43 protein-coding genes and 1 pseudogene (1 of these 44 running past the window's edge) are annotated in these 57671 nt (G+C 66.2%); 32 read left to right on the top strand and 12 right to left on the bottom strand.

The features are described from left to right. The 9 genes from CLU88_RS14305 to CLU88_RS14265 form a co-directional block, all read left to right on the top strand. Positions 1–77: the end of a hypothetical protein gene (locus CLU88_RS14305; protein WP_099657161.1), read on the top strand. It extends 490 nt beyond the left edge of the window; 77 of the gene's 567 nt are visible here — the last part of the coding sequence; its start codon lies off the left edge, out of view; its stop codon occupies positions 75–77. A gap of 93 nt (positions 78–170) precedes the next feature. Beyond that, on the top strand, positions 171–1148 hold the full coding sequence (gene fmt / locus CLU88_RS14300) for a methionyl-tRNA formyltransferase (RefSeq protein WP_099657160.1): 978 nt from the start codon (positions 171–173) through the stop codon (positions 1146–1148). 29 nt (positions 1149–1177) lie between these two features. Beyond that, positions 1178–1975, top strand: a complete 798-nt coding sequence (locus CLU88_RS14295) for an AzlC family ABC transporter permease (protein ID WP_099657159.1) — start codon at positions 1178–1180, stop codon at positions 1973–1975. Further along, the gene (locus CLU88_RS14290; protein ID WP_099657158.1) at positions 1972–2307 is read left to right on the top strand and encodes an AzlD domain-containing protein; all 336 of its coding nucleotides are present in this window, start codon (positions 1972–1974) and stop codon (positions 2305–2307) included. The genes CLU88_RS14295 and CLU88_RS14290 overlap by 4 nt, the downstream gene beginning before the upstream one ends. Before the next feature lie 181 nt (positions 2308–2488). Beyond that, positions 2489–3685, top strand: a complete 1197-nt coding sequence (locus CLU88_RS14285) for a phosphoglycerate kinase (protein ID WP_099657157.1) — start codon at positions 2489–2491, stop codon at positions 3683–3685. 257 nt (positions 3686–3942) lie between these two features. Beyond that, positions 3943–4770 carry an orotidine-5'-phosphate decarboxylase gene (gene pyrF / locus CLU88_RS14280; protein WP_099657156.1) on the top strand — a complete coding sequence of 276 codons (828 nt, stop codon included), beginning with the start codon at positions 3943–3945 and terminating at the stop codon, positions 4768–4770. Between the two features lie 76 nt (positions 4771–4846). Next, a complete protein-coding gene (locus CLU88_RS14275) occupies positions 4847–5743 on the top strand; it encodes a LysR family transcriptional regulator (protein ID WP_099657155.1) in 897 nt (298 codons plus the stop codon). A gap of 199 nt (positions 5744–5942) precedes the next feature. Further along, a complete protein-coding gene (locus CLU88_RS14270) occupies positions 5943–6938 on the top strand; it encodes a tripartite tricarboxylate transporter substrate binding protein (RefSeq protein WP_099658889.1) in 996 nt (331 codons plus the stop codon). An 8-nt stretch (positions 6939–6946) separates the two neighbouring features. Then, positions 6947–7939, top strand: a complete 993-nt coding sequence (locus CLU88_RS14265; RefSeq protein ID WP_233205470.1) for a succinylglutamate desuccinylase/aspartoacylase family protein — start codon at positions 6947–6949, stop codon at positions 7937–7939. A gap of 75 nt (positions 7940–8014) precedes the next feature. Here CLU88_RS14265 and CLU88_RS14260 read toward each other — a convergent pair whose 3' ends face one another. The 4 genes from CLU88_RS14260 to CLU88_RS14245 all read right to left on the bottom strand — a co-directional run bounded on the left by CLU88_RS14260 (position 8015) and on the right by CLU88_RS14245 (position 12042). After that, on the bottom strand, positions 8015–8461 hold the full coding sequence (locus CLU88_RS14260; protein WP_099657154.1) for an acyl-CoA thioesterase: 447 nt from the start codon (positions 8459–8461) through the stop codon (positions 8015–8017). Positions 8462–8682: 221 nt separating this feature from the next. Continuing rightward, positions 8683–9093, bottom strand: coding sequence for a DUF779 domain-containing protein (locus tag CLU88_RS14255; RefSeq protein WP_099658887.1), 411 nt, complete (start codon positions 9091–9093; stop codon positions 8683–8685). 13 nt (positions 9094–9106) lie between these two features. Then, entirely contained in the window at positions 9107–10261 is a 1155-nt protein-coding gene (gene yiaY, locus CLU88_RS14250; protein WP_099657153.1) for an L-threonine dehydrogenase, read from the bottom strand. 257 nt (positions 10262–10518) lie between these two features. Further along, positions 10519–12042: an aldehyde dehydrogenase family protein gene (locus tag CLU88_RS14245; protein ID WP_099657152.1), complete on the bottom strand. Its 1524-nt coding sequence runs from the start codon at positions 12040–12042 to the stop codon at positions 10519–10521. Positions 12043–12370: 328 nt separating this feature from the next. Here CLU88_RS14245 and CLU88_RS14240 point away from each other — a divergent pair, with 328 nt between their 5' ends. After that, a complete protein-coding gene (locus CLU88_RS14240; RefSeq protein WP_099657151.1) occupies positions 12371–14353 on the top strand; it encodes a sigma-54-dependent Fis family transcriptional regulator in 1983 nt (660 codons plus the stop codon). 63 nt (positions 14354–14416) lie between these two features. On the opposite strand, the gene CLU88_RS14235 is transcribed toward CLU88_RS14240, so the two are convergent. Beyond that, the gene (locus CLU88_RS14235; protein ID WP_099657150.1) at positions 14417–15802 is read right to left on the bottom strand and encodes an ATP-binding protein; all 1386 of its coding nucleotides are present in this window, start codon (positions 15800–15802) and stop codon (positions 14417–14419) included. Next, on the bottom strand, positions 15799–16542 hold the full coding sequence (ompR, locus tag CLU88_RS14230) for a two-component system response regulator OmpR (RefSeq protein WP_099658886.1): 744 nt from the start codon (positions 16540–16542) through the stop codon (positions 15799–15801). Before ompR ends, CLU88_RS14235 begins: the two co-directional genes overlap by 4 nt. 199 nt (positions 16543–16741) lie before the next feature. Here ompR and CLU88_RS14225 point away from each other — a divergent pair, with 199 nt between their 5' ends. The 3 genes from CLU88_RS14225 to CLU88_RS14215 all read left to right on the top strand — a co-directional run bounded on the left by CLU88_RS14225 (position 16742) and on the right by CLU88_RS14215 (position 19600). After that, on the top strand, positions 16742–17338 hold the full coding sequence (locus CLU88_RS14225; RefSeq protein WP_099658885.1) for a hypothetical protein: 597 nt from the start codon (positions 16742–16744) through the stop codon (positions 17336–17338). 176 nt (positions 17339–17514) lie between these two features. Next, entirely contained in the window at positions 17515–18486 is a 972-nt protein-coding gene (locus CLU88_RS14220; protein WP_099657149.1) for an alpha/beta hydrolase, read from the top strand. 166 nt (positions 18487–18652) lie between these two features. Next, positions 18653–19600, top strand: a complete 948-nt coding sequence (locus CLU88_RS14215) for an IS1595 family transposase (protein ID WP_099658884.1) — start codon at positions 18653–18655, stop codon at positions 19598–19600. A gap of 33 nt (positions 19601–19633) precedes the next feature. On the opposite strand, the gene uvrA is transcribed toward CLU88_RS14215, so the two are convergent. Continuing rightward, positions 19634–22690, bottom strand: coding sequence for an excinuclease ABC subunit UvrA (gene uvrA / locus CLU88_RS14210; RefSeq protein WP_233205469.1), 3057 nt, complete (start codon positions 22688–22690; stop codon positions 19634–19636). Positions 22691–22907: 217 nt separating this feature from the next. On the opposite strand from uvrA, the gene CLU88_RS14205 reads away from it, so the two are divergent. The 12 genes and pseudogenes from CLU88_RS14205 to CLU88_RS14150 all read left to right on the top strand — a co-directional run bounded on the left by CLU88_RS14205 (position 22908) and on the right by CLU88_RS14150 (position 44012). Continuing rightward, complete coding sequence (locus CLU88_RS14205) at positions 22908–26576, top strand: IPTL-CTERM sorting domain-containing protein (protein ID WP_158235605.1); 3669 nt, start codon at positions 22908–22910, stop codon at positions 26574–26576. A gap of 203 nt (positions 26577–26779) precedes the next feature. Next, on the top strand, positions 26780–27841 hold the full coding sequence (locus CLU88_RS14200; protein WP_099658881.1) for a helix-turn-helix domain-containing protein: 1062 nt from the start codon (positions 26780–26782) through the stop codon (positions 27839–27841). A gap of 267 nt (positions 27842–28108) precedes the next feature. After that, on the top strand, positions 28109–28849 hold the full coding sequence (locus CLU88_RS14195; RefSeq protein WP_143226009.1) for a choice-of-anchor U domain-containing protein: 741 nt from the start codon (positions 28109–28111) through the stop codon (positions 28847–28849). A gap of 172 nt (positions 28850–29021) precedes the next feature. Then, positions 29022–30221, top strand: a complete 1200-nt coding sequence (locus CLU88_RS14190) for an MFS transporter (RefSeq protein WP_099657147.1) — start codon at positions 29022–29024, stop codon at positions 30219–30221. Positions 30222–30323: 102 nt separating this feature from the next. Then, positions 30324–30883: pseudogene (ssb, locus tag CLU88_RS14185) on the top strand (single-stranded DNA-binding protein). A 136-nt stretch (positions 30884–31019) separates the two neighbouring features. Beyond that, positions 31020–32168 (top strand): VWA domain-containing protein, encoded by a 1149-nt coding sequence (locus CLU88_RS14180; RefSeq protein ID WP_099657146.1) that lies wholly within the window; start codon positions 31020–31022, stop codon positions 32166–32168. 24 nt (positions 32169–32192) lie between these two features. Then, positions 32193–34325, top strand: a complete 2133-nt coding sequence (locus CLU88_RS14175) for an SWIM zinc finger family protein (protein ID WP_099657145.1) — start codon at positions 32193–32195, stop codon at positions 34323–34325. A 200-nt stretch (positions 34326–34525) separates the two neighbouring features. After that, the gene (locus CLU88_RS14170) at positions 34526–38335 is read left to right on the top strand and encodes a DUF4132 domain-containing protein (RefSeq protein WP_099658880.1); all 3810 of its coding nucleotides are present in this window, start codon (positions 34526–34528) and stop codon (positions 38333–38335) included. A gap of 236 nt (positions 38336–38571) precedes the next feature. Then, on the top strand, positions 38572–39141 hold the full coding sequence (locus tag CLU88_RS14165) for a hypothetical protein (protein WP_099657144.1): 570 nt from the start codon (positions 38572–38574) through the stop codon (positions 39139–39141). Positions 39142–39220: 79 nt separating this feature from the next. Further along, positions 39221–39934 carry a Bax inhibitor-1 family protein gene (locus CLU88_RS14160; RefSeq protein ID WP_099657143.1) on the top strand — a complete coding sequence of 238 codons (714 nt, stop codon included), beginning with the start codon at positions 39221–39223 and terminating at the stop codon, positions 39932–39934. 131 nt (positions 39935–40065) lie between these two features. Beyond that, complete coding sequence (locus CLU88_RS14155) at positions 40066–41184, top strand: AAA family ATPase (RefSeq protein WP_099657142.1); 1119 nt, start codon at positions 40066–40068, stop codon at positions 41182–41184. A 5-nt stretch (positions 41185–41189) separates the two neighbouring features. Next, a complete protein-coding gene (locus tag CLU88_RS14150; RefSeq protein ID WP_099658879.1) occupies positions 41190–44012 on the top strand; it encodes a DUF5682 family protein in 2823 nt (940 codons plus the stop codon). Here the strand turns inward: CLU88_RS14150 and CLU88_RS14145 are convergent. Together CLU88_RS14145 and mnmA are read right to left on the bottom strand one after the other, a co-directional pair. Beyond that, positions 44009–44476, bottom strand: coding sequence for a hypothetical protein (locus tag CLU88_RS14145; RefSeq protein ID WP_099657141.1), 468 nt, complete (start codon positions 44474–44476; stop codon positions 44009–44011). The genes CLU88_RS14150 and CLU88_RS14145 overlap by 4 nt on opposite strands. A 42-nt stretch (positions 44477–44518) precedes the next feature. Then, the gene (mnmA, locus tag CLU88_RS14140) at positions 44519–45640 is read right to left on the bottom strand and encodes a tRNA 2-thiouridine(34) synthase MnmA (RefSeq protein WP_099657140.1); all 1122 of its coding nucleotides are present in this window, start codon (positions 45638–45640) and stop codon (positions 44519–44521) included. A gap of 331 nt (positions 45641–45971) precedes the next feature. Between mnmA and CLU88_RS14135 the strand changes: the two genes are divergently transcribed. From CLU88_RS14135 to CLU88_RS14115, 5 genes are all read left to right on the top strand, one after another. Then, entirely contained in the window at positions 45972–47585 is a 1614-nt protein-coding gene (locus CLU88_RS14135) for a methyl-accepting chemotaxis protein (RefSeq protein WP_099657139.1), read from the top strand. Between the two features lie 149 nt (positions 47586–47734). After that, positions 47735–48667 carry a LysR substrate-binding domain-containing protein gene (locus CLU88_RS14130; RefSeq protein ID WP_099657138.1) on the top strand — a complete coding sequence of 311 codons (933 nt, stop codon included), beginning with the start codon at positions 47735–47737 and terminating at the stop codon, positions 48665–48667. A gap of 358 nt (positions 48668–49025) precedes the next feature. Further along, positions 49026–50498 carry an FAD-dependent tricarballylate dehydrogenase TcuA gene (gene tcuA, locus CLU88_RS14125; protein ID WP_099658878.1) on the top strand — a complete coding sequence of 491 codons (1473 nt, stop codon included), beginning with the start codon at positions 49026–49028 and terminating at the stop codon, positions 50496–50498. Beyond that, positions 50485–51666: a tricarballylate utilization 4Fe-4S protein TcuB gene (gene tcuB, locus CLU88_RS14120; RefSeq protein WP_099657137.1), complete on the top strand. Its 1182-nt coding sequence runs from the start codon at positions 50485–50487 to the stop codon at positions 51664–51666. The genes tcuA and tcuB overlap by 14 nt, the downstream gene beginning before the upstream one ends. Positions 51667–51705: 39 nt before the next feature. Further along, entirely contained in the window at positions 51706–52680 is a 975-nt protein-coding gene (locus CLU88_RS14115) for a tripartite tricarboxylate transporter substrate binding protein (protein ID WP_099657136.1), read from the top strand. 39 nt (positions 52681–52719) lie between these two features. On the opposite strand, the gene CLU88_RS14110 is transcribed toward CLU88_RS14115, so the two are convergent. Beyond that, positions 52720–53202: an NUDIX hydrolase gene (locus tag CLU88_RS14110; protein ID WP_099658877.1), complete on the bottom strand. Its 483-nt coding sequence runs from the start codon at positions 53200–53202 to the stop codon at positions 52720–52722. A gap of 56 nt (positions 53203–53258) precedes the next feature. Further along, the gene (locus tag CLU88_RS14105) at positions 53259–54188 is read right to left on the bottom strand and encodes a DMT family transporter (protein ID WP_099657135.1); all 930 of its coding nucleotides are present in this window, start codon (positions 54186–54188) and stop codon (positions 53259–53261) included. 129 nt (positions 54189–54317) lie between these two features. Here CLU88_RS14105 and CLU88_RS14100 point away from each other — a divergent pair, with 129 nt between their 5' ends. Continuing rightward, positions 54318–55211: a LysR substrate-binding domain-containing protein gene (locus CLU88_RS14100; protein WP_099657134.1), complete on the top strand. Its 894-nt coding sequence runs from the start codon at positions 54318–54320 to the stop codon at positions 55209–55211. A gap of 33 nt (positions 55212–55244) precedes the next feature. Here the strand turns inward: CLU88_RS14100 and CLU88_RS14095 are convergent, their stop codons facing one another. Beyond that, positions 55245–55766 (bottom strand): GNAT family N-acetyltransferase, encoded by a 522-nt coding sequence (locus CLU88_RS14095; protein ID WP_099657133.1) that lies wholly within the window; start codon positions 55764–55766, stop codon positions 55245–55247. A gap of 820 nt (positions 55767–56586) precedes the next feature. On the opposite strand from CLU88_RS14095, the gene CLU88_RS14090 reads away from it, so the two are divergent. Continuing rightward, positions 56587–57324, top strand: a complete 738-nt coding sequence (locus tag CLU88_RS14090) for an SURF1 family protein (protein WP_099657132.1) — start codon at positions 56587–56589, stop codon at positions 57322–57324. The last annotated feature ends 347 nt before the right edge of the window (positions 57325–57671 follow it).

Here is a 57671-nt window from a genome sequence, read left to right as displayed (position 1 = left end):
ATATCGACCCCTCGGGCACCGTGCGGCAGGTGCTGTTTGTGGACGATGTTTCCAACGCCCCAGACGACCGCCCTTGACGGTGGCCCGGCGGCCCCATCGGGCCGCTTTTTGCTGCGCCACCGACCCCAGAGGGCTGTTGCCCCGCTGACCCGTATTGCGAGAGATACCCCATGAGAGTGATTTTTGCCGGCACCCCCGAATTTGCCCGCGTGGCCCTGGACCGTTTGTTGGCGGCAGGCTTTACCGTGCCGTTGGTGCTGACGCAGCCTGACCGCCCCGCCGGGCGCGGCATGAAGCTGCAGGCATCGCTCGTCAAACAGTGCGCGCTGGAGCATGGCATTGCCGTGGCCCAGCCGCGCAGCCTGCGGCTGGACGGCAAGTACCCCGAAGACGCCGCTGCCGCGCGCGAGGCCCTGCTGGCCGCCCAGGCCGATGTGATGGTGGTGGCCGCCTACGGGCTGATCCTGCCGCAGTGGGTGCTGGATTTGCCCGCCAAAGGCTGCCTCAACATCCACGCCAGCGTGCTGCCACGTTGGCGCGGCGCAGCGCCCATCCACCGGGCGATCGAGGCGGGCGATGCACAAACCGGCGTCACCATCATGCAGATGGACGCAGGCCTGGACACGGGTGACATGCTGCTGCTGGAGAAAACCCCCATTGCCGCCACCGACACCACCGCCGTGCTGCACGACCGCCTGGCCACCCTGGGCGGTCGCATGATTGTGGAAGCCCTGGAACTGGCCGCCTGTGGTGGCCTGCAGCCCGTGCCCCAGCCTGCTGAGGGCGTTACCTACGCCCACAAGATTGAAAAGGCCGAGAGCGAAATCGACTGGTCTTTGCCTGCTGCGGCCATTGGCCAGCGCATCCGGGCGTTCGACCCGTTTCCGGGCGCCAGCACCCATTTGCAGGGCGAGGCTATCAAGGTATGGAGCTATGAAATTAATAGCTGCTCGCGCTTATCTAATGAGCGCTACGGCCAGATTTTGGCATCAGGCCCCGAGGGCGTGACGGTGGCTTGCGGCGACGGCGCCCTGCGCCTCACCACCTTGCAGCGTGCGGGGGGCAAGCGCCTGCCCGTGGCTGATTTCTTGCGCGGCTTTCCGCTGCCGGTGGGGCAGGTGCTGGGCGCTGGCGCGGGGGCGGCGTGAGCACCGCAACCCCATCCACCTGGGGGGCCATGGTGCGCCACCCGTCCTTTCGCATGGCCGCCAAAGACATGGCGGGCACCTCGCTGGGCATTGGCGCCTGGGGGCTGGTCACCGGGGTGGCCATGATCAAGAGTGGCATGTCGCTGCCCATGGCAGTGTTCATGTCGCTGGTGGTGTACGCGGGCAGCGCGCAACTGGCCGTCATCCCGTTGCTCACGGTGGGCGCGCCGCTGTGGGTGGTGTGGCTCACGGCCGCGTGTGTGAACCTGCGCTTCGTCATCTTCAGCAGCATGTGGCGCAACTACTTTGCCCACCTGCCACGGCGCTGGCGCCTGGTGATTGGCTACTTCAGCGGCGACGTGATCTTTGTGGCGTTCATGAAGCGCTTTCCGGCGCAAACCCCCGAGCCTGACCAAGTGCCTTACTTTGCCGGGGCCGCCTGCACCAACTGGCTGGCATGGCAAGTGCCGTCGCTGTTGGGCATTGCGCTGGCCAATGTGGTGCCGCTGTCCTGGGGCCTCGGGTTTGCGGGCGTGCTGGCGCTGTTGGGGGTGCTGCTGTCACTGCTGTTTGACCGCGCCACCTGGCTGGCCACGGGCGTGGCGGCCACGGCGGCCATCGCCGCCTTTGCGCTGCCGCTCAAGCTCAACATCCTGGTGGCCATTGCCGCCGCCGTGGCCGTGGGGCTGATGATCGAAGCGGTGGAGCATCGCCGCCGCCACCCCGAGCTGCTGCTGGTGCCTGCCAACGAAAAACTGCCTGCGGACGAAAAACAGCATGTGCGCGACGGCGACGTCGTGCCCGTGCGCGAGGAGCGCCATCCATGAACTGGTCCTGGGTTGAACCCGTCATCGCCATCCTGGGGCTGGCTGTCATCACCGTGGTGTCGCGGTCGTTCTTCATGATCCCCGAGCGCGAGATGGCGCTGCCCGACTGGCTCAAGCGCGGCCTCAAATACGCCCCGCTGGCCGCGCTGTCGGCCGTGATTGCGCCCGAGATCTTCATGGCCCACGGCGAATTCATCCAGACCTTCCAGGACGCCCGCTTGCCCGCCGTGGTCCTGGCCAGTGCCTACTACTTCTGGAAGCGCGGCATCCTGGGCACCATCGTGGTGGGTATGGCGGTGTACCTGCCGCTGCACATCGGCTGGGGCTGGTAGGAATAGCACCCCCTGGGTCGCCTTCGGCGCCTCCCCCTCTCTCGCTTCGCGGGAGGGGGACGCACCCGGTGGCCTGGCAAAGCCAGTTCCACGGGTGCACTGGCACAGACCGGGGGGCCCCTCTGCTGCGGTTACTAAAATGGCCGCCGCGAGAGCCCTCCTTTCCCTTTACACCTCTGCTATGAACATCCTTCGCTTTTCCGATCTGTGCGCCCAGGGCAAGGCCCGCAACCAGCGCGTCTTCATCCGTGCCGACCTGAACGTGCCGCAAGACGACGCTGGCAATATCACTGAAGACACCCGCATCCGTGCTTCCATCCCCGCCATCCGCATGGCGCTGGACGCCGGTGCCGCTGTGATGGTGACCAGCCACCTGGGCCGCCCGACCGAAGGCGAGTTCAAACCCGAAGACTCTCTGGCCCCCGTGGCCAAACGCCTGGCCGAGCTGCTGGGCCGTGAGGTTCCGCTGGTTGCCAACTGGGTGGACGGCGTGCAAGTGGCCCCCGGCCAGATCGTGCTGCTGGAAAACTGCCGCCTGAACGTGGGCGAGAAGAAGAACAAGGAAGAGCTGGCCCGCAAGCTGGCCGCACTCTGTGACATCTTCGTGAACGACGCCTTTGGCACCGCCCACCGCGCCGAAGGCACCACCTACGGCATCGCGCAGTACGCCCCCATAGCCTGCGCCGGCCCGCTGCTGTCGGCTGAGATTGACGCCCTGACCAAGGCCCTGGCCCAGCCCCAGCGCCCCCTGGCCGCCATCGTGGCGGGCTCCAAGGTGTCGACCAAGCTCACCATCTTGCAAAGCCTGGCCGATAAGGTGGACCAGCTCATCGTCGGCGGCGGCATTGCCAACACCTTCATGCTTGCCGCAGGCCTGCCCATCGGCAAGAGCCTGGCCGAGCCCGACCTGCTGGACGCCGCCAAGTCCGTGATGGCCGCGATGAAGGCCCGTGGCGCTGAGGTCCCGATCCCTACCGACGTGGTGGTCGCCAAGACCTTCGCAGCCGACGCCCCCGCCACCGTGAAGGCCGCCACCGATGTGGCGGCAGACGACATGATCCTGGACATCGGCCCCGAGACTGCGGCCCGCCTGGCGGCACAGCTCAAGTCCGCAGGCACCATCGTCTGGAACGGCCCCGTGGGCGTGTTTGAGTTTGCCGCCTTTGAAAACGGCACCAAGCAACTCGCCAAGGCCATTGCCGAGTCGCCCGCCTTCAGCATTGCGGGCGGTGGCGACACGCTGGCCGCCATTGCCAAGTACGGCATCGACAAGCAGGTGGGTTACATCTCCACCGGCGGCGGTGCTTTCCTGGAGGTGCTGGAAGGCAAGACCCTGCCCGCCTTCGAGATTCTGGAAAAGCGCGCAGCTGGAAACTAAGACCGCCCGGCAAGTCACTTGCCCGAAGGGTTGGAGTGAAATCGGGCCGATGAATTTGGAGTTTTGACGCCCCGGCTGCTTGCATGGGCACGAGCCTATGCGGCGCACCCGTTGCATCCACTCATCCCGATTGCACTCCAATGCGATCCCCGAAAAGATCGTCAACAGGTTCTAAGGGCCACCCTGCGGGGTGGCCTTTTTCATGGGCAGACCCACCCGACGCCCATTTCAGCGGCACCCACCTAAAATCACCCCCCATGACCTTCATCGACACACTGCGCACTGCCACCACGCAAAACCAATCCATGCTGTGCGTGGGCCTGGACCCTGAGCCCTCCCGCTTCCCCGCCCACATGAAGGGCGACGCCAGCAAGATTTACGACTTCTGCGCAGCCATCGTCGATGCCACAGCCGATCTGGTCTGCTCCTTCAAGCCGCAGATTGCCTACTTTGCCGCCTACCGGGCCGAAGACCAACTCGAACGCCTGATGGAGCACATGCGCCGCACAGCGCCGAAGGTGCCGGTGATTCTGGACGCCAAGCGCGGCGACATCGGCTCCACCGCGCAGCAGTACGCCAAGGAAGCGTTCGAGCGCTACGGCGCCGACGCCGTCACGCTCTCGCCCTTCATGGGCTTTGACTCCATCGAGCCCTACCTGGCCTACCACGGCAAGGGCGCATTCTTGCTGTGCCGCACCTCCAACCCTGGTGGCGACGATCTGCAAAACCAGCGCCTGGCCAGCATCGACGGCCAGCCCCTGGTGTACGAACACATCGCCAAGCTGGCCCAAGGCCCCTGGAACCTGAACGGACAGCTCGGCCTGGTGGTGGGCGCCACCTACCCGCAAGAGATTGAACGCGTGCGCAGCATTGCGCCCACGCTGCCCCTGCTCATCCCCGGCGTGGGCGCGCAGGGCGGCGATGCCGTGGCCACTGTGCGCGCAGGCCTGCGCAGCGATGGGCCCATCATCGTCAACTCGTCCCGTGCCGTGCTCTATGCATCGCAGGGCGCTGACTTTGGCGCGGCCGCCCGTGCCGAAGCGCAGCGCACCCGCGCTGTGCTGGAGGCCGCGCGCAGCGCCTGAGCCCCCGGCCGCAGGCTGTGCCCCTTCCACCCCCTCCAGCGCCAGCCCTTGTGCGTTGCCCCCAGGTGCCTTGCCCATGCAACTGAAATGGCTGGAGGACTTTGCCGTGCTGGCGCAGGAGCGCAGCTTCACCCGCGCCGCAGAGATACGCCACGTCACGCACCCGGCCTTTGGGCGCCGCATCCGCGCGCTCGAGGCCTGGGCCGGAACGCCGCTGATCGAGCGTGGCGGCGGCCCGGTGCGGCTCACCGCCGCAGGCCAGGCCTTTGTGGACACGGCCGAGCAAATGGCGCGCAACCTGGCCCAGTCGCACGATGAGCTGATGGCCATTGCAGGCCGTCAGGCCCGCACCGTCACGCTGGCCACAGGCCGCACCTTGGCGCGCACCGTGGTGGCCGACTGGCTGGTGCGTTTGCGGCCCCATCTGGCCGATGGGGAGCTGCGCATCCTCACCCGCGCGCTGGCCGATGCGGTGCAAGACTTGCAGCAGGGCGTGGCAGATTTCGCCATCCTCTACCACCACCTCTCGCTGACGGTGCCTTTGGATGGGCGACAGTTTTTGCATGTCGCCCTTGCCACTGACCGGCTCTTGCCCATAGCCCTGGCAGATGCGCATGGCGCTCCGCGCTATCGGCTGGGTGCGGGCAGCACAGCGGTGCCGTATATCGCGTTTGGCCGCACGCTCGCGCTGGGGCGTTTGGTGGAGGACCTGCTGGCCCACCACCCCCAGGCCAGCAGCCTGCAGCGGTTGGTGGAATGTGACTCGCCCGATGCGAACTACGAGTACGTGCGCAAAGGTTTGGGGGTGTCCTGGCTGCCTTGGTCCATGGTGCATGGCGACTGCAAGTCGGGCCTTTTGGCGCCTGCCGGTGACAAGAGCCTGGAGGTGAAGTTCGATGTGCGGCTGTACCGCCCCAAGCGCCGGCTCAGCACGCTGGCAGAGGTGCTCTGGTCCACGATTGCGCGCCGCTGATACAGCGCAGTTGCGCGGTCGCCTGCGCAGAGGGTGCGTGGACCCGCAGGACAGTGCATCAGTTGCTGAGGGGCAGCAGAACAACCGGCGGCCAGGAGATTCCGGTGCCAAAAATGCACCGTCTCGTGCCATTTAGGCACCACATGGAGGGGCGGCGATTCGGACAATGGGGCACTACCACCCCACACAAGGAAACACGATGCGTCCTCTCTCTATTGCCCGCCGCCAGGGGCTTGTCCGATGTGTTGCCGGTGCACTGGCGTGTGCCGCCGCCGTATCCGCGGCCTGGGCCCAGGCACCAGCCTACCCCACCAAGCCCATCACCATCGTCGTGGCGTACCCGCCCGGCGGCAGCACCGACCTGATGGGCCGCATGGTGGGCACCGAGCTGTCCACCCGCCTGGGCCAGCCGGTGGTGATCGAGAACCTTGGCGGTGCGGGCGGCGCGATTGGCGCGCAAAAGGTGGCCAATGCCCAGCCCGATGGCTACACGCTGCTGGTGGGCGCCAGCAACGAGCTGGCCATCAACAAGCTGGTCACCAAAAAGGTCAAGTACGACATCAAGGACTTCACCGCCATCGGGCTGGTGGCGTCGCAGCCGCTGGTGCTGGTGGCCTCGCCCGCCTCGGGCGTCAAGAATGCGGCCGAGTTCACGCAGCTGGTCGCCAAGAACCCTGGCAAATTCAGCTACGGCAGCTCGGGCGTGGGCACCTCGCTGCACCTGGCGGGTGAGATGCTCAAAGACCAGGGCAAGCTGTTCATGACGCACATTCCCTACCGCGGCGTGGCCCCGCTGACCAACGATCTGGTGGGCAACAACCTGGAGTTTGGCGTGTTCGTCCTCTCCAGCGGCCTGCCCCACATCAAAAGCGGCAAGGTGATTGCCCTGGGCACCACCGAGGCCAAGCGCTCGCCCATCACGCCCGACATTCCGGCCCTGGCCGAACTGCCCCAGTTCAAGAATGTGGACATCGGTGTGTGGTTTGCGCTGATGGCACCGGCCAACCTGCCCAAGCCCATCCACGAAAAGCTGCGCAAGGCGCTGACCGACATGCTGCAGTCGCCCGACTTCCGCAAGAAGATGGAAGCCACCGGCTCTGTCGTGGCCTCCCCCGCCACCGATACCGACAAGTACATCGCCAGCGAAATCGCCAAGTACCAGAAGATCGTGCAGTTCGCCAAGATCGAAGAATGACCGCCCACATGAGCACACGCATGGACACCACCGCCGCATCGCCCGGCTTTTCACTGCCAGTCCCCGACATCAGCGCCTGGCGCGCTGGCAACACCGGGGTCGAGGGGGTTTGGCACTTTGACAGCGGCAAGCCCGGCCGCAGCACCATGGTCAGCGCGCTGGTGCACGGCAACGAGCTGTGTGGCGCCTGGGCCCTCAAGGGCCTGCTGGAGGCGGGTGTGCGGCCCGAGCAGGGCCGCCTCACGCTGGCGTTTTGCAACCTCGATGCGTTTGACCGCTTCGATGCCAGCCAGCACGATGCCTCGCGTTTCACCGACGAAGACCTCAACCGCCAGTGGCTCAACGAACGCATCGACGCGGGCGACACCCGTGAGCGCCGCCGCGCCGCTGCGCTGCGGCCGTTTGTGCAGCAGGCCGACTGGCTGCTCGATATCCACTCCATGCACGAGCCCTCGGCCCCGCTGCTGCTCACCGGCGTGCAGCCGCGCAACCTGGCGCTGGCGCATGCCATGCGCTCGCCCGAGCACATCGTGGTGGACGCGGGCCACAAAGACGGTGTGCGCATGCGCGACTACGGCCGCTTCGGCCTGCCCGATGCCGAGGCCGGTGACACCCGTTCGTTGCTGATCGAGTGCGGCTTTCATGGCGACCCGGCCAGCCTGCAGGTGGCCCAGGACCAGTGCGTGCGGTTCATCGAGCAGTCTGGCGTGGTCGGTGCACAGGCGCTGGCGCAGCAACTGCCGGGCTGGCGCATGCCCGATGCGCCCCGGCAGTGGGCGCTGGAGGTGACCGGCCCGGTGGTGGCCACCAGCAGCGCGTTCCGGTTTGTGGCGCCTTACACGGGCCTGGAACTGTTTGAAAAGGCTGGCACCGTGATCGGTGACAACGATGGGGTGCCTGTCACCACCCCTTATGACAACTGTGTGCTGGTGATGCCCTCGGTCCGGCAGGCGCGCGCGGGCGTGACGGTGGTGCGGTTCGCGCAGCGCACGTTGCTGTGACCGGGCATTGAATCTGCGGGGCGGCCAGCGCGGCTGCCGCGTCTATGGGGGCGGTGCGTTTGGCGCTGGCGTGTCTCAGTGGCCCGGGCGTCCCGCCTCTATCTGACCCCGCACCAGTTGGGCCAAGGCCATGTCACCGGGGGTTTCGGGGGTCCACTTGTCTACGGGCCGGGGGGTGCCGGTGTCGTCGGGCGAGACGAAGACGGCCACGCAGTGGGTCACTTCCTGGTAGGCCTCGCCTGGCTGTGGGCCGCTGCGCACTTCGATGAAGATGTTCATGCTGGTGGTGCCGGTGTAGGCCAGGCGGGCCTCGACCTCGACCATGGCACCACCCACCACCGGGTGCATGAAGCGCAGTCTGCCGTAACTGGCGGCCACGCAGGGGCTCTTGGCCCACTGGTTGGCCACCACGTTGGCGGCTTCGTCAATCCACTTCATGACCACGCCTGCCGACACGCGGCCGCCGGGGCTGTCTGCGGAAGATTCCGCCAGAAAACGCAGGATGGTCGAGGTGGTGGTCATGGGGGCGCTTGGCTCGGGTGGAGCGAAAGAGTTCTCAATCCGCCCCATTATTCATGAGTGCCCTGGATTTGTGCCCGCCGTTGCGATCTTGAAAGTGACCTTTTGTAGCGATACCCCGCGCATCCCGCAGGGCACAGTCTGGTAATTGCTATTAAATATATAGCTGCTAGCGCTTGTTGATAAAGCGCTAGAGCCTGTTTTGGCTGTGATGCCTTTGGACGTCAGGGCCCTGGCGCGCTGATGCCCAGCGCTGCCAGCTCAGCCGCCGTGAACACCCGCGACCTTGTGTGGAATGCCTTGCCCTCCGGCCCCTCCAGCGAGAAGGTGCCGCCGCCATGCCCGTCGAGCACATCGATGATGAGCTGCGTGTGCTTCCAAGTCTCGTACTGGGCTTTGCCGATGTAGAACCGGCAGCCCCCAATGTCACCCAGGTACACATCGCCCGCACCCATGGTGATCTCGCCGGGCAGGTAGCAGTTGGCGGCGCTGTTGTCGCAGCAGCCGCCACTTTGGTGGAACATCAAGTCCTGGCCATGCTTGGCCTGCAGCAAGGCCACCAGCTCCAGTGCAGCAGGCGTGGCCACCACCCGTGGGGGTGGTGGGGTGCCCTGGGTTGCCGTGGCGGCGTCCATGGCCTTCATGGCGTCAGGCCGTCATGGCCCCGCGGAAGATGCCTTCGATGTCGGCCTGCGTGGCCGTGCGCGGGTTGGTCAGGCCACACGCATCCTTGAGCGCGTTGGTGGCCAGCAGCGGAATGTCGGCCTCCTTCACGCCTAGGTCGCTCAGGCACTTGGGGATGCCAATGTCCAGCGCCAGCTGGCGGATGGCGGTCAGGCAGGCCTGTGCGCCCGCTTCGGCGTCCAGCCCCTGCACCTCCACGCCCATGGCATGCGCCACATCGCGCAGGCGTGCGGCCGATGTGGGCACGTTGAACGCCTCCACATGTGGCAGCAGCAGCGCATTGCACACGCCGTGTGGCAGGTCATAAAAGCCGCCCAGCTGGTGCGCCATGGCATGCACATAGCCCAGCGATGCGTTGTTGAACGCCATGCCCGCCAGGAACTGCGCGTACGCCATCTGCTCGCGGGCGGGCAGGTTGTCACCCTGGGCCACAGCGGTGCGCAGGTTGCGGGCAATCAGCTCTACCGCCTTCAATGCGCAGGCATCGGTGATGGGCGTGGCGGCGGTGGACACGTAGGCCTCCACCGCGTGGGTCAACGCATCCATGCCGGTGGCGGCTGTCAGGCCCTTGGGCTTGGCCAGCATCAGCTCGGGGTCGTTGACGGACAGGATGGGCGTGACGTTGCGGTCCACGATGGCCATCTTGATGTGGCGCGTCTCGTCGGTGATGATGCAAAAGCGCGTCATCTCGCTGGCGGTGCCCGCCGTGGTGTTGATGGCCACCAGGGGCAGTTGCGGCTTGGCAGAGCGGTCCACGCCTTCGTAGTCGGCAATCTCGCCGCCGTTGGTGGCGCACAGGGCAATGCCCTTGGCGCAGTCGTGGGGCGAGCCGCCGCCCAGCGAGATCACAAAGTCGCACTGCTCGGCCTTGAGCTGCGCCAGCCCGGCGCGCACATTGCCCACCGTGGGGTTGGGCTGGGTGCCGTCAAACACCACCGAGGCAATCTGCTGCCCGGCCAGCTGGGCCTGGATGCGCGCCGCCACGCCGAGCTTGCTGAGCACGGCATCGGTAACGATCAGCGCCTTGCGAAAGCCGTGGCCTTTCAGGGCCGCCATGGCCTCTTGCAGGCAGCCTGCGCCCATGATGTTGACACTGGGCATGAAGAACGTACTGGTCATCGTGAACCTCCTTGGTATCGCTATAGGTATGGGGAAAGGGTCGGGTCGGTGTGTGCGCAGCAGGGCGGGGCATGCCCTTGCCTTGGGGCGCTGCGGGTCGGTCCGCGTCCGCCATGCGGGTGGCGGGGCGGTCGGCCCAGGGCGTGAGAAGCAGGTCTCAGCGCCCAAGGCAGGGATTGCTTTGCCAAAATCGTACGCCCGCTGTGGTCTGGCAAAGCGGGGGGCTCAGGCCTTCCGTTGACCCTCGTCAAATGGGCTCAAAAGAAGCCCAGCTTGTTCTCGCTGTAGCTCACCAAGAGGTTCTTGGTCTGCTGGTAGTGGTCCAGCATCATCTTGTGGGTCTCGCGGCCAATGCCCGATTCCTTGTAGCCGCCAAACGCTGCGTGCGCCGGGTAGGCGTGGTAGCAGTTGGTCCACACCCGCCCGGCCTTGATGGCGCGGCCCATGCGGTAGGCCACGTTGCCGTTGCGGCTCCACACACCGGCGCCCAGGCCATACAGCGTGTCGTTGGCAATCGCCAGCGCTTCGGCCTCGTCCTTGAAGGTGGTCACGGCCAGCACGGGGCCGAAGATTTCTTCCTGGAAGATGCGCATCTTGTTGTGACCCTTGAACAGCGTGGGCTGCACGTAGTAGCCGCCTTCCAGGTCACCACCCAGGTGGGCCTGGCCGCCGCCGGCCAGCACTTCAGCGCCTTCTTGCTTGCCCAGGTCCAGGTAACTCAGGATCTTGGTGAGCTGTTCCTTGCTGGCCTGCGCGCCCATCATGCTGTCGGTGTCGAGCGGGTTCTGGTGCTTGATGGCGGCCACGCGCTTCAAGACACGTTCCATGAACTTGTCGTAGATCGATTCTTGAATGATGGCGCGCGATGGGCAGGTGCAGACCTCGCCCTGGTTGAACGCAAACAGCACCAGGCCTTCGATGGCCTTGTCCAGAAACGCATCGTCCTTGTCCATGATGTCGGCAAAGAAGATGTTGGGGCTCTTGCCACCCAGCTCCAGCGTGGCAGGAATCAGGTTGTTGGCGGCAGCCTGGGCAATCACGCGGCCCGTGCTGGTCGATCCGGTGAACGCAATCTTGGCAATGCGCTTGCTGGTGGCCAGCGGCATGCCTGCCTCGCGCCCAAAGCCGTTGACGATGTTGAGCACACCGGGCGGCAGCAGGTCGGCAATCAGCTCGGCCAGGATGAGGATGGAAATGGGCGTGGACTCTGCGGGCTTGAGCACCACGCAGTTGCCTGCACCCAGGGCCGGTGCCAGCTTCCACGCGGCCATCAGGATGGGGAAGTTCCACGGAATGATCTGGCCCACCACGCCCAGCGGCTCCTGGATGTGGTACGCCACGGTGTTCTCGTCGATGTTGGACAACGCCCCTTCTTGCGCGCGCACGCAGCCCGCAAAGTAGCGGAAGTGGTCCACGGTGAGCGGAATGTCGGCGTTCAGCGTCTCGCGGATGGCCTTGCCGTTGTCCACGGTTTCGGCGTAGGCCAGCAGCTCCAGGTTTTGCTCGATGCGGTCGGCAATTTTCAGCAGGATGTTGCCGCGCGTGGCGGCGTCGGTCTTGCCCCAGGCATCGGCCGCGGCGTGGGCGGCGTCCAGTGCCAGTTCGATGTCTTCGGCGGTGGAGCGGGCGGCCTGGGTGTAGACCTTGCCGTTGACCGGCGAGATCACATCAAAGTACTGGCCCTTGACCGGGGCCACGAACTTGCCGCCGATGAAGTTGTTGTACTGGGACTTGTAGGCGATCTTGGCGCCAGCGGCGCCGGGGGCTGCGTAAACGGTCATGCGGTGTCTCCTGTAGGTGTTGTTGGCATCTGCTGCTCGCATTTCGGCAGGCGGTTGCGGCAGGCAGATGTCAGGTCCTATACAAGACCCATGCCAGCCATTGGCTGCGCCGGGCTAGGCAGGCAAGCCCTTGATTCCATTGGATTTTTGGCTTCCAGGGGCGCTGTGTGGGTGCCACCCGGCCACCGCGTTACGTTCCAATACAGAACACCTGTCACGAAATGGAACAGTTGGAACACCCCCTGTGCAAACGCTATTGCCCTGCCCCCCAGGCCCGGCCATACTGCCCCTTGAAGCGGGACGCCATGAGGCCCGCTCAGGAGACAGCGTGCGCACCACATCCCCCCTGCTGGCCTTGCAACAGGCCCGGCGACATTTGCTGGAACACGGCCATTGCCCCAGTGGCGTGGTAGACGAGCGGCTGGCCCGCTCCTGGCGGCGCAGCGTGGCCGCAGGCCTGGCCCCCACCGGGCGCGCCATGGCCGACCTGCCCAGCCCCGGTGACCTGCGCCAGGCCATGGCGGGCAACCACAGCCTGCTCACCCACTCGCGCCCCATCATGGAATACCTGTTCGACCAGGTGCGCCACAGCCACAGCGTGGTGGTGCTGGCCGACCGTGCGGGCATGCTCATGCACACGCTGGGCAGCCCTGGCTTCATCGACAAGGCCGAGCGCGTGGCGCTGACCTGCGGCGCCTCGTGGCACGAGGCCCACCGGGGCACCAACGCCATCGGCACCGCGCTGGCCGAGGGCAACGCGGTGGAGGTGCATGGCGGCGAGCATTTTCTGGAGCGCAACAGCTTTCTCACCTGCGCGGCCTCGCCCATCCTCTCGGCCACGGGCGAGCTGCTGGGCATCCTCGACATCTCGGGCGACCACCGCAACGGCCACGCCCACACCCTGGGCCTGGTCAGCACCGCCGCCCGCATGATCGAAAACCGCCTGCTGGTGGCCACCTGCACGCGCAACATCCGCCTGCACCTGCACCGCGAGCCCGAGGGCATTGGCAGCGTGGCCGAAGGCATCGTTGCCGTGTCGGCCGACGGCTGGATCGTGGGCGCCAACCGCGTGGCCCTGGCCCAGCTGGGCCTGCACACGGGCGACCTGGGCGCCACCTTGCTGGAGCGGGTGGCCGACGTGCGGCTCGATGACCTGCTCTCGCAGCACCACCGTCGCCCCCAGCAGCCCCAGGCGCTGCGCTTGCGCGGCGGGGCCTTGCTGTATGCCCAGGTGCAACTGGACGCCGCTGCCTGGCCTGCCGTGCACAAGCCCAGCGCCAGCGTCCCCACGGCGGCCGTGCCGGACGATGCCCTGGCCCGGCTCGACACGGGCGACGCCCGCTGGCGCGCCGCTGCCGACAAGGCCCGCCGCGTGGTGGGCAAGCCCATCCCGGTGCTCATCCAGGGCGAATCGGGCGTGGGCAAGGAAGTGTTTGCCCGCGCCCTGCACGCCAGCGGCCCGCGCAGCAGCGGCCCCTTTGTGGCCATCAACTGTGCGGCCATCCCCGAGCACCTGATCGAATCCGAGCTGTTTGGCCATGTGGCAGGCGCCTTCACCGGCGCCCGCAAAGAAGGCAGCCTGGGCCGCCTGCGCCAGGCCCACGGCGGCACGCTGTTTCTCGATGAAATCGGCGACATGCCCCTGGCCCTGCAAACCCGCCTGCTGCGTGTGCTGCAAGACCGCAGCGTGACGCCCGTGGGCGCAGGCCAGGCCGTGCCGGTGGACTTTTGCCTCATCAGCGCCACGCACTGCCAGCTGCTGCAGGCGGCCGAGCAGGGGCGTTTTCGGCACGATTTGTACTACCGCTTGAACGGCCTGACGGTGCAATTGCCCGCCCTGCGCGAGCGCAGCGACTTTGACGCCCTCACCACCCACTTGCTGGCCGAGCTGGCTGCCGAACAGGGCCTGCCCCACCCCGTGCACCTGGCCCCCGCCTTGCTGCAGCGCCTGGCCGCTCACCCCTGGCCCGGCAACCTGCGCCAATACGCCAGCGTGCTGCGCACTGCCTGCGCCATGCTGGCCGAGGGCGAAGACCAGCTGGGCTGGGAGCACCTGGGTGACGACATCGTGCAGGCGCTGCAAACGGTGGCCTCGCCCGTGTCTGCAGCGGCGGCTCCCCAAGCTCCGTACCAGCCCCTGCAAAGGCATGTGCACGGGCATGCCCCAGCGCTGCTCAGCCTGCAGCAACTCTCCAGCGCCGCCATCGACCAGGCCCTGCAAAGCGCACGCGGCAACGTGTCCCAGGCCGCCCGCCAGCTTGGCATCAGCCGCCAAACGCTGTACCGCAAGCTGGCAGCGCGCGTGCATTGATCGTTTGCTATTAAAAATATAGCTGCTAGCGCTTGTATATCAAGCGCTAGCAGCCTATTTTGCTTAAATCTTTGGTACGACGCCCACGGGCAGCGCCAGCCGCGCCCGCAGCCCCTGGCCGGGGGCGCTGTGCAGCTCGAGCCGCCCGCCGTGCGCGCGGGCTACACGGTCGGCAATCGCCAGGCCCAATCCGGCGCCGGGGCGGCCACTGCGGGCGGCCTCGCCGCGTGCAAAGGGCTGGCGCACGCGCTCCAGCTCGGTGGCGGGCAGGCCGGGGCCGTGGTCCTGCACTTCGATCCACACGGCATCACCTTCGCTGCCAGTGCGCAGCACCACGGGTGCTGCGCCGTGGCGCCAGGCGTTCTCCACCAGGTTGTCCACTGCGCGGCGCAGGGCCTGGGCTTGCACGGAGGTGGGCGGCGGTGCGCCCAGCTCCAGCGCCACGCTGCGGCCATGGTCGGCTTGCGCTTGGGCAATGGCCTGGGCCAGGTCGTCCAGCGCGGCGGGCTGCGGGGGCTCGGCCTCCTGCATGCGGGCAAAGTGCAAAAACTGGCCGAGGATGGCGTCCATCTCGTCCATGCTGCGCACCATGCGCGTGGCCAGCTCGGGCTCAATCTGCGGGCCTGCAATCTCCACCCCCAGGCGCAGCTTGGTCAGCGGGGTGCGCAGGTCGTGCGACACGCCCGCCAGCATCAGCGCCCGCTCCTGGTCGGCCTGGGCCAGGCTGTGGGCCATGTGGTTGAAGCTGCGGGCCACGGTGGCGATCTCGGTGGGGCCGTCCTCGGGCAGGGGCGCGGGCGGCTGGCCCCGGGCCAGGCGCTGCGCGGCCAGCACCACGCGCTGCAGCGGCTGGTTGAGGTGGCGCTGCAGCCACCATGCGCCCGCCAGCGCCAGCACCATGCTGGCCAGTGTGGCCATGAGCCAGGCCCCGGTGAACTCGCGCGTGGGGAAGACGCTGGGCAGGTTGAGCCAGTATTCCGTTCCCTCATGCACCACGCGCAGCGACAGCACGCCGCTGCTGTCGCGTCGCCAGACCGGCTCGCCTGAGGGCGGCGCGCCCTGTGCCTCGTCCAGCCGCTGCGTCACTGCGCGCACAAACTGCCGCTCCATGGGCGATAGCACGGCGCGCCAGGCGCCGGGCGCAGCCGTCAGTGCAAAGGCCTGTGTTTGCGCGGCTTGCGCGTTGAAGGCCTGCACAAACGCTTGCCGCTGCCCGGGCGGCAGCGCTTGCAGCCCCGCGCGGAGGGCGGCCACATTGCGCGCCACGCCATCGGCCACCTGCGCCACCCGGGGTTTGAGGATCATGTGCCGCACCAGCACCGCCGCGCACAGCTGGCCCAGCACGATGAGCACGGCCATCAGCAGCAGGTTGCGGCCCAGCAGGCTGCGGGGCCACAGGCCCCTGGGTGTGGTGGGTGCAGGCGTGGGCACCGCAGCGCGTGTGGTCATGGTCTGCCCCCGCTGGCAGGCGCAGCGCCATCGGGCACAAACACATAGCCCACGCCCCACACGGTGCGGATGTGGCGCGGCTGGGCCGGGTCGGCCTCGATCAGTTTGCGCAGCCGCATGATCTGCACGTCAATGCTGCGGTCGGTGGCCGTGTGGTCCGGGCCATAGGCCAGGGCCATGAGCCGGTCCCGCCCCAAGGGGCGCTGCGGGTTTTGCGCCAGGGCCAGCAGCAGGGCAAATTCGCCGGTGGTGAGGGCCATATCCGCACCGGCCTTCTCCAGCCGCCGCTCGGCAGGCAGCAGCACAAAGTCGCCAAACGCCAGCCGCTCGTGCACACCCTGCGGCCCGGTGTGCGCGCCCAGCATGCGCTGGCGGCGCACCATGGCCTGGATGCGGGCCAGCAGCTCGCGCGGGTTGAAGGGCTTGGGCAGGTAGTCGTCCGCGCCCATCTCCAGGCCCACGATGCGGTCCACCGGATCGCCCCGGGCGGTGAGCATCAGGATGGGAATGGTCTCGCCCTGCGCGCGCAGGCGCCGGCAGATGGACAGGCCGTCCTCGCCCGGCATCATCACATCGAGCACCAGCACGTCAAAGCGCTCACGCGCCAGCAGCACATCCAGCGGCCCGGCGCCCTCCACCGTGCGCACGGTGTAGCCCTGGTCGCTCAGGTAGCGCTGCAGCAGGGCGCGCAGGTCGGGCTCGTCATCGGCGACCAGGATCTTGGCCAGGGTGTCGGTCATGGGCAGGGGCAACGTCGCAAGGGGAATGGTGGCAATGGTAGACGCGGCAGAGGGCGATGCACCTGCAGCCATGACAAGGCATGACCGGGCCGCAGGCGTTTGTCATGGTTTGTCATACATCGGCCGCTTTCTGCCATCAATGGCTCACACCTGGGGCCCACAGTACACAGCCATGCCACCCCCCAAGGAGTTGACTGCCATGCCTTTGCTGACCCGCCCCGCTGACCCTGACCTGCTGCAACGCCCTGCGCTGGCCGTCGGTGTATTTGTGTTCTCGGCCCTCACCGCGCTGGGGCTCAGCGCCGTGCTGGCGCTGGCGGCCCCGGCCGAGGCCCAGGCACGCACCCGCCACAGCGTGGAGCACAACGCCGACGGCAGCACCTCCGCCCACACCGGCGTGGCCCGCAGTGGCCCGAACGGCGCCGTGCTGCGCGGCCGCACCGCCACCACCGATGGGCAGGGCAACGCGAGCGTGACCCGCCGCAGCGCTGCCGTGGGCGCGCAAGGCGGCATGGCCGTGCGCCAGGGCAGCACCACGCGCAATGCAGACGGCAGCGCCAGCCACAGCGGCGCTGTGTCGGCCCAGAACGCCCAGGGCAGCTTGCAAAGCAGTGGCGGTGCCACCCGCAACGCCGATGGCACCGTGACGCAAGCGCGCACCTCGACCGCCACCAGCGCGGCCACCGGCAACAGCGTGCAGGCGCAAAGCAGCTACAGCAAAGACACTGGCTTGAGCCGCAGCGCCACCTGCTACGACGCCAGCGGCGCGGCCATGGCTTGCCCCACGCGGCCTTGAGTTCGTCGCCGGTACCTGGCCTCTGTGAGCTAGAAATATCCGTTCGGGCTGAGCTTGTCGAAGCCTTGCACGGCGCTTCTACAGGCTCAGCGTGATCGATTTGGTTGGAGCCGGCCTTCTCCATCCCCCCCTCTGATTCCCTTCCTCCCACCTTTGTCCCTGACAGGAGCCTTCCCATGTCCCTGCGCCATCTTCTGACCATGGTCGCCCTTGCGGCCCTCACACTGGCCACTGCCAGTGCACAAGCCCAGACCAACCCGCAGAGCGGTGGCCGCCTGCGGGCCCTCATCGCACAAAAGCAGGCTGCCGCCGCACCGGCCGTGCTGTCTGCAGGCGTGCAGCGCATTGCCGATGTGCCTTATGGCGTGGACCCGGCACAGCGCATGGACGTGTATGTGCCCACCAGCCCCGCCACGGGCACCAACAGCCTGGTGGCTAGCGCGGTGCGCGCGCCCGTCATCTTCATGGTGCACGGCGGCGGCTGGCGGCATGGCGACAAGGCCATGGGCCGCGTGGTGCAGGAGAAGGTGAACCGCTGGGTACCCAAGGGCTTCATCCTCATCTCCATCAATTACCGCATGCTGCCGGATGCCCCCGTGGCCCAGCAGGAACGTGATGTGCAGGCCGCCCTCATGGCCGCGCAGCAGCGCGTGTCCACCTGGGGTGGGGACCCGAATCGCTTCATCCTCATGGGCCACTCGGCCGGTGCCCACCTCGTGGCCCTGCTCAACGCCCGCGCCCCGCAGGCCCTGCGCGAAGGCGCCTGGCCCTGGCTGGGCGCCGTGTCGCTCGACAGCGCCGTGATGAACGTGCCCGCCTACATGCGTGCGCCACACATGCCGCTGTACGACGATGCCTTTGGCAGCGACCCGGCCTACTGGCTGGCGCTGTCGCCCTTCCACCAATGGACGGCGGGTGCGCCGCCCATGCAGATGGTGTGCTCCACCGAACGGGCCGACCAGCCCTGCACCCAGGCCGACGCCATGGCCCGCCATGTGCGCAACCAGGGTGGCCGCGCCGAGATCTTGCCGCAGGACCTGACCCACGGCGAAATCAACGCCCAACTGGGCCTGGAGAGCGACTACACCCAGGCGGTGGAGGTCTTCATGGGATCACTCGACGCCGAGGTGGCGCGGCGGCTGCAGTGATGCGGTGCTGATTGCTACGAAATAAATAGCTGCTAGCGCTTGTTGAATAAGCGCTAGCGGCCATTTTTAGGCTCTTCTAGCGAATGCTAGTGATGAGTCTTTAACAGGCGCGCTGCGCCCCCATCTCCTGAGCATGACGCACCAGCGTCTGCCCCAGGAGAAGGCCATGCGACAGCAACAGATGACGCGCTTGATCCACAGCCTGCCCCAGCTGACGCACCACCAGTGCCAGCAACTGGCAAGCTGCCTGCAGGCGCTGATGGATCGCAGCCAAGCCAGTGCCCTCATTGAGGCGCACGCCATCGATGGCCGGGCTTGCCCCCACTGCGCCAGCTCCTGGCTCGTCAAGAACGGCTCGGCCAATGGGCTGCAACGCTTCAAGTGCCGACAGTGCAAGCGCACCTTCAACGCCCTGACGGGCACGCCGCTTGCGCGGCTGCATCTGCGGGATAAATGGATGGGCCAGGCACAGGCCCTGGGCGAAGGGCTCTCACTGAACCAAACAGCCCAGCGATTGGGTGTGGCGCAAAGCACCGCCTTTCGCTGGCGCCACCGCTTCCTGGTCTGCCCAAAGAATATGCAGGCACGCCAACTTCTGGGCATTGCCGAGGCAGATGAGTCCTACTTCCTGGTCTCCTGCAAGGGACACAGGGGGTTACTGCGCCGTCCTCGCAGACGTGGTGGTCGGGCGCTGGCGGGCTGCAAGGGCTCGGAGTACACCCCGGTGCTGATGGCGCGAGACCGAGCTGGAGCAACGGCAAACTTCATCTTGCAAACAAACCAAGCGGTGAGTGTGCAAGCGGCGCTCAAGCCCTTGCTGGCGCCAGACGCCATCCTGTGCACCGATGGCAGCGTCACGCTGGCCAGCGCTGCGCGGGCTCTGGGAGTGCAGCACCAAGCGGTGAACGTGAGCAAAGGCCAACGGGTAAAGGGGCCCTGGCATGTGCAGAACGTCAATGCCTATGTCAGCAGGCTGCGAGGGTGGCTGCAACGATTCAAGGGTATTGCGACGAAGTACCTTGATTCGTATTTGGGGTGGTTCAGGCTGTTGGACCGATCAGGCCCCAAGGGGCTGCAGCCCGCGCTGGTGCTGGCGGCGGCCATGGGAAACTAAAGCGTCACTAGCATTCGCTAGAAGAGCCCATTTTTATACCGAATTTGCCCGCAGGTAGGGCGCCAGGTACTGCCCCGTGTGGCTGGCCGGGTTGGCGGCCAGCTCCTCCGGAGTGCCCACACCCACCACGGTGCCGCCGCCCGCGCCGCCTTCGGGGCCCATGTCGATGAGCCAGTCGGCGGTTTTGATCACGTCCAGGTTGTGCTCAATGATGACGATGGTGTTGCCCGCGTCGCGCAGCTGGTGCAGCACCTTGAGCAGCAGGTCGATGTCGGCAAAGTGCAGGCCGGTGGTGGGCTCGTCCAGGATGTAGAGCGTGCGGCCCGTGTCGCGCTTGCTCAGCTCCTGCGCCAGCTTCACGCGCTGCGCCTCGCCGCCCGAGAGCGTGGTGGCGGCCTGGCCCAGGCGGATATAGCTCAAGCCCACATCCAGCAGTGTCTGCAGCTTGCGTGCGATGGTGGGTACGTCCTTGAAGTACGCCGCAGCGTCTTCCACCGTCAGCTCCAGGATCTGGGCGATGTTCTTGCCTTTCCACAACACCTCCAGCGTCTCGCGGTTGTAGCGCTGGCCGTGGCAGATGTCGCAGGGCACATACACGTCGGGCAAGAAGTGCATCTCCACCTTCACCACGCCATCGCCCTGGCAGGCCTCGCAGCGGCCACCGCCCGAAGACTGCGACACGTTGAAGCTGAAGCGCCCCGGGCCGTAGCCGCGTTCCTTGGCGGTGTTGGTCTCGGCCATCAGCTCGCGGATGGGGGTGAACAGGCCGGTGTAGGTGGCAGGGTTGCTGCGCGGCGTGCGGCCAATGGGGCTCTGGTCCACATTGATGACCTTGTCGAAATACTCGATGCCCACGATCTCTTCGTGCTCGGCCGGTTCTTCGTGCGCACGGTGCACCTGCCGCGCTACGGCGGCATAGAGCGTGTCATTCACCAGCGTGCTCTTGCCGGAGCCCGACACGCCCGTCACGCAGGTGAGCAGCCCAACAGGGAAGTCCACCGTCACGCCCTTCAAATTGTTGCCCGTGGCACCCACCACCCGCAGCGCCTGCACGGCGCCCTGGCGCGCATGGTGCTCGGCCATGCGCTCGGCTCGGCGCTTGCTCGCCTCGGTTTGCGGAAAGCGCGACTTGGTCTTGGCCTCCACCACGGGGGCAGGCTGGTCCAGCACCGGCAGCCAGGGCGTGCGGCGCTGGGGCACGGCAATGGTGCGGGCGCCCGACAGGTACTGGCCCGTGAGCGACTGCGCATTGGCGCGCACTTCGTCGTACGTGCCCTGCGCCATCACCCGCCCGCCATGCACGCCCGCGCCAGGGCCCATGTCGATCACATGGTCGGCGGCGCGCATCATGTCTTCGTCGTGCTCCACCACGATCACGCTGTTACCAATGTCGCGCAGGTGCTGCAGCGTGGCGATCAGCCGGTCGTTGTCGCGCTGGTGCAGGCCGATGCTGGGCTCGTCGAGCACGTACATCACACCCGTCAGGCCCGAGCCGATTTGGGACGCGAGGCGAATGCGCTGCGCTTCGCCGCCGGAGAGGGTCTCGGCGCTGCGGTCCAGGCTCAAATAGCTCAGGCCCACGTCGTTCAAAAACTGCAATCGCGTGGCGATCTCGCGCACCACCTTGTCGGCAATCTCGGCCTTGGCACCGGTGAGCTGCAGGGCGAGGAACCATGCGTGCGCGTCGCTCAGCGTGGCGTGGCTCACTTCGTAGATGGCACGGGCCTGTGTGCCTTCGCCCACCTTCACATGGCGGGCCTCGCGGCGCAGGCGCACGCCGTGGCATTCGGGGCAGGGCTGGGTGCTGCGAAAGCGTGCCAGGTCCTCGCGCACCACCACCGAATCCGTCTCGCGGTAGCGGCGCGCCATGTTAGGCAGGATGCCTTCGAAGGGGTGCTTTTTGGTGTGCACCTTGCCCTTGGAGGCCCCACTGTCCATGATGTAGCTGAAGGCGATTTCTTCATCGCCCGAGCCGTGCAGGATGGCGTGCTGTACCGGCGCGGGCAGCGACTCAAACGGCGCCTCGATGTCGAACGTGTAGTGCCGCGCCAGGCTCTCCAGCATCGCAAAGTAGTAGCCGTTGCGCCGGTCCCAGCCCTTGATGGCGCCGCTGGCCAGGCTCAGCGACGGGAAGGCCACCACGCGCGCCGGGTCGAACACCTCGCGCTGGCCAATGCCGTCGCACGCCGGGCAGGCGCCCATGGGCGAGTTGAACGAGAACAGGCGCGGCTCCAGCTCGGCCAGCGAGTAGCTGCACACCGGGCACGCAAACTTGCTGCTGAACAGATGCTCCTGCCCCGTGTCCATCTCCAGCGCCAGCACGCGGCCATTGCCCTCGTTGCCGCCCACGCGCAGGGCCGCCTCAATGCTCTCGGCCAGGCGCTGCTGCAGGTCGGCACGCACCTTCACCCGGTCGATCACCACGTCAATGTCGTGCTTCTCGGTCTTCTTGAGCGCAGGCAGGTTTTCGTGTTCGTAGATCTGGCCATCCACGCGAAAGCGGATGTAGCCCAGCGCCTGCATCTGCGCAAACAGCTCGGTGAACTCGCCCTTTTTCTCGCGCGCCACGGGGGCCATGACCATGAGTTTGGTGTCCTCGGGCAAGGCCAGCACGGCGTCCACCATCTGGCTCACCGTCTGCGCCGCCAGCGGCAGGCCGTGATCCGGGCAGAACGGCGTGCCTGCACGGGCATACAGCAGGCGCAGGTAGTCGTGAATCTCCGTCACCGTGCCCACGGTGGAGCGCGGGTTGTGGCTGGTGGCCTTCTGCTCGATGCTGATGGCGGGCGACAGGCCTTCGATCAGGTCCACATCCGGCTTGTCCAGTCGCCCCAGAAACTGCCGCGCATAGGCCGACAGGCTCTCCACATAGCGCCGTTGGCCTTCGGCATACAGCGTGTCGAACGCCAGGCTGGACTTGCCCGAGCCCGACAGCCCCGTGATCACCACCAGCTGGTTGCGCGGGATGTCCAGGTCAATGTTCTTGAGGTTGTGCGTGCGCGCCCCCCGGATGCTGATGCGCTGCTCGCGCAGGGCGCGGGCGAGGTAGAGGCCATCGGCGGCAGAAGAGGGGGCGTCAGGTCGGGTCACAGCAGCGGCAGCAAAAAGCAAACCTCGCATCATAGGCCGGATGGCCTTTCGGGGCTGCGCTGCCTCTGGATTCGCGCGCCTGGCGCATTGCAAAAAACAAATTGCAGCTTGACCCTGCCTTTGCTAGCGTAACGACTTTATGCAAAAACAAGGTCTATAGACCTGATCGCCCCAACAACGGCCCTTGCTCGGGCTTGCTTCTTATGTCTGAACAATGGTGAAATTTTCTTTTCTTCCCTGGGGCTGGATCCCCACCACCGTAGCGCTCACCGGTGCCTTGCTGTGCGGCGTTAGCTACGCCGCAGCGCCCACGTATGAAACCTTTGATGGGTATGTCCTCAGCAGTGGCTTGACCGAATTAGTCAGCCATCCTTTAGTCTTCAATGGCTGGAACTTCTCGGTGCTCCGTGCAGATGGCAACGTTGAGACGAATGCCCAGTTGTATGTCACCAATGAAACCATCGTCTCCGTGCTGGCGAATTTCACTGACAAAGCACTCATCATGGATGGGGCCATCAGCGCATCTGCCGCTGCCTTGGTGCTGAAGGCCGACAACGGCGAAAAATTCAAATTCAACAGCATCACCGTTGAAGACTACTCCAGCAGCAGCCTGTTTTTCCGCATCGAGGGTTTTCGTGACGGCGCTGCCGTCACAGGGGCCAGCCAGAATTTCACGGCGCCTGCGTATCAATCTACTGCCGGAGGCCTCATCGTCTCGGTCTCTGGCACCGCCTGGAATTACGTCGACGAAATTCGGCTCGTTTTGCAAAGTAACGGCCTCGGCGTCGCCTTGGCCATGGACGACATTAACGTCTCCGCCGCCATTCCCCCCGTCACCACCACCATCACCAGCGCGGCCCTGTCGGCCGACAGCGGTGCCTACAGCACCGACTTCATCACCAACGTGGCTGCGCAAACTCTCAGCGGCACCTTGTCGGCCAACCTCGCAACGGGCGAGACGGTATCTGTGTCCATCGACAACGGCGGTAGCTGGACGACGGCCACCGCCACCGTCGGGCAAAGCACCTGGTCGCTCACCGGCATCACCCTGGCCGGCAGCAACACCCTGAAAGTCAAGGTGGTCGACGCGGACGGTGCCAGTGGCCCGGTGTTTTCTCAAGCCTATGTGCTCGACACCACGGCCCCGACGACCACCTTCGGCGGCCTCGCTTTCAGTGCCGACACCGGCGTCAGCAGCAGCGACTTCATCACCAACACGGCCGCCCAAACCATCACCGCCACCCTGAGCAGCGCTGTGGCCGGAAGCGACACGGTCTACGGCTCGCTCGATGGTGGTGCAACCTGGACCGACATCACCAGCAAAGTCAGCGGCACCAGCCTGAGCTGGAACGGCGTGGTACTGGCCCCTGGCAGCAACACCCTGCAACTGAAGGTGGTCGATGTGGCCGGCAATAACGGCATTGTGCGCAGCCAAGCCTACACCTTGATGAGCTCCGCCCCCAACACCCCCAGCACGCCCGTGCTGGCCGTGGATACCGGCATCTCCAGCTCGGACCAACTCGTCAACCTGGCCACCCCCACCCTGCAAGGCACGGCCGACGCGGGTGCCACCGTCACCCTGTATGAAGGCGCGACACCCCGCGGCAGCACCACGGCCACCGGCGGGGTGTGGAGCCTGGCGGCCAGCGGCCTGGGCAGCGGCGCGCACACGCTCAACGCCCGCGCCAGCGATGTGGCGGGCAATGTCTCGGCCGCCTCGGCCAATGTCACCATCACCATCGACACCACAGCCCCCGCGGTGACCGCTGTGGCGGCGCCCGCCAACGGCACCTACCATGCGGGCGACACGCTGTACTTCACCGTGCAGCTGGACGAGCCTGTCTATGTGAGTACCAGCGGTGGTACGCCTCGCATCGCCCTCACCGTGGGCAGCACCACCCGCTATGCCGACTACGTGTCGGGCTCAGGCACCAGCGCCCTGCTGTTTGGCCACGCCGTGGTCACTGGCGACAGTGATAGTGACGGCATCACCGTCGGCGCCTTGGGCACCAACGGCGGCACCATGATCGATGCCGCAGGCAACGCAGCCAGCACCACGCTCAACAGCGTGGGCAGCACTGCCTCCGTGCTGGTCGACGCCCTGGTGCCCACCGTGGCCGGCGTCAGCGCTAGCACCGCCAATGGCAGCTACGGCGTGGGGCAAACCATCCTCATCACCCTCACCTTCAGCACGGCAGTCAACGTCAACACTGCCGGTGGCACCCCCACCCTGGCGCTCAACAGCGGCGGCGTAGCCACCTATACCAGCGGCTCTGGCACCAACACGCTCACCTTCACCTACACCGTGGGCGCCAGCCAAAACAGTGCTGATTTGGACTACACCAGCACCAGCGCACTGGCCCTGAATGGCGCCACAGTGACAGAAACCGGGGGCGCGCATCAAGCCGCTTCGCTCACGCTGGCAACCCCTGGCACCGCAGGCTCTTTGGGGGCCAACAAGAACATCGTGATCGATACCACGGCCCCTACCACCAGCGTGGCCTCGGCATCCTTTTCGGCCGATACGGGCAGCAGCAGCACGGACTTCATCACCAAAACGGCAGCCCAAACGATCAGCGGCACCTTGTCGGCCAATCTTGCGGCAGGAGAGTCGGTGTGGGTGTCTTTGGACAACGGCGCTTCTTGGGTTGGTGCTACGGCGACTGCGGGGAGCAACACATGGTCATTGTCTGGCGCGACGCTGATGGGCAGCAATACGCTGAAGGTTCGTCTGCAAGATGCCGCCGGCAATGCAGGTGCGGTCTTGTCTCAGGCCTACGTGCTGGACACCACGCCCCCCGCAACCCCTGCGGTGAACTCGCTGAGCGTGCATAGCGTTACCCCTACGCTGACAGGCACTGCCACGCTGTCGGCGGGCGAGGTGCTGACGGTGGGTGTCGGTGGCGCCACTTACCAAGTCGTCCCGGTTGCAGGCAACTGGAGCCTGAACCTGGCTTTGGCCAGCCCCTTGAGCGGAACCCTGGCACTGAGCTACAGCACCACTTACAGCGTGACCGCCACAGCCACCGACTTGGCGGGCAATGCCGCTGTGGACGTGACGTCCAACGAACTGGCCATCGGCACCGCGCCTGCGTTGCCGGATGCGCCCGCCTTCACCTCGGTCACGGCTGCAGACCGCTCTGTGACAATTGTCTGGAGTGTGCCTGCCGCCAACAACAGCGCTATCTCTGCCTATGAGGTGACGGGCAGCCCTTCGGGCTCTTGCGCCGTCAATAACGGAACCACCACCACTTGCATCATTGGCGGGCTAACGAACGGGACCAGCTACACCTTCAGAGTGCGGGCCACCAATGGCGTGGGCAACAGTGTGTTATCTGCTCCTTCGGCGGCTGTTGTGCCCAGGCTGCTGGAGGTCACTTCGCCAGCGCCCGGCATGACGGGCACGGCCAAGGCCACACTCAGCGGCGGCGGCAGCGCCTGCACCTTGGCGCCGTCCAGCGGATTTGCGGGCTTGTCGCATCCAGCCCCCGCAGGCAAAACCATGCCGTATGGCGAATACGCCTACCGCGCCACCGACTGCGCTACCTCGGTGACCATGACCCTGGAATACCCGGAGCCTCTGCCAACGGGCATCCAGTTTTGGAAATACGGCCCAGCGACGGCTGGTGCCACGGCGTTTGAATGGTTTCAACTGAGCGGCGTATCGGTCAGTCCAGACCGTCGCACGGTGACCTACACCATCCTCGACAACGGTGTGGGCGACTCTGACGCTGCTGTGGGCAGCATCGTGGACCCGATTGCGCCAATGTTGGGGCCAGTGGACCCTGCCGGCATTCCGGTGGACAACCCCTGGGCCCTGGCGTTGCTGTCAACTATGTTGGGTATGTTTGCCTGGCGCAGGCAGCGGAACGCGGCCTGCGTTTGAGGGTGGTGGAGCAATTCACCCGATCAGATTGCTCCTAAATAGATAGCTTCTAGCGGCTGTAAATAAAGCGCTAGAAGCTATTTTTACTTCAAACGCTGTGGGTGAGCCGTTGAGGTAGGCGCAGGCTGGTTTGTGGCCCTTTGGCATGCCCCGTGGCCCAAGCCCTGCGCGCCGGGCTGGGGGGCCACATAATCTGCCCCGCCATGACATCGCCCCAGCCATTGCCCTCCACCGTTTTCAAAACCGACCAATCGGACGGTGAAGAACGCTTTGAAGCCTGGCGTCAGAGCATTTCCGTGGTGTTCGACGTGGCGCCGCTCACGCCGCATGCTGTGGAGGGGTTTGATGCCTCGGTGCAGGCCACGCACTTGGGGATGTTGCTGTTGGGCGATCTGCATTTCAGCGGGCAGCAGTTTTCGCGGCAGCGGGCGCGGGTGGCGCGGGATGGGTTGGACCACTACCTGGTGCAGTGGTACCGCGGGGGCGGGTTTGTGGGGCAGTACGACGATGGCAAGGACATCGAGGTGCGCGCGGGCGACATCACGGTGCTGGACTTGTCGCGCACATTGCGCACCTTTGCCCAGCCTTCGCATGTGATGTCGCTCATCGTGCCCCGCGCGTTGGCCGATGAAGCCTTTGGCAGCCGTGCGCTGGACCTGCACGGAACGGTGCTGCGCACCGAGACGCCGCTGGGCGGTTTGTTCAGTGACCACCTTTTGTCTTTGCAGCGGCGTTTGCCCGCCATTGCGCTGGAGGACGCGCCCCAGGTGGCGCGGGCCAGCGTGCAGATGCTGGCGGCCTGTGTGCGGCCCGGTGCCGACACGCAGGCCCATGCGCAGGAGGCTGTCCAGGGCGTGGCGCTGGAGCGCATCCAGCGCCACATTGCACGGCACCTGGGCACAGCGTTGAGCCCGGAGGGGCTGTGCAACGAGTTCGGCATTTCGCGCAGCGTGCTGTACCGGCTGTTTGAGCCCTTAGGGGGTGTCGCTCACTACGTACAGCAACGCCGGTTGTTGCAGTCGTTTCACACCTTGGTCAACCCGGCCAGCCGCCGCTTGCGGGTGGCCGAGGTGGCGGCCCGCACGGGTTTTGCAAGCAACGCGCATTTCAGCCGCGCGTTTCGGGCGGCGTTTGGCATGTCGCCCAGCGATGCCCGGGCCATGGCCCTGTCGGCGGCGTCAGCGGGGGCCATGGCCGATGTAGGCGCGCATCCACTGTCTTCGGTGGAATACGCCACCTGGCTGCGCAGCCTGAAGGCGCGATAAAGAGGGGCGGCGGCCCCTTGGCCCTGCAGACCTTCACATCCTTTTGCGCTCCACCGTCCCCTTCTGCCCGAGCGCGGCCCTTTCCATCAGGGCTGGGACGTTCAGTCAACAAAGCGCAAACGCACAGGCAAATCGTGCACAAGGCAGCCCCTAGCATCGGGTTGGGTTCCGTCTGGCGGAGTGCTTGCGCAATGGGCTGCAGGCTTTCTGGCGCCTGGCGGGCTTTACCTTTTGGGGCTGCCCGGGCCCCTGTTGATTGCATCGTCCATGCCCCGCAAGCACCTGCACCTGGCGGATTTCGCCTCACTTGCTGCTTTTTTGGCAGTGCGGGGGGGCGCTGCGCGTGCGGGGTTGGTGGCCTTGCTGGTGGTGCTGTGCCCGTGGGCCTGCGCCAAGGGCAAGGAAGCCTCTGCCGAAGCGGCGCTGGAGGCGGGGGCCACAGTGGCCCTGGTGGCCGATGCAGCATCCACACCGGCGCGCAAAACCCTCTCGGGCGGTCTGGATGGGATGCAAGGCGAGGCCGTGGTGACTTTGCTGGGCGGTGGGGCGGACTGTGCGCTCGAGCCCGGGGGTGGCTTTGGCCAGGCACCGGAGCCCGAGCCCAAAGGGGTGCGCATGCCCTACGGTGTGCTGGCGTTCAGCGCCTCGGGCTGCACGGGCAGCATCACGGTGCAGCTCACTTACCCTGAGCCCTTGCCGCCCACGGCCCAGTTGTGGAAGCTGGGCCCAGCCACCCAGGGCGCCACCACCTCCACCTGGTTTGCCTGGAACGGTGCGCAGTTCAGTGCCGACCGCCGCACCGTGACCTACACCGTGCAAGACAACGGCGTGGGGGATTCAGACCCCGCGGTGGGCCGCATTCGCGACCCCGCCACCGTGGCGCTGGTGCCTTTGGTGGCGGTGCCCTTGTTGGCCGACACCACCTGGGCCCTGTGGGTGGCGGCGGTGATTCTGGGGCTCATGGTGTGGCTGGACATGCGCAGCCGGCCACGCATCACAGGCCGGTGACCGGTTCTTGAGGGGTGCATTGGTCCCCATCGTGCCCAAGCTCGGGCGGCATGGCCGCCAATCGGTGAGAATCCCCCTTTGCTTTATTTGGCCTGAGTGCACCACCGTGCCGGATTCTTCCCCTTCCCTGTCGGATGCCACGGCAGCCCGATCGACCCCTTCCCCTGAGCGCATGACCCCGCTGGAGCGCCGCTCCAGCGTCAGCCTGGCGCTGATTTTTGCTTTGCGCATGCTGGGCCTGTTTCTGGTGCTGCCCGTGTTTGCGCTGGAGGCCCGCAAGTACCCCGGCGGCGATGACCCCGCGCTGGTGGGGCTGGCCATGGGCATCTACGGCCTGACCCAGGCGGTGCTGCAGCTGCCACTGGGCATGGCGTCCGACCGCTTTGGCCGCAAGCGCGTGATTGTGCTGGGCCTGCTGGTGTTTGCCGCAGGCAGTTTGCTGGCGGCGCTGGCAGATTCGTTGACGGGTCTGCTGCTGGGCCGCGCTTTGCAAGGGGCGGGGGCGGTGTCGGCCGCCGTCACGGCCTTGCTGGCCGACCAGACGCGCGACGTAGTGCGCACCAAGGCCATGGCGTTGGTGGGCGGCAGCATTGGCCTGATGTTTGCGGTGGCCCTGGTGGCCGCGCCCGTGCTCACGGCGGCCGTGGGCCTGCCGGGTTTGTTTGGGCTGACTTGCCTGCTGGCCTTGGCGGGCGTGGCTGTGGTGCTGTGGTGGGTGCCGCCCGAGCCCGCACACCTGAAGAACGCCCCCCGTGGCCGCCTGGCCGATGTGTGGGCGCACCCCGATTTGCTGCGCCTGAACCTGGGCGTGTTCGTGCTGCACACCGTGCAGTTGTCGATGTGGGTGGCGGTGCCTGCCATGTTGGTGCAGGCTGGGCTGGGCAAAGACCACCATTGGCAGGTGTACCTGCCAGCCGTGGTGCTGTCGTTTGTGGCCATGGGCGGGCTGTTTGCGCTAGAGCGCAAGGGCCACCTGCGTGCGGCCCTGCTGGGCGCCATTGGCTTGGTGCTGGCGGTGCAGGTGGGGCTGGGGGCTCTGGCGGCCAGTGGCGCTGCGCCTTCGCTGTGGGTCTTGGGGCCACTGATGTTTGTGTTTTTTTGCGGGTTCAACGCGCTGGAGGCCAGCCAGCCCAGCCTGGTCTCGCGCATGGCCCCGCCCCAGGTGCGGGGGGCGGCGCTGGGCAGCTACAACACGCTGCAGTCCATGGGGCTGTTTGCCGGTGGCGCACTGGGCGGTGCCTTGGTCAAGTGGGTGGGCCCCACAGGTTTGTTCGCGGCTACCACCTTGCTGATGATGCTATGGCTGGCCGTTTCCTGGAAGTTGAAGCCTATCGGCCGCCATGATGCGGGTGGTGCCTCTGCGGGACATTGAAGTCGCGCGCGTGTCCGGTCAGGAGTCGGTTGCGGCACAATGGCGCGTTTGGCGCGCGGAAACTTCCCTAAATCCGGCGCTGTTTTAAGTGAAAGCACAGCCATGGCATCCATCAACAAAGTCATCATCGTCGGCAACCTGGGCCGTGACCCTGAAATGCGCACCTTCCCCAGTGGCGATCAGGTGGCCAACGTGACCATTGCCACCACCGACAAGTGGAAAGACAAGCAGACCGGCGAAATGAAAGAGGCCACCGAGTGGCACCGCGTGGTCTTTAACGGCCGTCTGGCTGAAATCGTAGGCCAGTACCTGCGCAAGGGCTCGCAGGTGTACGTGGAAGGCAGTCTGCGCACCCGCAAGTGGACCGACCAGGCCGGCGTTGAAAAGTACAGCACCGAAATCCGCGCCGACCAGATGCAAATGCTGGGTGGCCGCCAAGGCATGGGCGGCCAAGGTGGCGGCCAGCAAGGCGGTGGCTATGACGACGGCGGCTACGGCGGTGGCGGCGACCAAGGCGGCGGTTACGACCAAGCCCCCCGCCGCGCAGCGCCAGCGCCACGCCCCATGGCCGCACCGGCCCCGCGCCCCGCGCCAGCACCCGTGGCGCAGCCCCCCGCGCGGCTTCGGGCTTTGATGACATGGACGACGACATTCCGTTCTGACCCCTGGCAGCGTGCATGCCCGCACACCACCGCAAGCCTGCCCGCATCCGCGCTGGCAGGCTTTTTTGTGGGCCTGGGCGCCTTGTGCGTTCACGCCCCTCGTTGGTATGGTTGATCCAGACACCGCGTTTCCTGCATGACCGCTCCGCCCCATTTGCCCGCATCTGAGGACGCACTGCGCCGCTGGCGGCTCATTTTGGGCCGCTACGCCGCGCGGCCCATGGGGGGCGTGGGCATGCAGGGCGAGGACTGGAAGCTCGACCAGGCGCTGGAATACCTGTACGGGCGTGAATACGATGGCCGGGGCCTGGCCAAACCTGCGGGTGGCCCAGGCTCGCTGGACCCTACCCAGTTGCGCGCCATTGACTGGCTCAACCGCTCGCGCAAGCTGTTTCCGCAAGAGGTGTTTGAGCGCATGCAGACGCAGGCGATCGACCGCTACCAGCTCACCAGCTTGCTCAACGACCCCGAGGTGCTGCGCTCGATGGACGCCACGCCCGGCCTGGCCAAGGCCCTGCTGGGCATGCGCGGGCGCCTGTCGGGGCAGATGCGCGATGCCGTGCGCGATGTGATCCGCAAGACGGTGGACGAGATCACCCGCCGCCTCAAAAGCGACTTTGTGAACGCGCTGGTGGGCCGTCGCAATCGGCAGCGTCGCTCGCTGGTGCCCAACGCCCAGAGCTTCGATGCGCGTGCCACCATTGCCGCCAACCTCAAAAATTACAGTGCCGAGCGTGGTCAGCTCATCATCGAGCGGCCGCTGTTCAATGCCCGCGTCAAGCGCAACCTGCCCTGGGACGTGGTGCTGTGCGTGGACCAGAGCGGCTCGATGATGGACTCGGTGATCTACAGCGCCGTGGTGGCGGGCATCATGAGTTCGCTGCCCGCTGTGCGCGTGAAGCTGGTGGTGTTTGACACCAGCGTGGTGGACCTGACCCACCTGGCGCACGACCCGGTGGAGGTGCTGCTCACGGTGCAACTGGGCGGTGGCACCGACATCGGCCGCGCCGTGCGCTACTGCGAGTCGCTCATCGGCAACCCGCAGCGCACGGTGTTCACGCTCATCAGCGACTTTGAAGAAGGTGCCTCGCCCGGCCCCTTGCTGGCCGCCGTGCAGCGCATGGCGCAGGCGCGCGTCAAGCTGCTGGGGCTGGCCGCGCTGGACGAATCGGCCAACCCCGTGTACGACCGGCAAATGGCCCAGCGCCTGGCCAGCCAGGGCATGCACGTGGCAGCCCTCACGCCGACCCACTTTGCGCAGTGGCTGGCCGAGGTGATGAACTGAAGTGCCTGAGTTGACTGAAGCCCCATGACCTGGACCCACGCCTATCGCGCCTACGACGACGACACCTTGGCCACGCTGGCCAATGCGGGCCTGCTGCGCCGCGCCGCCAAAGACGTGGAGGCGGGCAAAGTGCAGTGGCAGCGCCAGGGCGACACCGATGGCGTGGTGCAGGCCGATGGCCAACAGGTGCTACTGGACGCGCGCGGCCCCCAGAAGGCGCAGTGCGACTGCCCGGCGCCCGGCCTGTGCAAGCACATTCTGGCGGCAGCGCTGTGGCTGCGTGCGCTGCCGGATGGAGGCCCTGACGCCACCCTACCCGAAACCGTCCCCGCCAACGCGGCTGCCCTGGAGGTCAACGCTGACGCCTCCGCGCAACCGCCCCCTGCGGCGCAGGCCGACCCCTTGGCAGAAGTGCTAGCGCTGGACTCCGCCGTGCTCTTCAAAGCCGCCGGTGTGGCCGCGCAGCGGCGGGCCTTGCAGGCTTTGCCCTGCGGGGTGGAGTGGCGCGTGCAAGGCAGCGCGCTGGTGATGGATTTGCCCGCCCTGGGCGTGAGCTGCCGCTGGGTGGCCGGGGCCGGGTTTGACGGCATGGTGTCCGAGGTGCCCGCGCGGGAGCGGCGCGCTGTGCACCTGATCGCCCTGGCCGCCGTGCGCAGTGCTGCAGGGCAGCCTCTGGTGTGGCCCGATGGGCAAGCGCCCCAGGCGGCACCCGCCACCGAGGCGCCACGCCCCCTGGGCATTGGCGAGCGGGCCTTCGTGCAGCAGGTGCAAACGCTGCTGGGCGAGCTGCTGCGCAGCGGCTTGGCGCACGTGAGCCGCCTGTCGAGCGCGCAGCTGCTGGCGCTGAATATGTCGGCCCGGGGCGAGGGCCTGCCGCGCCTGGCGGCACTGCTGCGCAACCTGGCCGGCATGGTCGACGCTCTGGAGCGGCGTGACCACCGCACGCTGGAGGCCGACGCACTGGCCCTGATGGCCCGCACGCATGCCCTGTGCGTGGCGCTGTGCGCCCCCGAGGCGACGCCCGACACCCTGGCGCTGCTGCGTGGGCGTGTGCGGCGTGATTTTGACGAGACCGCCACGCTGGCCCTGCTGCCGCTGGGGGCCTACTGGTGGCAAACGCTGGGCGGTGCGCGCGGCCTGACCCTGGGGCTGTGGGATGTGGACGGCCAACGCCTGCTGCAGGCCACACTGGCGCGCCCCGATGGCAGCGACCCGGGGTTTTCTCGCCACGCCGCCTGGGCCACGCTGGCCATTTGGCCCGGTGCCGGGGCAGCGCACCAGCTGTGCCAGGCGCCGTTGCAGCTAGAGCAGCCCCGCTTGGCCGACGATGGCCGCCTGGCCGTGGGCGGCGCCAGCCGCGCCAGTGCCGCCCCCGCCTGGCGGGCCGACGACCCGCGCCTGGCCACGCTGGGCTGTGGCCGCTGGGCTGACTTGCGCGGGCCGCTGCAGGCCGCCACCGGCCTGGGCGGTGAGCCGGTGGACATGCTGCTGCTGCGCCCCAGTCGCACCCACGCCCCAGTGCTGGACGAGACCCGCCAGCAGTTGCACTGGGCATTGCAGGACGAGGCGGGCCAGTGGCTGCGCCTGACCGTTCCCGTCAGCGACGAGACCGCGCTGCGCCTCGATAACCTGGACCGCCTCACCGCCCGGCAGGCCCCTGTCCATGCCGTGCTGGTGCGTGTGGAGCGCACCGGGGCCGAGACCTTGCTGGTGCCCGTGGCGGTGCTCAGCAGCGGCGTGTCTGCGGGTTCTTCCGGCGATGCGGTGCAAGCCGTGTCGCTGGACTTTGCCACCGAGCCCGCGCGCCCCACGCCGCTGGCGCAGCGCATCTTGCGGCTGATGCAGTGGCGCAAAGAGCAGCAGGCCGCCCCGGCGCTGGCCCAGCCCACGCTGGCCCAGCGCCTGCTGCAGCCGGTGATGACCGTGCTGGAGACCCAGGCCGCCACGGGCCGCATGGCGCTGACCGATGCGCAGCGCGATGCCCTGGTGCAGGCGCGCGCTGCGCTGGCCTCGGTGGGCCTGCGTACGCTGGATGCCGCCTTGCACACCCATCTGCACGCGCCCAGCAGCCACAGCCTGCTGCCACTGGCCTGTCTGGCGCAGTGGACTTTGGAGTTGGACGGCCTGCCTTTGTGTGCCGAATTCGATACGCCTTGATACACATCCGAGCGGCAAATGCGGCGAGCGTGCGACATATGCCACACCGGGCCCACGCAACCCGCCTGAGAAGGGGCCGCACCCCTTGAATCGCCACCGTCTGCTGCCAGAATGCTCGGTTTTTACGCTGAGGCTTTTTGACGGAGCCTCTTTGACGGGGCTCTTGGCGCCCCTGTGCACACAACCTACAAGGGATGCCCATGGGATTGCTCGACAAGATGGTGAAAGCCGTGCTGGGATCGACCACCAGCGATGCGGGTGCATTGACTGCCAGCCAGGTGAACCTGCTGCGCCAGGCCATGGAGCCGCTGGGCACCCTCTCGGCCCCCCGTGTGGCCGAGCGCGCGCTGGCATTCATCACCGAGGGCACTGAAGAAGGCGTGCTGCAGGACCTGGCTTCCGTCACCCCGTCCGAGGTCAGCAGCAACCTGCTGGGCCAGCCCGGCCGCCTGCGCTGGGGTTTCCATGCCGGGCATGGTGGCAAGTCGCAAAGTGCGGGCGACAAAAGCATGGCGGGCCGCGCCGCGTTTTACGACAGCGTGGCCACGCACCCGGTGCCGCTGGAGGTGATCGTGCGGCTGGGCAAGGTGCTGGCGGCGGGCGACCAGGGCAAGTCGCTGGACCACCCCGGCGCGCCCATTCCCGATTGGTTGCAATACCTCGTCAACGACGCGCTGCACGCCTCCTTTGGTGGGCACAGCAACCAACACGACCTGACCCAGCGGCGCGCCTGGCGCGTGCCCTTGTTCGCCCAGCTGTTGGCGCATGAGGGGTTGGACGAAACCCTGGTGCTGCAACTGGTGTTTGAGCGCAAGGGGCTCGACAGCTATTACTCCGACCGCTTTCGCGGACTGGTAGAACCCACCGAGGTGGCCGAGTACATGCGAGACCACCCCGAAGCCGTGCGGGCCTTGCTGCAGCAGCTGTCTGCCAGCGGCAAGGTGGAGCTGGCAAAGCGCATCGGGCAGGCCAAGAACCTGACCACGGCCTTTGCCCCCGAGCTTGTGGCCCTGGCGGTGGACGGCGCCAAGACCACGCGCGCCGAGGCCGTCAAACACCTCGAAGGCATTCCCACCGAAGACCGCCTGCGCCTGCTGGGCACCCTGTTGCGCGAAGGCGAAACCACCCAGCGCACGCAGGCGGCCGAGCTGTTGGCCCGCTGGCCCTCCGACACCACCGCGCCCTTGCTGGAGGCAGCGCTGGAGAGCGAAACCAGCAAGCCCGTGCAGCAAGCCATTCGTGCCGCCTTGAACCGCCTGGGTGCGGCCAGCGATGCGCAAGACCAAGCCCTGCCCCCCGCGCCCGAGTGGACGCCCTTTGCCGATGCGCCCCTGGGCGATGCGGCACTGCAGCTGTTTGAGGCCAACCGCAAGGAAGTGGTGGAGCGCGCCCGCAAGGCTGCAGAAGAAGAGATCCAAAGCAACAAGGACGCCAAGCACAAGTACACCTGGTGCCAGCAGCACTACGCCAAGCTGGGCAAGGTGAGCACCGAGGATCTGCAAGCGGCCCTGAAACTGCTGAACGGCGAAGGCGACAAGAAGGATGCGCAGCGCGTGCGCAACGGCGAAGTGGCCAACGTGGTGAGCGCTGGCAATCGCCTGTACACCTTGCCCGGCTTTGGCCCGGTGCACCTGGTGCGCTGGCTCACGGCCTCGCACCACTGGCGCAGCTTTTGGGCGGACGATGGGTTCCAGAAATGGCTGGGCCAGCAGCCCGCAGGCAGTGTGGACCTGCGTGCCCTGGCTGCGGTTTTCCAACGTGCAGGCCTGCCGCTGGAGGACGTGGCCCGCGCTGCGCTGTGCGACTACTGGAACACCCCGAACGCCGTGGATGTGCTGCCGCCCGAACAGATTTGGCCCTTCTTTGCCGAGCACCCCGAGTTCATCGACGAAGGCCTGGGCCTGGTGGCGCCGCCCAAGCGCGAACGTAACCACTGGCCGCTGGAGATGGGGGCCACGATGCGCGTGCTGGCCGTGTTTCCGTACATCCCGGCGCGCTGGATGCCGCGCCTGATGGAGCTGGCCCTGGGCGAGGGCAAGACCCACCGCCCACTGGCACAAAAGGCCTTGGCGGGCGTGCCCGACATTGGCCGCAGCGTGATCGACTCATTAGCCCACACCAAGAGCGAGGTGCGCATCGAAGCCGCCCGCTGGTTGGCCGACTTGAAGCACACCGCCGCAGTGCCCGCCCTGACCCAGGCGCTGGACAAAGAAAGCCGCGAAACCGTGCGCGCCGCCTTTTTGACGGCGCTGGAAGCGCTGGGCGAAGACATCGCGCCCCGTCTGGCCCCGGCGCTGCTGCTGGCCGAAGCAAAAAAAGGCCTCAAGGCCAAGCCCCCCGCAGGGCTGGCCTGGTTTGCAATGGAGGGCCTGCCCGCCGCCCGCTGGGCCGATGGCAGCGCGGTGGAGCCTGAGATCACCCGCTGGTGGGTGGTGCTGGCCTGCAAGCTCAAAGAGCCCGGGGGCAATGCCTTGCTCACCCGCTACATGGGGCTGCTGGACAGCGCCAGCCGCCAGGCGCTGGGCAGCACGGTGCTGCGCCAGTTCATCGCGCAAGACACGCGCCACCCGCCGCTGGAAGAAGGCATTGCCTACGCCAACCAGCACGCGGCGGGGCGTTACCAGAGCTACCAGCGCAGCTACCAGAACGCCAAGCCCGAATACCGCCAGTACTACGAAGCCAACTACGCCAAGTCGCAAGAGCAGGTGTTTGAGGAGTGCAAGCGCGAGAAGATGGGCGAGTACCTGGGCAGCGCCATCGGCGAAAAGGGCATCCTGGCCCTGGCCGCCCACGCGCCGGGACATGAACTGGTAACACTGCTGCAGCACTACATGCGCGATCACTACCAGCGCCGTGCGCAGATCGAAGCCATGCTCGAAGGCGCTGCGCCGGGCAATGATCCCTTGGTCATCCAACTGCTGCTGGGCCTGTCGCGCCGCTACCGCACGGCCTCGGTGCAAACCAAGGCCCGCACGCTGGTGCAAGAGATTGCCGACCGCAACGGCTGGACGCAAGAGCAACTGGCCGACCGCACCATCCCTACCGCCGGTCTGGACGACACTGGCACGCTGGCGCTGCCCTATGGCGACCGCACCTTCACCATGGTGCTGGACGCGGCCATGAAGCCCGAGCTGCGCAACCCCGAGGGCAAACCGATCAAGGCCCTGCCCGAGCCGCGCCAAAACGACGATCCCGCGCAGACCAAAGACACCAAGGCACAGCTGTCGTCCAGCAAGAAAGAGCTCAAGCAGGTCATTGACCTGCAGACCGCACGGCTGTTTGAGGCCATGTGCACCGGCCGCGTCTGGCCGCAGGCCGAGTGGACGGAATACCTGCAGGCCCACCCCATCGCCGGGCGGCTGATTCAGCGCCTGGTGTGGATGGAGCTGGACGCGCAAGGGCAGTGCCTGCAAACCTTCCGCCCCACCGAGGACGGCAGCCTGATCAACACCGACGACGATGAAGTGGCCCTGGCGGGCGGCAGCGCGCTGCGCCTGGCCCATGCCTCGTTGCTGGACGATGCGCAGGCCAGCGCCTGGACGGCGCACTTCAAGGACTACAAGCTCACGCCCCTGTTTGCGCAGATGGCCCGCAAGGCGCCGGACATCGCGTTTGCCGACGACAAGGGCGTTGCGGTGCGCGAGATCAAGGACCGTGAGGGCTGGGTGAGCGACACCTTCACACTGCGCGGCACCTTCATCAAGCTGGGCTACCAGCGCGCACAAGCCGAAGACGGCGGCTTCTTCAGCCAGTACACCAAAGAGTTTGCGAGCGTGGGCGTGCGGGTGGTGATGGAGTTCTCAGGCAACTGCCTGCCTGAAGAGAACGTGGCTGCGGCCCTCAAGACCCTGAGCTTTGAAAACAGCAAGCAACGCGGCTGGGGCGACCACAGCCTGCCCCTGGCCGAAGTGCCGCCCGTGCTGCTGGCCGAAGCCTACGGCGACTACTTAGCCGTGGCCAAAGTGTGCGCTGGCTACGATGCCGATTGGGAGAAGAAGATGCCTTGGTAACGCGGTGCCATGGGGCGTCCAGGGCGGGCCCGGTAGCTTTTACACCGGCCTGCGGCGGGCCTACCCCCCCACTTTGTCCAGTGCGGTGCGCTGGCCACACCGCGTGCAATTTTTGACAACAACAGCGGCCAATTCGAAGATCATCACGGCCTTGCCCGTGCATTGCCTTTGAAAGCCGGGCAGCTGTTTTCGACGTTTTTTATTCACCACCAAAGAAAGAAGAGAGAGGGATTGCCATGGGATTCATTCGCAAGATTCTGATTTTCATCACCGGCTATGCATGGCTGCTGCTGTTGCTGGGCCCTGGTCTGATTGCCATGTCGGTGTATAGCGGCTGGAAGGCCGATGGCGACCACGCCTTCACGGCCCGCGAAAAGCTCACCACCGTGACCGGCAAAGTGGTGGAAGCCTCGGAAGTGACCGTCAAGCGCAAGCGCCGCTCCACCAAGCACTACTACCAGATCAATGTGCAACCCGATGCGGGCGGTGAGGTGCAAAAGCTGCGCATCGACCAAACCACGCCCAAGGCGCTGGTGAGCGCCATGATCGAAGAGAAGGTGACGGCGCTGGTCGACAAGAGCGACAACGACGTGGTGTACGAAGTGACGGTGAACGGCCAGGCCCTGATCGCCTACGAAACCACCAAGCAGCGCCTGGTGGCCGAGGCCGCGTCTTCTGCCAAGTCGATGAGCGGCGCAGGAATGTGGATTTTTGCCATCTTCCTCACACTGATTGGTGCCGCAGGTGTGTGGTCCAATCGTAAACTGCGCGCTGCCGACGAAGAAGCGCAAGCCGCAGCGGCCTGAGATTCAAAGAGAGAGGGGGAGGAGGTGCACACCTGTGCACCGGCTCCCACATTGCCAACCACCCAAGGAGGAATCAACCATGAACCCTAACGTACTCACCCCCGACGCACCCGAAGGTGCCCCGTTTGAGCGGCGCGACTTCATCGTCTCGACCTACAAGCACCTGGGCGCCGCCATCCTGGCGTTCGTGCTGCTGTCGGCCGTGCTGATGATGACGGGCTTCTCTGGCACCGCTGCCAAGATGCTGCTGGGCAGCGGCAACAAGTTCCTGTGGTTGGGCGTCATGGGCGCCTTCATGCTGGTGGGCTGGCTGGCTTCGCACCTGGCCGACAACTCTGAAAACCCCCAAACCCAGCTGATGGGCTTGGGCCTGTATGTGCTGGCCGAAGGCCTGATCTTCGCGCCCATGTTCGGCATCGCACAGATCGTGGCCCCTGGCGCCATCGGTGCTGCGGCCTTCATCACGCTGCTGCTGGTGGGCGCGCTGACGTGGACCGCCTTCACCTCCAAGACCGACTTTTCCTTCCTGGGCGGCACGCTCAAGGTGGTGGGCTTGGTGGCGCTGGGCACCATCATTGCCGGTGCCATTTTCGGCTTCAAGCTGGGCATCTGGTTCTCGGGCCTGATGGTCGCGTTTGCTGGCGCTTGCGTGCTGTATGACACCTCCAAGATCATCCGCGACTACCCCGTGGACCGTCCTGCCGGTGCCGCCCTGCACCTGTTTGCCTCCATCGCGCTGATGCTCTGGTACGTGCTGCGCATCCTGATCAGCCTGGCCACCAACGACGATTGATCGTACCCCGCTGTGCCAACCAAGCCGGAGCCCACCACGCTCCGGCTTTTTTCATGGTGTTGCCTGTTTGATGTAAAAAGTGGTTCTAGCGCTTGATTGATAAGCGCAAGCAGCTCTTGATTTGATAGCAAATGACCGCCTCTGCCCCCACCCCCGCGCAGGCTGTGCGCCTGGCCCCTGAACACCGCTTTGCCGACGAGCTGGCCCGCCTGGCCGCTGCCGACACCCATGCCCGCCCACCGGGCTGGCGCCTGTCGCCGCGCGCGGTGCGGCAGTTCATCCTGGGGGATGCGGGGCTGAAGGTCAGCCAGAAGTTCTTTGGCGACGATGCGCTGGTCGATCGCGCCATCGTCACCCTCATGGGCCACCAGGGCCTGATGCTGGTAGGTGAGCCGGGCACGGCCAAGTCGCTGTTGTCCGAGCTGCTGGCCGCTGCCATCAGCGGCGACTCGGGCCTCACCGTGCAGGGCACCGCAGGCACCACCGAGGACCACATCAAATACAGCTGGAACTACGCCCTGCTGCTGGCTGAAGGCCCTAGCCAGCGCGCGCTGGTGCCCTCGCCCGTGTACCGCGCCATGCAGGCCGGGCAGATCGTGCGGTTTGAAGAAATCACCCGCTGCCCGCCCGAGATCCAGGACGTGCTCATCTCGCTGATGAGCGACAAGCAACTCATCGTGCCCGAGTTGGCCAAGGACGAGAAAGACGGTGCGCGCCTGTTTGCGCAGCGCGGCTTCAACATCATCGCCACCGCCAACCTGCGCGACCGGGGCGTGCACGAGATGTCGTCCGCGCTCAAGCGCCGTTTCAACTTTGAAACCGTGCGCCCCATCCGCGACCACCAGTTTGAGGTCGATTTGGTAATGGCCCAATTGCAGCGCGAGCTGGCGGGCACCGAGGCCCCCGTGCAGGTGCCACGCGACGTGGTGGGCTTGCTCGTCACCACCTTCCAAGAGCTGCGCGCCGGCCAGACGCAAGAGGGCACGGCCATCAAGGGGCTCGACGCGGTGATGTCCACCGCCGAGGCCGTGAACGTGGCCTACGCCGCCGCGCTGCAGGCCCGGCACTTCAACGGCGGCGAGCTGACGCCGCGCGAAATCGCTGGCCAGCTGCAAGGCGTGGTGCTCAAAGACAGCCTGGACGACGCCAAGCGCGTGCGCCACTACTTTGACACCGTGGTGCGCGAGCGCGCCCGCCGCGACGCGCTGTGGAAGAGCTTTCACGACGCCGCCCGCAGCCTGTGGCAATGAGCGTGATGGCCGCAGGCAGTACCGTAGTGCCGACCGCATTGCCCACGGCCCTGCCCGAGGCGTTGGCCCAGCAACTGCCCCACCTGCTGGGCACCGAGGGTGATCCGGCCCGCGTGGTCTTTGTGCCCGTGCGCCATCACAGCCCCGCCTGCGCCTGGGCCCTGCGCGCTCTGCTGCGCGAGCTGCGCCCCGCCGCCATCCTCATCGAAGGCCCTGACGACGCGCATGCCCTGCTGCCACTGATGAGTGACCCGCAGACCCGCCCCCCCGTGGCCTGGCTGTGCCAGGCCGTGCGCGAGCGGCCTGCTCAAGCCAGCAGTGACACCGCCGATGACGCCGCACCCGAAGCGGGCGCAGACGCCGACCCAGCCAGCCCCCGCACAGACACCCGCAGCTCCTTCTACCCCTTTTGCGACTACAGCCCCGAGTGGATCGCCATCCGCGAAGGCGCGGCGCTGGGCGCGCAGGTGGCGCTGATCGATCTGCCTTGGCAAGACAAGGCTTGGGAGCGCGAGGACGGAGAAGGCGACGCAGAGACCTTGGGCACCGCCGCGCGCAGCCAGATGGAAGAGCGCCACTTTGCCCACAGCCGCTACCTCACGGCCATGGCGCGCCAGCTCGGCTGCGCTGACCACCACGACCTGTGGGATCGGCTGTTTGAGCTGCGCAGCGCCACCCAGCGGGACGACTGGCGCAGCCTGTTCACCGACGTGTTCAGCTGGTGCGCCATGGCCCGGCTGGACTATGAGCCTGAAGTGCTCGAAGCCGAGTTGAGCCTGCCCCGCGAACGCCACATGGCCGCGCACATCCAGCGCTGGCGTGCGCAGGTGCAGGGCACCATCGTGGTGGTGACCGGGGGCTTTCACACGCCCGAGTTGCTGCGCCTGTGTTCTGGCAGTGGTGCCGCCACAGCCCGCAGTGATGCCGCTACCGCCAGCAAGGCCCGCAAAGCCAAAACCACCCCCGCCGCAAAAGCGGCGAAGGCATCTGCTGCGGCAACCGCCCCCAACGCCTGGCTCATCCGCTACAGCTTTGAGCAGCTTGACGCGCTGAACGGCTACAGCGCGGGCATGCCCTCACCCGGCTACTACCAGCGCCTGTGGGAGGCCTGGAACCGCAGCGAGGCCGAAGCATCGGCGTCGTCGGCACCTCGGGCACTGGGCTCACCCTCATCTGTTCCGGCTGAGCCTGTCGAAGCCCGGCACCAACCTGGCCAGCCCAGCCCCTTCACCGCCGTAGCACTCGACGTGCTCACCGGCTACGCCCAGCAAACCCGCCAGCAAGACCAGGCCGACGCCATCTCCACCGCCCTGGTGCAGGCCGCCGCGCTGCAGGCCCAGCGCCTGGCCGACTTGCGCGGCAACGCCGGGCCCGGGCGGCAAGACCTGCTGGACGCCATCCGCTCCTGCTTTGTCAAAGGCGCCATCGACGAAGGCACGCGCGGCTTCACCGCAGACCTGCGTGCCTACCTCAGCGGCACGCGCATGGGCGAAGTGCCGCCCAGCGCAGGCTCGCCCCCACTCATCGAAGACGCCCGCCGCCTGGCCCGCGCTGCCGGGGTGCGGCTGGACGACACCACGCCGCGCACCACACGGCTGGACCTCTACCGCAAGCCCACCCACCGCGTGCGCAGCCGCTTCTTTCAGGCCATGGCCTACCTCGACACCGGCCTGGCCCAATGGGTGAACGGCCCCGATTTTTTGGCGGGCACGCGGCTGAACCTGCTGTTTGAAGAATGGCACGGTGCCTGGAGCCCGCTGGTCGAAGCCCGCCTGATCGCCCTTGCCGCCGACGGCGCCAGCGTAGAGGCTGCCTGCCTGGCCAAGCTGCAGCGCGAAGAAGCCGCCCTGGCCGCCGATGGCCGGGGCCGCAGCGCCAGTGCGGCCGTCATGCTGCTGCTGCGCGCCTGCCTGGTGGGCCTGCAGCACCGCCTGCCCCAGTTGCTGGTCATGCTCTCCACCCACCTCAACGAAGACGCCTCGCTCGGCTCCGTCATCGACTGCGGCCACCGCCTGGTGACCCTGTGGCGCGCCCGCGAGCCGCTGGGCGTGCAACAGCACCCCGAGCTGCGCCGCCTGCTGGCCCGTGTGTGGCCCGCTGCCCTGTTTTTGCTACCCAACCTGCAGCACAGCCCCGCCGACGCCGAACCCCAGGCCGTGCAGCACCTGCTCGCCCTGCGCGAGCTGGGCCGCATGCTGCAAACGCTGGACGCCCCGGCGGACGGGACCGCAGACGCAGGCAGCGCCGATGCGCAAGACACTGCCCCCACGCCACCTCCGGCCAGCGTGCTGGCCATCGACACCGCCTTGCTCATCCCCCACCTGCAGCGCTTTGCCACCGAGCCCGACACCGCCCCCGGCGTGTGCGGCGCCGCCACCGCCTTGCTGTACCTGGAGGGGTTGTGGGACGACGCCCAGCTCGACACCGTGCTGCGCCAACGCTTTGGCCCCGGCGCGGTGCCCGCCGATGCGGTGCGCTTTTTGAACGGCGTGATGCAAGCGGCCCCCGAGCTGCTGCTGCGCCTGCCCGCCCTGCTGCAGGGGCTGGACGCCCTGGTGCGCGGCTGGGACGAAGCCGCCTTTATCGCCCACCTGCCTGATTTGCGCCAAGCCTTCACGGCCCTGCGCCCCCAAGACACCGCCACCCTGGCCGAACGCGTGGTGGGCTTGCACGGCGGTGATGCGGGCGCGGCCAGTTCTCTGGTGGCCATGCACTACGAGACCAGCGAGGCCGACCTGCAAGCCGGGCTGGCGCTGCAGCAGGCCTTGCAGGCGGCGTTGGTGCGCGATGGGTTAGGGGCGTGGGCGCATGGCCCCGCGGAGCACTAGATACTGCCGAGTGGATTGGCTGGAGTGAGGGGCTTGGCATACGGAAAAGCGTGCACAAACCTGCCCGCCATCTCTTCTGAAATGCCGATGAGCAAGGTTGCACTGCTGTCCCAAAACACGATCTCCAAAGCTGCGCTTGGTAGCTGTGGCGGACACTCCGGTATGCGCCAAAAATCTGTATTGCCATCAGCGAATGGCGCTACATCCACCACAGGGCGAACGCCTGGTGCAACCGCGCTGAAAACGCCCCAGATGAACTGAATGGGTGCCCGTTTCAAGAGTTGAGAAAACTCATTGCCTGTCAACCATTGACAGCCAGTCGCCAGCTCGGGCACCGGCTTGTTGCACTCCACATCACTCAGGTGCCAATCGAAGGCTTCGGGCTCAACGCCTAGCGCCCGCAAAGCGGCGCTGACGTCGGTGCAGTACGGCACATCTGGCGAGTTCTCCAGAATCAGGTTCATCGGTGAATGCTGCTGCAAGGTCCAAGGCTACAGAGGCGGAGATCACTGCGACAAATCCACCGCATTGATCACCCCACCCCCCAAACACACCTCCCCGTCATACAGCACCGCACTCTGGCCCGGTGTCACGGCCCATTGCGCATCGGCAAAGTCCAGGGCAAAGCCCTCGGGGGCGGCGGTCAGCGTGCAGGCCGCATCCTGCTGGCGGTAGCGGGTTTTGGCGGCATAGGCGCCCGGCGTGGGCGCGTGGCCTGCGCACCAGCTCACGTCTTGCGCCACCAGCCGGTGCGACAGCAGCCAGGGGTGGTCGTGCCCCTGCACCACGCGCAGGGTGTTCTTCTCCAGATCTTTGCGGGCCACAAACCAGGGTTCGTGTGCCCCGCCGCCACGCTGGGCACCCTTCTCCTTGATACCGCCAATGCCCAGTCCCTGGCGCTGGCCCAGCGTGTAGAAGGACAGGCCCACATGCTGGCCCAGCTTGCGTCCCCGGTCGTCCAGAATGGGGCCGGGGGCGTGGCTGATGTAGCGGTTCAAAAACTCACGGAAGGGCCGCTCGCCAATGAAGCAGATGCCGGTCGAATCCTTCTTCTTGGCATTGGGCAGGCCAATCTCTTCGGCAATGCGGCGCACCTCGGTCTTGTGCAGTTCGCCCACCGGGAACAGCGTCTTGGACAGTTGGGCTTGGTTCAGCCGGTGCAAAAAGTAGCTCTGGTCCTTGCTCGGGTCCAAGCCTTTGAGCAGCTCGTGCAGGCCTGTGGCCGGGTTGTGGCGCACGCGGGCGTAATGGCCCGTAGCGATCTTCTCGGCCCCCAGCCGCATGGCGTGGTCCAAAAAGGCCTTGAACTTGATCTCGGCATTGCACAGCACATCGGGGTTGGGTGTGCGCCCGGCCTGGTATTCGCGCAGAAACTCGGCAAACACCCGGTCCTTGTAGTCGGCCGCGAAGTTCACATGCTCGATCTCGATGCCAATCACATCGGCCACGGCGGCGGCGTCCACAAAGTCGATGTTGGAAGAGCAGTACTCACTGTCGTCGTCATCTTCCCAGTTCTTCATGAAGATGCCGACCACTTCGTGGCCCTGTTGTTTGAGCAGATAGGCAGTGACGGCGGAGTCCACGCCACCACTGAGACCGACCACTACGCGCTGATGTTGATTACCCATAGGGTCACGATTGTATTTTTGGAGCGGCCTTGTCGCCCTTCCTCTCCGCAAAGACCGTGCGGATGTATGACGACGGAGTCATTGTGTGCCCATCAACGCGCCTTCCGACAAAAGCGCAAACACGTTCTAAAGGCGTCATCGCTTCTAGGGCGCAGCGACCATGGCCACTGCCACGGGCGTCGCCGCAGGGCTGCCGCGTTGGTTCTGAATCTGGTATCGGTAGACGTAACCCTGTACATTGGTTGCGCCCTGCAATTGCTAGCGGATTGCATGGTTTTTTGCGTTGGTATTACCCCTTTGGATATGCAGAACCCGCCCAGGGCCGGAGAAGATGTTGATGAAAAACTTGTCGATTGGAAAACGGCTGGCACTGGTTTTAGGTGCCATCCTTGCGTTGCTAGTCATTACCAGTGGCTTAGCCATGGTCATGTTGCAGCAGCTCGGCCAGGAGGTGGAGGTGATGCTGGAGCGCAACACCCGCACTGAGCGTTTGGCCGTTGACTGGAGCATGAATCTGAACGCTGCGGTGCAACGGCGCGCAGCCATCTCCAAAAGCCAGGACCCTGGCCTCAAAGCCTACTTTGCGGAGGCCAACGCCCAAAGTGTGCGCGTGACCGGAGAGTTTCAAAAGCAGATCGACGAGCAGCTGAATTCGTCAGGTGACCGCGCCGCCTTGGAAGAAGTCAACGCCCGCCGCAAGGCCTACCAGATCGTGCGCGATGAAGTCACCAAACTCAAGGATGCGGGCGATGAAGCGGCAGCGGGCCGGCTCTTTGACGAGAAGTTCGATCCCGCCGCCCGCGCCTACCAAGAGGCTGTGCAAAAGGTGGTGAGCATGCAGCGTCAACAGTTGGATGCACGGGGCACGCAGGTGCTGGCGCTGCGCTCGCGCACGCTGTGGCTCCTGTCGGTCAGCGCTGGCGTCGGGCTGGTCCTGGGCGTTGTGCTTGCGTGGTTGCTGTCACGCAGCATCGTTGGTCCCGTGCGCCAGTCGCATGCGATCGCCGTAGAAATTGGATCGATGGACCTGCGGGGGCAGCCCCAGCCCGCCTATAGCAGGGACGAAACCGGCGCTCTTTTGCAGGCGCTGGACCGCATGCGTGCCGCATTGCGCAACACGCTGCTGGAGGTCCGTGGGGTTGTGGATGGCGTACACACCGCCAGCCAGGAAATTGCAGCGGGCAACATGGACCTGAGCGCCCGCACCGAGAGCACTGCCGGCAGCCTGGAAGAAACCGCCAGTGCCATGGAGGAGCTGACCAGCACCGTTCGGCAAAGCGCTGACGCGGCTTCACAGGCTAGCCAGCTTGCGTTGACTGCAGTGGATGTGGCTCAGCGCGGAGGCCAGCTCATGGGCACGGTCGTACAGACCATGGATCGCATCCACACCTCTTCTGGTCGCATTGCCGACATCATTGGCGTGATCGATGGCATCGCCTTCCAGACCAACATCCTTGCGCTGAATGCTGCCGTGGAAGCGGCCCGAGCGGGCGAGCAAGGCAGGGGCTTTGCCGTAGTGGCCAGCGAAGTGCGGGCGCTGGCGCAGCGCTCTGCCGCTGCCGCCAAGGAGATCAAGACGCTGATCGACGACAGCGTGGGCGAGGTTGGAACAGGCTCAACACAAATCAAGGAAGCCGGAGCTACGGTGGGGCAAATCGTCGACAGCATCCAGAAAGTGCGGGATATCGTTAGCGAAATCAGCGTTGCTACCCGTGAACAGAGCCAGGGTATTGCCCAGATCAATGTTGCCATTAACCAGCTGGACCAGATGACCCAGCAGAACTCAGCGCTGGTGGAGCAGTCGGCTGCAGCGGCGGGCAGTCTCAACGAACAGGCGCAGCGGCTCTCGCGTGCGGTGGCCGCCTTCCAGTTCGAGGATGGAGTCCATGCGGGAGCCGCCAGACTGCCCCACACCCAACCTGTGCAGCAAGCCTCGCGCGCTTGACGCACTGAGCGGCGTAAGCCTCTAGCCGCTGGGTGTAGTTGCTGCCGACTTGGCCTATCAGCACAGCAGCCCATTGACTGTGGGACGCTGAGCAAGAGTTCTTGCCCAGGGACTGAAAGACAGATCCACAACTGTGCCACCATCCCCCCATGGAACTCCGCCAACTCCGCTACTTCGTCCGCATTGTCGAACTCGGCTCCATGGGCCGGGCGGCGGCCGATCTGGACATGGTGCAGTCGGCGCTGAGCCAGCAAATCAGTCGGCTGGAGGGTGAGCTGAGCACCCGGCTGCTGCAGCGCACCTCCAAAGGCGCCGTGCCGACGGAGGCGGGGTTGGCGTTTTTTCGCGAGGCGCAACTGGCCCTGCGCCATGCCGATCAGGCGGCGCGGGCGGCGCAGCAGGCGCGGCTCACGGGCAGTGTGAGCGTGGGCCTGTCGCCCACCACGGCCTCGGTGCTGGGCGTGCCGCTGATGCGCGCAATGCATGAGCGCTACCCCGATGTGCGGCTGCACATGGTGGGCAGCCTCTCGGGCCACCTCTCCAACATGCTCAATGCGCGCCAGCTGGACTTGGCGGTGCTGTTCGACACCCAGCCCGCGCGCCGCTGGAGCGTGCTGCCGCTGCTGGAGGAGCGGTTGTTCCTCATCCGCTCGGCCCAGCGCGGCGTGCGCAAACCAGCGCTGCGGCGCAAGGTGGCGCTGGCGCAGCTGGCCGATGAACCGCTGATCTTGCCCACCGGACCTCACGGCCTGCGCAGCCGGCTGGATGCGGCCTTTGCCCAGGCGCGTGTGGTGCCGCGCATGGCCATGGAGATTGACTCGCTGGCGCTGTTGATGGACGCGGTGGACATGGGCCTGGGCAGCACCATCCAGCCCTGGGCGGCGGTGGGCCGCTATGCCGATGCGGCCGAGCGCTTTGTGCTGGCCGAGATTGCGGACGGCCCCGCCTTTCGGCCTGCGGCGCTGTGCAGCTTGTCGGACGATGAACTCTCGCCCGCTGCGCTGGCCGCGCGCGTGGTGCTGGGCGACTGCGTGCGCGAGCTGGTGCAGTCGGGGCGGTGGATCGGCGCCACGTTGGCGTAGGCCCGTAGAAGCTTCTGACCTTCTCAATAAGCACCAACCGTTCACGCTGAGCCCGCCGAGGCCGGGGCACACCCCCATACCTCGTAGGTCGGGTTAGCCCGCAAGGGCGTAACCCGACGCGCCCACAGGGCACGCCGCGTTGGTGTCGGGTTACGCTGCGCTAACCCGACCTACACAACGGAGCCTGTCGAAGCGCGGCGCGAGGCTTCGACCAGTTCAGCCCGAACGGCTGACGTGAAGGCCGCGATGCGGCCAACCCATCACGATCCGTGATGGGGCCATGCCTGTGCAGCCCCTGCACAAGCAGCGGGGTTCTTCCTACATTCAGGCCACCCATGAATGCAAAGAAGAACTGCAAATGCACCCCGATGTTTTGGTGATTGGCGGCGGCAATGCTGCCCTGTGCGCTGCGCTGATGGCCCGCGAGGCCGGGGCCAGCGTGCTGTTGCTTGAATCGGCCCCGCGCGAGTGGCGCGGTGGCAACTCGGGCCACACGCGCAACCTGCGCTGCATGCACGATGCGCCGCAAGACGTGCTGGTCGATGCCTACCCCGAAGAAGAGTTTTGGCAAGACCTGCTCAAGGTGACGGGCGGGCTGACCAACGAACACCTGGCGCGCTTGGTGATTCGTGAATCGAGCACCTGCCGCGACTGGATGCGCAGCCACGGCGTGCACTTTCAGCCGCCGCTGTCGGGCGCGCTGCATGTGGCGCGCACCAATGCGTTTTTTATGGGCGGGGGCAAAGCGTTGGTCAATGCCTACTACCGCAGCGCGGAAAAGCTGGGCGTGCAGATTCGCTACGAATCGCCCGTGGACCGCATCGAGGTGGAGGACGGCCGCTTTGTGGCCGCGCATTGCACTGCCAACGGCCAGCGTGAGCGCATCACGGCCAAGGCCTGTGTGCTGGCCGCAGGCGGGTTTGAATCCAACCGCGAATGGCTGCGCGAGGCCTGGGGCCAGAATGAGCGCGGCGAGTGGCCTGCGGACAACTTCTTGATTCGCGGCACGGCCTACAACAAGGGCGTGTTGCTCAAGCACCTGCTCGACGACCACGGCGCCGACCGCATTGGCGACCCCACACAGGCGCACATGGTGGCCATTGATGCGCGCGCCCCGCTGTACGACGGCGGTATCTGCACGCGCATCGACTGCGTGTCGTTGGGCGTGGTGGTCAACCGCGAGGGAGCGCGCTTTTACGACGAGGGCGAAGACTTCTGGCCCAAGCGCTATGCCATCTGGGGCCGCCTGGTGGCGCAGCAGCCGGGGCAGATTGGTTATTCGATCATCGACAGCAAGGCCATCGGCCGCTTCATGCCGCCAGTGTTTCCGGGCGTCAAAGCCGACACGCTGCCCGAGCTGGCGCAAAAGCTGGGTCTGCGGGTAGACACGTTCACCAGCACGCTCGATGCCTACAACGCCGCCTGCCGCGTGGGCACGTTCGATCACACCGCGCTGGACGACTGCCACACCGAAGGCGTCACGCCCGCCAAGACGCACTGGGCCCGCCCCATCGATACCGGCCCGTTCTACGGCTACGCGCTCAAGCCCGGCGTCACTTTCACCTACCTGGGCCTGCACACCGACGACACGGCCGCCGTGCGCTTCAACGACCAGCCCAGCCCCAACCTGTTTGTGGCGGGCGAAATGATGGCGGGCAACGTGCTGGGCAAGGGCTACACCGCCGGGGTGGGCATGAGCATTGGCACCGCGTTTGGCCGCATTGCCGGTACGCAGGCGGCCCGTGCAGCTTTGAACTCAAAACAGCCTCCAGCGCTTATCCATAAAGCGCAAGCAGCTACAAATACAGGAGCAACTCATGCAAACGCTTGAAGCCCTGACCCGCGACGCCAAGGCGCTGGCCAATGGCGACATCGTGCTGTCTGCGCCCGAAACCGAAGTGGCCCGCCAGCTGCAGATCTGCAACGCCTGTCGCTACTGCGAAGGCTTTTGCGCCGTCTTCCCCGCCATGACGCGGCGGCTGGAGTTTGGCAAGGCCGACATCCACTTCATCGCCAACCTGTGCCACAACTGCGGCGCCTGCCTGCACGCCTGCCAGTACGCGCCGCCGCACGAGTTTGCGGTGAACGTGCCGCAGGCCATGGCCCAGGTGCGTGGGCAAACCTATGCCGACTATGCCTGGCCCCCCGCGCTGGGCCAGCTCTACCAGCGCAACGGCTTGACCCTGGCTCTGGCGCTGGTGGCGGGGCTCACGCTGTTCTTGCTGCTGGCGGTGGGGCTGCATGGCCAGGGCGTCAGCGCGCTGTGGCAATCGCCTGTGGGCGGCTTCCACGGCATCTTCCCCCACAACCTGCTGGTGGGCCTGTTTGCGCCGGTGTTCCTGTTTGCCGTGCTGGCCCTGGGCCTGGGCGTGCGCCGCTTCTGGCGCGACGTGACGCCCGCCACCAGCGGCGCGCCGCTGAGCACGCCCGCCACGGCCGAGGCCACTGGTGCGGTACTGCGCCTCAAATACCTGGACGGCGGCCACGGCGACGGTTGCCACAACGAGGACGATGCCTACACCCTCTCGCGCAGGCGCATGCACCACCTCACGTTCTACGGCTTCATGCTGTGCTTTGCGGCCACCAGCGTGGCCACGCTGTACCACTACCTGCTGGGCGTGCCTGCTCCGTATGACCTGCCTAGCTTGCCCAAGCTGCTGGGCGGCGTGGGCGGCATCAGCCTGGCGATTGGCACCGCAGGCCTGTGGCGGCTGAACCTGCGCCGCCACCCCCAGCATGGCGATGCGGCACAAAAGCCCATGGACCGCGCCTTCATTGCGCTGCTGTTCCTCACCGCCACCAGCGGCCTGGCCTTGTGGGCGGCCCGCGGCAGCGCGGCCTTGCCCCTGCTGCTGTGCCTGCACCTAGGTGCGGTGATGGCGCTGTTTGCCACGCTGCCCTACGGCAAGTTTGCCCACGGCATCTTCCGCACCGCATCGCTGCTGCGCCATGCGGTGGAGAAGCGCCAGCCCAACCCCATCGGGCTTGGTGCGGACTGACCCAAAGATCAAAAACCATCCACGACGAAGGAGACCCCGATGAACAAACGCACCCTGCTGCACTGCGCCCTGGCGCTGGCAACCGTTCCCCTGGCCTTTGGCGCTGCGGCGCAAGACTTTCCGCCCAAAAAGCCCGTCACGCTGGTCGTGGGTTTTGCGGCAGGCGGTGCGGCCGATGCGGCGGCGCGCCTGATTGCCAAGAGGCTGGGCGAGAACATCGGCCAGCCGGTGGTGGTGGACAACAAGGGCGGCGCGGGTGGCAACATCGCCCACCAGTTTGTGGCCAATGCGGCGCCCGATGGCACGGTGCTGCTGCTCGGATCGGTTGGGCCGCTGACCATTGCGCCGCACCTGATGAAGGTGACCTACGACCCCTTCAAAGACCTGGCCCCGGTCTCGGGCGGGGTGAACTTTCCGAACGTGCTGGTGGTGCACAAAGGCGCGGGCGTGAAGACGTTGGCCGAGTTTGTGCAGCTGTCCAAAAAGAAGCCCGGCAGCGTGGACTTTGCCTCCACCGGCGCGGGCTCGGCCTCGCACCTGGCGGGCGAGTTGTTCAACCAGCGCGCGGGCATCGACATGACCCACGTGCCCTACAAGGGCGGGGCCCCGGCGCTGCAGGATTTGCTGGGTGAGCGCGTCACCTCGTACTTTGCCGCGCCGCCCACGGCGCTGCCGCACATCGAGGCGGGCAAGCTGATCCCGCTGGCCACCACGGGGCTCACCCGCCCGGCCTATTTGCCCAACATTCCCACCGTGGCGGAGTCGGGCTTTCCGGGCTTTGAGGCGCTCAACTGGTATGCCTTTGTGGCCCCGGGCAAAACGCCTGCGCCGCTGCTTGAGCGTTGGAACCAGGAGATCGTGAAAGTGCTGAACGACCCCGGCGTGAAAGAGGCGCTGAACAAGCACGGCCTCACGCCCCAGCCCACCACGCGGGCAGAGCTGGCGGCCTTCATGAAGAAAGAGTCGGCGCAGTGGGCCGCCACCATCAAGGAACGCAAGATTTCGATGGACTGAGCCGAACTGAGCGCAGCCCCTAAGGTCTTTGCGCGGGGCCTACCGTGGGGTTGTCACAGAGGGGTCGGTGTGCACCAGCGTGAGCGGGTGGCGCTGGCCTGCCAGGTAGTCTTCCAGACACGCCAGCAGCAGCGGGCTGCGGTGGCGCTCGGGGCAGGCGCGGATTTCGTCGGGGGTCATCCACAGGGTGCGGACGATGCCTGCGTCCAGCGAGCGCCAGCCGTGGTGGGTGCCCAGCGTGCCGGCAAACGCAAAGCGCATGTAGGTCAGGTCGTCGCCCGTGCGGGTTTTGGTGAATCGGTTGAGGTACACGCCGATGAGGGCGGTGGGCACAAAGTCGTGCGCAGTTTCCTCCAGCACCTCGCGGGCGCAGGCCTGTTCGGGCGATTCGCCGGGGTCCAGATGGCCTGCAGGGTTGTTGAGTTTGAGACCGTCCGTGGTCTCTTCTTCCACCAGCAAAAAGCGCCCATCACGCTCGATGAGGGCGGCCACGGTGACGTTGGGTTTCCAGCGGTTTGGCATGGCACCCATTATGACCACGGGCCGTGACAACTGCCTGCCGCGCTGACCCCGTGGCGCTAGCGGCGCAGGGCGGCCGAGGGCGCCGTGGCTGGCGCCGCCACCGGGCGCAACACCAGCCACAGCGCCAGCCCGATCAGCACCCCGCCCGCCACATGCGCACCCGTGGCCACTTCGTCCAGAAACAGCCAGCCCCAGGCCACGCCGAACAGCGGGATCAGGAAAGTGACGGTGAGCGCCTTCAGCGGCCCCACATCGGCGATGAGCCGGAAATACAGCACGTAGGCCAGTGCCGTGCACAGCAGGCCCAGTGCCAGCAGCGCCCCCCAGACCGGTGCTGGCGCGGCCAGCCAGGCCGTGGCGACGGCAGGCTGGCGCCACAGCTCCCACGCCACGCAGGGCACCAGCACCAGCACTGCGCCCATCTGGCTGCCCAGGGCCACGGTGCGGCTGTCCAGGCCACCCCGATGGGTGATCCAGCGCCGTGTGAGAAAGCCCGCCAGCCCGTAGCACGCCGTGGCCACCAGGCAAGCAGCCATGCTGGCCAGCACCTCGGGGGTGAGCGCCACCGGCCCCGCCTGGGCCAGCACCCCCACCCCCACCATGCCGAGCACCACCCCGCCCACGCGGGCCGCTGTGATGCGTTCACCAAACGCCAGCGCACCCACAAGCACGCCCATCAGCGGCGTGGTGGCATTGAGGATGGCGCTGTAGCCAGCGGGCAGGCTGCGTGCTGCCATGGCAAACATGAGGAACGGGATGCCCGAGTTCACCACCCCCAGCGCCAGCGTGGCGCCGAGCTTTCCTTCAAAACGGGGGCGCAGGCGTAGCACCACCAGCAGCAAGCCCAGCCCCGTGGCACCCAGCAGCACCCGGGCGAAGGTGGTGGGCAGGGCGCCCAGCACCGGTGCAGCCACGCGCATCAGCAAAAAGCTGCCGCCCCACAGGGCCGCAAGAAGCATCAGTCGCAAGAAGCTGGGCAATGGCATGGCGGCACCTGTGAAGTTCGGTAAGAGGCATTAAAAACGTGCTGCTATTGTTGAAAATACGTTGAGCCATGGCAAACGATTTATCCTCTACAACCGTTTAGCTAAGCTGAACACCTGGAGCACATCATCATGAAACTACCGCCCTTGATTGCCGTGCGATTCTTTGAGGCCACAGCGCGCCACCGCAGCGTGCGCGAGGCGGCACGCGAGCTGCATGTCACGCCCGGTGCTGTGTCGCAGCAGGTGCGGCGGCTGGAGTCCTTCCTGGGCTGCGCGCTGTTTGAGCGCCTGCCGCGCGGGCTTGCGCTCACGCCCGCTGGCATGGACTACCAGGCTGCGTGCGGCGAGGCCCTGGCCCGCATTGGCCACGCCACGGCGCGGCTGGCGGCTGGCGCGCGCCGCGTGGTGCGGGTGAGCTGCACCCCCAGCTTTGCTGCGCAGTGGCTGGTGCCGCGCCTGCAGCTGTTTTTGCAGAGTGCCCCCGAACTCGACGTGCATGTGAACAGCACGCACCGCGCCGTGGACCTGCTGGCCGAGGACATGCATTTTGCGGTGCGCCACGGCCTGGGGCCCTACCCCGGCTTGCACGCCGAGTGGTTGCTGGACGATGACCTGATCCCCGTGTGCAGCCCGCGCCTGGTGACGCCGCGCCTCTGGGCGGGGCTGGAAGACATTACCGGCCCCCGGCTGCTGCACGATGGCCACCGCGACGACTGGCGCATGTGGTGCCAGGCGCAGGGGTTGGGGCGGGTGGACTCTGGCCAGGGTGTGGTGTTTGCAGGGACCAACGGTGCGGTGGAGGCGGCCCTGGCTGGGCAGGGCTTTGCGCTGGTGACCCGGGCCGTGGTGGAGCGTGAACTGGCCACCCGGGCCCTGGTCGGCCTGCAGGCCCCCGCCGCGCAGGCGCCGCTGGGCTACCGCCTGGTGTACCGGCCTGAGGCTCTGATCGACCCGGCGCTGCGGCGCTTTCGCGACTGGGTGGTGGGTGAGGGCCTGCTGGCCGGGCACATCAGTGTGGGCTGAGCCGCGAAGCGACGGGGCCCCAGGCCCCGCGCATCAGTGGCCTGGGGCGAGGCGGCGCACCATGTACGTGGCGCCCTCGCCGTAGGTGGCCAGGCGTTGGCGCTGCACTGCGTCTTGCAGCGCGTGTTCGGCATACCCGTGGCGCGCCCAGTAGCCCTGCGAGCCTTGCACCGATACCAGTGCCGTGTGGCGCAGGCCGTGTTGCTGGGCACGCTCCCACAGGGGCTTGAGCAGGGCCTGCGCCAGCCCCTGGCCCGCCATGCTGGGCAGCACGGCCATGTCGTGCAGGTACAGCGTGTCGGGCGCGGTGCCCGCAGGGGGCTCAAAGTCGCCATGCAGCGGGGTGACCTTGCCCTGCACCGAGTGGTAGGCGGCCAGGTAGGCGCACAGCTGCCCATCGGCCAGCAGCGCCAGCGAGCAGTTCACCGGGCTGGCCAGGCGGCGGGTGAAGACCTCGGCGCTTTCCATGAACCCATCGCCATAGGCGGCGCGTTGCACTGCCATCAGCGCGGGCAGGTCGTGGGTTTGCAGGGGGCGGACTTCAAGCGCAGGCATGGGGGTGAGAGAAGGGATTGGAGAAGGCAAACACCACAGTGGGTGCGATCCATCGGGATGGTCCGGATTCAGGAGGATATGAGGAAATGGCCCGTTGCCAAGGCGTTTCCATCCCTGCAATCGCATTGAGCCATCTGGCCTTGGATGCCCATTGCCCTCGCAAATAAGCCCACCCGGGCGGCTTCGCCTCTGTTCGCCGTGAGGCAGAATTCGGCCAGAAGTCGCCGGTGGCGATGTATGAGAGTGGACGCTCAACGAAATGGTGACTGGCGACAAGCCGAAGCGACTGAAGGGAGCGCACTGTGTTGGGCGTGTGAGTCATCCGCATTGTTAGGTGCAGGCGAGATGCGTTCAATACTGCGCTCAGTTGAACCAACCTTGGCGAGAGGTCCGCACCCAAACCGCGGACGCCAAAGAATAGAGAGCGAGAACTAGGAATACCCAGAACAGCCCCGGGATGCCACCCATATTGAATCAATGACCACTTTTGGGAGTGGTGCCCACCATCGGCTCAGGGCCCCGAGCCCTCGTTCGGAAGCACACCCTGAAGCTGTCATTGCCTGGAGCACGTTGCAGTCGAAAATCCCGGTGTCTCCCTATGGCAAACTGCAGTTTGCCGAGTTGACGTGTGCCGGGTTTCACGGAATTTTGATACTTGGAGTTTGAATAGGTAAACCCTTGCAAACCTTTGCTGCAAGCCGCTTTCAGTAAAAATCAGTGTCCAGAATATCCCGCACGATCCATTTTATCCTGCGGGTTTTGCAGTCTGAATTAGGTTAATTTTTCACGACTGGCTCTCATTACGCTAACGATTTATCGCATGAGCACCATACATTCAGGCCGAAATGGTTTTTCAAAAAAAACCAACGCCACGCAGAGCTTACTTTGGCGTTGGGTATTTATAGGAGCAGCGTTGCTCACGACAATGAGCGGCGCTTGGATCCTGTGGGGGCCCATACCTATCGCTAGGCCGCTACCTCCACCTCCCAAGGAACTCTTCCAACTCAGGGAGGTGGCGAATGCTACAGATCTGAAGTCACTGCAACACAAACAGGTGCTCATCGTGGGAGCATTCACAGGACACACGGTGGTTCTCAAGGGGCGCGACATGGCGGGGCGCAGCGGGTTTTACGTACTAGAACCCCTTATCGAAAAAGGATCCAATGGATTGGCTGTACTGGTGCAGCGGGGCTGGGTGCCAGCTGACACGGTACTGCAAAGACTTCCTACACCGAAGCATGATTTAGTAATCGAAGGGCGACTAGCAATTCCATCATTCGGAACTAGCGCTGAAGCTGGGAATGAAACAGGGCTAGTACGCCAGAGCCTGAACGTCCAACGCTATGCCAGCGAAATTGGTATGCCACTGGTTCCAATGGTAGTGCTTGAAGAGCCAGGGGCCGAGTGGAGCGAGAGAGATATTCGGCAGGATCTATTTCAACGTCGATGGAGCGAGTTGTACCCTCAAGACAAAAACAACACTCGCAACGGTTGGTTAATTTTGATCCTTGGGATAACACTAGCGGCACTTAGTATTGCAATAAGGCGGAGAAATTAAATATTAGGCGCAACACTCTGCCTACGCTCAGCAGCCTAACTTTTTGGTTAAGCCGACACCCACAAAGTCCGCTTATGGGTTCCGTTCGTGTTTCGCACTCCGGTGCGGCTTGTTTCGGACGTTGAGCGTCCGCTTTCATCTGTAGCCACTGGCCGCTCCTCGCCGAATTCTGCCCCACGGCGAACAGAGACGGAGCCTCCTCGGATGGGCTTATTTGCGCAGGCAACTGGCATCCAAGGCAAGACGGTTCAATGCGATTGCAGGGATGGAAACGCCTTGGCAACGGACCATTTCCCTACACACCTTTTCAGCCCGGAAAGTCCCGATTTTCGCTCCCACTGTGGTGT

This window comes from Acidovorax sp. 56 (genome assembly GCF_002749705.1).
GTDB lineage: Bacteria > Pseudomonadota > Gammaproteobacteria > Burkholderiales > Burkholderiaceae_C > Acidovorax.
This window is presented reverse-complemented; position numbering and strand designations above follow the sequence as displayed.

Coding starts and splice junctions, on each gene's coding strand:
- fmt (WP_099657160.1), top strand. CDS start 171: ATGAGAGTGATTTTTGCCGGCACCCCCGAATTTGCCCGCGTGGCCCTG.
- CLU88_RS14295 (WP_099657159.1), top strand. CDS start 1,178: ATGGTGCGCCACCCGTCCTTTCGCATGGCCGCCAAAGACATGGCGGGC.
- CLU88_RS14290 (WP_099657158.1), top strand. CDS start 1,972: ATGAACTGGTCCTGGGTTGAACCCGTCATCGCCATCCTGGGGCTGGCT.
- CLU88_RS14285 (WP_099657157.1), top strand. CDS start 2,489: ATGAACATCCTTCGCTTTTCCGATCTGTGCGCCCAGGGCAAGGCCCGC.
- pyrF (WP_099657156.1), top strand. CDS start 3,943: ATGACCTTCATCGACACACTGCGCACTGCCACCACGCAAAACCAATCC.
- CLU88_RS14275 (WP_099657155.1), top strand. CDS start 4,847: ATGCAACTGAAATGGCTGGAGGACTTTGCCGTGCTGGCGCAGGAGCGC.
- CLU88_RS14270 (WP_099658889.1), top strand. CDS start 5,943: ATGCGTCCTCTCTCTATTGCCCGCCGCCAGGGGCTTGTCCGATGTGTT.
- CLU88_RS14265 (WP_233205470.1), top strand. CDS start 6,947: ATGAGCACACGCATGGACACCACCGCCGCATCGCCCGGCTTTTCACTG.
- CLU88_RS14260 (WP_099657154.1), bottom strand. CDS start 8,461: ATGACCACCACCTCGACCATCCTGCGTTTTCTGGCGGAATCTTCCGCA.
- CLU88_RS14255 (WP_099658887.1), bottom strand. CDS start 9,093: ATGGACGCCGCCACGGCAACCCAGGGCACCCCACCACCCCCACGGGTG.
- yiaY (WP_099657153.1), bottom strand. CDS start 10,261: ATGACCAGTACGTTCTTCATGCCCAGTGTCAACATCATGGGCGCAGGC.
- CLU88_RS14245 (WP_099657152.1), bottom strand. CDS start 12,042: ATGACCGTTTACGCAGCCCCCGGCGCCGCTGGCGCCAAGATCGCCTAC.
- CLU88_RS14235 (WP_099657150.1), bottom strand. CDS start 15,802: ATGACCACACGCGCTGCGGTGCCCACGCCTGCACCCACCACACCCAGG.
- ompR (WP_099658886.1), bottom strand. CDS start 16,542: ATGACCGACACCCTGGCCAAGATCCTGGTCGCCGATGACGAGCCCGAC.
- CLU88_RS14225 (WP_099658885.1), top strand. CDS start 16,742: ATGCCTTTGCTGACCCGCCCCGCTGACCCTGACCTGCTGCAACGCCCT.
- CLU88_RS14220 (WP_099657149.1), top strand. CDS start 17,515: ATGTCCCTGCGCCATCTTCTGACCATGGTCGCCCTTGCGGCCCTCACA.
- CLU88_RS14215 (WP_099658884.1), top strand. CDS start 18,653: ATGCGACAGCAACAGATGACGCGCTTGATCCACAGCCTGCCCCAGCTG.
- CLU88_RS14200 (WP_099658881.1), top strand. CDS start 26,780: ATGACATCGCCCCAGCCATTGCCCTCCACCGTTTTCAAAACCGACCAA.
- CLU88_RS14195 (WP_143226009.1), top strand. CDS start 28,109: ATGCCCCGCAAGCACCTGCACCTGGCGGATTTCGCCTCACTTGCTGCT.
- CLU88_RS14190 (WP_099657147.1), top strand. CDS start 29,022: ATGACCCCGCTGGAGCGCCGCTCCAGCGTCAGCCTGGCGCTGATTTTT.
- CLU88_RS14180 (WP_099657146.1), top strand. CDS start 31,020: ATGACCGCTCCGCCCCATTTGCCCGCATCTGAGGACGCACTGCGCCGC.
- CLU88_RS14175 (WP_099657145.1), top strand. CDS start 32,193: ATGACCTGGACCCACGCCTATCGCGCCTACGACGACGACACCTTGGCC.
- CLU88_RS14170 (WP_099658880.1), top strand. CDS start 34,526: ATGGGATTGCTCGACAAGATGGTGAAAGCCGTGCTGGGATCGACCACC.
- CLU88_RS14165 (WP_099657144.1), top strand. CDS start 38,572: ATGGGATTCATTCGCAAGATTCTGATTTTCATCACCGGCTATGCATGG.
- CLU88_RS14160 (WP_099657143.1), top strand. CDS start 39,221: ATGAACCCTAACGTACTCACCCCCGACGCACCCGAAGGTGCCCCGTTT.
- CLU88_RS14155 (WP_099657142.1), top strand. CDS start 40,066: ATGACCGCCTCTGCCCCCACCCCCGCGCAGGCTGTGCGCCTGGCCCCT.
- CLU88_RS14150 (WP_099658879.1), top strand. CDS start 41,190: ATGGCCGCAGGCAGTACCGTAGTGCCGACCGCATTGCCCACGGCCCTG.
- CLU88_RS14145 (WP_099657141.1), bottom strand. CDS start 44,476: ATGAACCTGATTCTGGAGAACTCGCCAGATGTGCCGTACTGCACCGAC.
- mnmA (WP_099657140.1), bottom strand. CDS start 45,640: ATGGGTAATCAACATCAGCGCGTAGTGGTCGGTCTCAGTGGTGGCGTG.
- CLU88_RS14135 (WP_099657139.1), top strand. CDS start 45,972: ATGTTGATGAAAAACTTGTCGATTGGAAAACGGCTGGCACTGGTTTTA.
- CLU88_RS14130 (WP_099657138.1), top strand. CDS start 47,735: ATGGAACTCCGCCAACTCCGCTACTTCGTCCGCATTGTCGAACTCGGC.
- tcuA (WP_099658878.1), top strand. CDS start 49,026: ATGCACCCCGATGTTTTGGTGATTGGCGGCGGCAATGCTGCCCTGTGC.
- tcuB (WP_099657137.1), top strand. CDS start 50,485: ATGCAAACGCTTGAAGCCCTGACCCGCGACGCCAAGGCGCTGGCCAAT.
- CLU88_RS14115 (WP_099657136.1), top strand. CDS start 51,706: ATGAACAAACGCACCCTGCTGCACTGCGCCCTGGCGCTGGCAACCGTT.
- CLU88_RS14110 (WP_099658877.1), bottom strand. CDS start 53,202: ATGCCAAACCGCTGGAAACCCAACGTCACCGTGGCCGCCCTCATCGAG.
- CLU88_RS14105 (WP_099657135.1), bottom strand. CDS start 54,188: ATGCCATTGCCCAGCTTCTTGCGACTGATGCTTCTTGCGGCCCTGTGG.
- CLU88_RS14100 (WP_099657134.1), top strand. CDS start 54,318: ATGAAACTACCGCCCTTGATTGCCGTGCGATTCTTTGAGGCCACAGCG.
- CLU88_RS14095 (WP_099657133.1), bottom strand. CDS start 55,766: ATGCCTGCGCTTGAAGTCCGCCCCCTGCAAACCCACGACCTGCCCGCG.
- CLU88_RS14090 (WP_099657132.1), top strand. CDS start 56,587: ATGAGCACCATACATTCAGGCCGAAATGGTTTTTCAAAAAAAACCAAC.